This window comes from Caulobacter vibrioides, assembly GCF_002858865.1.
GTDB classification, from domain to species: Bacteria; Pseudomonadota; Alphaproteobacteria; order Caulobacterales; family Caulobacteraceae; genus Caulobacter; species Caulobacter vibrioides.
The window spans coordinates 339317-395178 of sequence record NZ_PJRR01000019.1 but is presented as its reverse complement, the minus strand read 5'-3'; the positions used below and the strand labels follow the sequence as shown (position 1 = coordinate 395178).

The following is a 55862-nucleotide window of genomic DNA, read 5'->3' as shown; positions in this document are numbered from 1 at the left end:
CGGATCGTGATCCAGGCCGCCGGCGAGAGCGATCCCGAGCGTCTGAAGGCCGTGGTCGGCAAGACCGCCAAGCTGACGTTCCAGATGGTCGATGATTCCGTCACGCCGGAGGATATCGCGGCCGGCCGGATTCCGCCGGGCTCCGAGGCGCTGCCCGGCGATGATTTTCAGCCCGTCTATGTCGTGCGGAAGCGCGCGCTGGTTTCGGGTGACGAACTGGTCGATTCCCGTCAGAGCTTCGATGACCGAGGCGCTCCGGCCGTTTCGTTCAAGTTCAATGGCTCCGGCTCGCGCAAGTTCGGCGACGCCACGGCCCGCAATGTCGGCAAGCGGTTCGCGATCGTCCTGGACGGTCGCGTGATCTCGGCGCCGGTGATCAACGGCGCTATCCCCGGCGGTTCGGGCATCATCACGGGCTCGTTCACGGTCGAGAGCGCGGCCGACCTGGCCCTGCTGCTGCGTTCAGGCGCGCTGCCCGCGCCCCTGAAGGTCGAGCAGCAGAACACCGTCGGCGCCGAACTGGGCGCGGACGCCGTGCGCGCCGGCGCCATCTCCACCCTCGTGGCGTTCATCACCATCGTCACCTTCATGATCCTCAGCTACGGGCTCTTGTTCGGCGGGATTGCGGTCGTCGCGCTGATCATCAACTGCATGCTGATCGTGGCGGCGATGTCGCTGACCCAGGCGACCCTGACCCTGCCCGGTATCGCCGGTCTAATCCTGACCCTGGCCGTGGCCGTGGACGCCAACGTGCTGATCTATGAGCGGATGCGCGACGAGACCCGGGCCGGAAAGTCACCGATCCTGGCGGCGGATGCAGGCTTCTCGCGCGCCATGACCACCATCATCGACGCCAACGTCACCACCCTGGTGGCGGCGGCCATCATGTTCGCGTTCGGCGCGGGCCCTGTCCGGGGCTTTGCCTGGACCCTGTCGATCGGCGTGTTCACCTCGGTGTTCACCGCCGTGCTGGTCAGCCAGCTTCTCATCGGCTGGTGGTTCCGCGCCGCCCGCCCCAAGAAACTCCCGATCTGAGTGAGCACACCCATGGCCTGGCCCCTGATCAAGCTGCTCCCGCAGAAAACCAACCTCACCTTCGTCAAGTTCGCTCGCATCATGGCGACGATCAGCGCGGTCCTCGTGGTCGCTTCGCTGATCGGCGTGTTCAAGCCCGGACTGAATCTCGGCATCGACTTCAAGGGCGGCTCCGTTATGGAAGTCTCGACCGCCCCGCGCGCGGTCGATCTGGCCAAGGTTCGCAGCACGCTCGAAGCCCAGGGTCTGGGCGATGTGCAGGTGCAGGCCTTCGGCTCGCCTGATCGCGCCCTGGTGCGGTTCCAGACGCCGGCCGGCGGTGACCCCGGCGTCACCCTGACCAACGTCAAGACCGCCCTGAAGCAGTCGCTGGGCGATCCCGTCCAGTTCATCAACCCCTCGGCGGTTGGCCCGAAGGTCTCGGGCGAGCTGTTCCGCAGCGGGATCCTGGCGCTGGTGCTCGCTGTCGGCCTGATGTTTGTCTATATCTGGTTCCGCTTTGAGCCGCAGTTTGGCCTGGGTGCCGTCGCGGGCCTGCTGCACGACCTGATCCTGACCTTCGGCTTCATCGTGCTGTTCAAGATCGAGTTCAGCCTCAACACCGTGGCCGCCTTGCTGACGGTGATCGGCTATTCGATGAACGACACCGTCGTCGTCTTCGACCGCCTGCGCGAGAACCTGCGCAAGTACAAGAAGATGCCTTTGAAGGACGTGATCGACCTGTCGATCAACGAAATCGTCTCGCGCACCATCATCACCGGCGTCACGGCGATCATGGCCCTGACGGGTCTGGCGATCTTCGGCGGCGACGCCCTGTTCGGCTTCTCGGTCGTCATGATCTTCGGCATCGCGGTGGGCACCTATTCGTCGATCTATGTCGGCGCGCCGATCATCCTGCTGTGGGGCGTCAAGCGCGGCGAAGAGGAAGCCACGCCGATCAAGCTCGGCGAGGCCTCGCGTCCCTGATGCGCCAGCCGCCGTCCATCGACGCCTGGGGCGGCGGCGGCTTTCGGGTCGCCGGCGTCTGGCGGCCCGGCTCGCTGCTGATCCTCGACGACCAGCCGCGCGACTGGGCTGCGTCGGCGCTGTCTGACCTGACCCCGGACGCGTTCGCCGAGGTGTTCGCGGCGGGGGGCGCGGTCGAGTTCGTGCTTTTGGGCACGGGCCTGAACAACGCGCTGCCGCCGCGTCCGGTCCGTGACGCCCTGAAGGCGGCCGGTGTCGGCTTGGAGTTCATGAGCACTGAAGCGGCCGCGCGCACCTACAATGTTCTGGCCAGCGAAGGCCGTAGACTGGCGGCGGCGCTGATCGCCGTCTGAGCGGGGCTTCGTCGACCTTCGGTATCCCGACTTTGCCCGACTCCCAAATATCCCTATGGTCCCCTTAAGGAAAATGGGATCCGAGGGGGAAACCGATGACTGGACTGCTTTCGAACTTCCGCAACACGATCATCGTCAGCTTCGTACTGGCCCTGGTGATCGTGATTGGCTACGGCCACAGCCCGCACGGGCACGACGCCACCTACTTCCAGGCCATCTTCCGCTGGCTGCACGTGCTGTTCGGCATCCTTTGGATCGGCCTGCTGTACTACTTCAACTTCGTGCAGATCCGGGTGATGCCGCAGATCCCGGCCGAACTGAAACCGGCGGTCAGCAAGTACATCGCGCCCGAAGCGCTGTTCTGGTTCCGCTGGGCCGCTCTGGCGACCTGGGTGATGGGCGTGCTGCTGGCCTATAACCGCGGCTACCTCGTCGAGGCCTTCACCCTGGGCCTGGCGGGCGGCTATACGCCGGGCGTCGACATGGGCTTCACCTTCATCGGCACGGGCATGTGGCTGGCCACGGTGATGTTCTTCAACGTCTGGGTCTTCATCTGGCCGAACCAGAAGATCGCGCTCGGCATCGTCGAGGCCGATGCGGACGCCAAGGCCAAGGCCGCCAAGACCGCCATGCTGGTCTCGCGCACCAACACCCTGCTCAGCATCCCGATGCTGGCCACCATGGCGATGCACCAGACGCTGTTTGGCTAAACCCGGCTGGAAAATGCTGTAAGGGGAGGGCCCGTCGCGACTCGCGGCGGGCCTTCTTCGTTCTGGACCCCATGGCCGACACCGAGACCCTCGACGACCTCGTCCGCCGCGTCGATCCCGACCGCTGGCTGGCGACGCGCTTCATCGCCGATCCGGCCGCCCGCGCCGACGTGATCGCCCTCTATGGCCTGAACTACGAGCTGGCCCGCGTGGCCGGCGGCGTGTCGAACGCCCTGATGGGCGAGATCCGCCTGACTTGGTGGCGCGAGGCGATGGAAGAGATCGCCGCCGGCAAGCCGCCGCGCAAGCATCCCAATGTCGAGGCCCTGGCGGCCTCCGCCTTTGATCCAAACGCCTTGGCGGTGCTGGCCGAGGCCCGGTTCGTCGACCTTGATGAGGGACCGCTGAAGGACGAGGCGGCGGTGCTGGCCTATATCGACGGCACGGCCGGCGCGCTGGCGGTGCTCGCGGCGCGACGGCTCGACCCCGCCGCCGATCCGCACGCGGTCAAGGGCGCAGCGCGCGCCTGGGGGCTTTCGGGACTTTGGCGGCTGAAGTCGGCGGGCCGCTCGCGGCTGCCCGAAGACTGGACGCAAGCCGACGTGAAGCAGCGGGTCGAGGCCCAGTTGAAGGCCGCGCGGAGCGAGGTGAGGGGATTGCCCGTGGCGGCGTTCCCCGCCGTGGCCCCGGCGGCCCTGGCGCGCGCCTATGTGTCGGGCCGTGAGATGGGCGAGCTGGAGAAGAAGCTCCGCCTGACGTTGGCGGTGGCGACGGGGCGGTTGTAAGCGCCCCCTCCGTCACGCTGCGTTTCCGCAGCGCGCCACTTCCCCCGCGAGGCGGGAGAGGAGAAAAGCGCCATCCTCCCCCGTGAAACGGGGGAGGGGGACCGCGAAGCGGTGGAGGGGGCGCTAACCGGCGGTTATTTCCCCGGCCGCGTGTTCCCGGTCCACTGGTCCAGCCAGTCCAGCACTTCCTTGTGCCATTGCACCGAGTTCTGGGCCTTGAGCACCCAGTGGTTCTCGTTGGGGAAGTACAGGAGCTTGCTGGGCACCCCCCGCCGTTGCAGGGCGGTGAAGGTCGCAAGGCCTTGTTCGACCGGGATGCGATAATCGAGCTGACCCTGGACGACCAGTTGCGGCTTGACCCACTTGTCGACGTGAAGCGCGGGGTTGAATGTCTCATAGGTCGTGCCGGCCTGCCACGGCGTGCCGCCGTTTTCCCATTCCGTGAACCAGAGCTCCTCGGTCGAGTAACCCATGGCGCGGGTGTCGAAGACCCCGTCATGGTTCACCAGGCACTTCCACGGCTCGTTCCAGTTCCCGGCGATCCAGTTGACCATGTAGCCGCCATAGGACGCACCCAGCGCGCAGGCGCGGTCGCCGTCCAGGAAGCCGTACCTGGAGAGGACGAAGCTCCAGCCCTTCTGGAGATCCTCCAGCGGGCGATCGCCCCAGTGCCGGCTGATCGAGTCGGTGAAGGCCTGGCCGTAGCCGGTCGAGCCGTGGAAATCGATCATCACAACGGCGTAGCCGGCGTTGGCGTAGACCTGCGGGTTCCAGCGATAGCTCCAGGCGTTGCTGAACGAGCCCTGCGGGCCGCCATGGATAAGGAAGGCCACCGGGTACTTCTTGGCCGGGTCGAAGTTCGCCGGCTTGACGAGGAAGCCATGCACGGTCTCGTCGTTCCAGCCCTTGAAGCTGAACTGCTCGGGCTCGCCCCAGGCGACGTCCTTGAGCGCCTCGCTCGACACGCTGGCGACCTTCACCGCCGGACCCTTGGGCGGCAAAAAGAAGAGCTCCGAGGGGCTCTTCAGGGAGTCCGAGGCGTAGACGATGCCGTTAGGACCCACGTCAAAGGCGGTGACATGCCCCTCGCCCGTCAGGGCTGTGACCTTACCGGTCTTGACGTCGATGGCGAACAGCTTGCCATGACCCACATCCAGCGCGGTAGCATAGATCGTCTTGCCATCGGGGCTCCAGGCGACCGCATCGGCCGAGCGGTCCCACTGGGGCGCGAGTTCGCGGTCCTGCTTGGTCGCTCGGTCGCGGATCATGATCCGGAAGCGGTCCGCTTCGAAGCCCGGCCGGCTCATGGCCCGATATGCGGCGTACTTGCCGTCCGGCGAGGGCGTCGGGGCGGAGTCCCAGGCCTTGTTGGCTTCGGTGCGGTTGCTCAGCGGCTCCGATCCGTCGAACTTGGCGACCCAGAAGTCAAAGTTCGTACTCCAGGGTTCTTCCCTGCCGGCCCGCTTCGCCGCGAAGGCCACCCCGTCCTGTTCGGGCGTAATGACGAAGTCCTCGTCGCCGCCAAAGGGCTTGGTCGGGCTGTCGCCGTCAAAGCCCTTCATCAGAGCGACCGGTTTGCCTGCGGCGACGCCATCGACGTTCAGGCTGTAGGCGAAAAGGTGGTTTCGCGTCCCGTCTTTCCAGGTGTCCCAATGGCGCACGAACAGGCGGTCGTAGACCACGCCGGTCGCCTTGGTGGCGGTCTTGGCCGCAAGCCGGGCCTCGGTGCAGGCCAGGTCAGGGCAGTCGGGGAACACAGCCATGGCCACGACGATCGTCTTGCCGTTTGGGGCCACCTTGTAGGCTTGCACGTCGAACGGCGTGGCGGTGATTTGCGTCGCCGTCTCGCCCGTGACGTCCGTCTTGAACACCTGCTCGGTCCCGCCGGCCCGGCTGGACGTGAAGTAGATGGTCTTGCCATCGGCGCTCCAGCGGCCGCTGGCCGCGCCGCCGTCAGAGACCTTCAGGCGGCGCGGGGCCATCTTGGTCTTCAGATCCGCCACCCAAAGCGACATGGACGCCTTGTTGGCGGGATAGTCCATCGTCCGCACGCTGTAGAGAACATGGCGACCGTCAGGCGAGACGCGTGGATCGCTGAGCCGGTCGAGGCTGGCCATGTCCTTGGCGGTGAAGACGTCCGCCTTGGTCGGCGCCTGGGCGGCGGCCACGCCGGCCATAGCGGCGGTCAGGACGAGGGCGGAGGCGGCAAGGCGCAAGCTTTTGATCATGAAACCCGATTTCCTGGAAACGGTTATGCTCACTGGCAGCGGAGCCTAGACCCGCTTTGCTCCAGCGGCTAGGGCCGCAAGCAAGGCCTCGCCAGAGCGTCGGTCATCGATCCACGTTCCGTTTCCAGGGGCGTGCGCCTGTTGTAAAAATGAAATAAATACAGCCTCTTATGTGGTAACAATCCGAAACAGACTTTGCTTTGCCGCGACGCAGCGACGCACCTAAATGCTATCTGGGGGCGAAAGGTCGGCCGTAGAGTCGTCCGCTAGCCAATAAGGGTCTCGAGTGTCGGCTTCGGGTTATTTTCAGCACACGGTCGCAGGACCGGTGATCTTTGCGGGGATCGGCCTGCACACGGGCGCGCATGTTCGCGTTGCCGTGCGCCCGGCGGTCGCCGACATGGGGATCGTCTTTGTGCGGACCGATGTGCATGACCGCGACAACCGCGTGCCGGTGACTGCGGACGCTGTCTGCCAGACCCAGCTCGGCACGGTGATCAACAACGCCGATGACGTGCGCGTCTCTACGATCGAGCACCTGATGGCCGCGCTGGCCGCGCTGTCGATCGACAACTGCATCGTCGAGGTCGACGGCCCCGAAGTGCCGATCATGGACGGCTCGTCCGAGCCCTTCGTTCAGATCCTGGATCGCGCCGGTCGTCGTCGCCAGGAAGCCGTTCGCCAGTACATCGAGATTCTGGCGCCGATCACGGTGGAGGAGGGCGACAAGCGCGCCGGCCTGCTGCCGGCCGATCGCTTCGAGGTCGCCTTCGAGATCGCGTTCGCCAGCAAGGCGATTGGTCGCCAGGCCGTCGACCTGGCGATCGACGAGGAATCATTCCGCGCCGAGCTGTCCGACTGCCGCACCTTCGGTTTCGTCCGCGACGTCGAGGCGCTGCGCGCCATCGGTCTGGCGCGCGGCGGTTCGATGGAGAACGCCGTGGTCATCGACGGCGACCGCGTGCTGAACCCGGAAGGCCTGCGCCGTCCGGACGAGTTCGTTCGCCACAAGGCGCTGGACGCCGTGGGCGACCTCTACGTGCTGGGCAAGCCCATCATCGGCCGTTTCGAAGGCGTTTTGGCGGGGCATGGCCTCAATAACGCCGTGGTTCGAGCGTTGCTGGCCCAGCCGCGCGCCTGGCGCCTGCGCGCTTTCGCGCCGGCCCTTGCAGAAGCGGTTTAGGCGCGTCTCCAGAAAGTCGGGGCCTGGCCTTCGCATTTGCGCCTTCGACGGCGTGGTGTAGAAGCCTTGCACGGCGCAGGGGCGCACGTTTGCTTCGAGGGTGAGAGAGTCCGTGCTTCGTATTTTCCAGGGACGTCCGGCCGTCACGATCGCCGCTGTCCTCGTCGCCGCCTCGGTTGCGGGTTGCGCCGGCAAGGCCAAGAAGCCGACCCTCGTCTACGAAGAGCGTCCCGTTGAACTGCTGTATTCCACCGGCGCGGACCGTCTGGACCGCGGCAACTGGAATGAGGCCGTCGACTATTTCCGCGAAGTCGAGCGTCAGCACCCCTATTCGGAATGGTCGCGCCGCTCGATCCTGATGACCGGCTACGCCCACTACATGGGCAACCAGTACGCCGAGGCGATCGGCGACGCAGACCGTTTCATCTCGCTCTATCCCGGCAATCCGTCGGCCCAGTACGCCTTCTATCTGAAGGCCATCTGCTATTTCGAGCAGATCGTCGATGTGAACCGCGACCAGGCCGCGACCGAGCAAGCCCTGGCGGCTCTGCGCGACGTCGTCCAGCGCTATCCGAACACCGAGTACGCTACCGACGCGCGGCTGAAGATCGACATGGTCAACGACCAGTTGGCCGGCAAGGAAATGGCCATCGGTCGCTGGTACCTGAAGAACGGTCAGACCCTGGCCGCGATCGGTCGGTTCAAGGCCGTGATCGAGCGCCATCAGACGACCTCGCACACGCCCGAAGCCCTGTTCCGCCTCGTCGAAGCCTATCTGACGATCGGTCTCAATGAGGAAGCCAAGCGTAACGGCGCGGTGCTCGGTTACAACTTCCCGGGCGATCGCTGGTACGTCGACGCCTACCGCCTCCTGAACGACAACGGACTGCGTCCGGCGGTCGAGCCGCTCAAGGCCGGCGCCAAGCGCAACGCTCTGGAACGCATCCTGTCGAAGGACAAGGAAGCGACCCTGGCTCCGCCTGGCGAACGTAAGGCCAAGAAGGGTCTGCTCGGGCCGCTGGGCATGTAGATCGCGGCGGGATCTTCGATGATCCCGTTTCGTTCCGCCTTTACGCTTTGAAAAATCCTGATTCCCGGCGATCTTGCGACCCATGCTGATCGGCCTTTCCATCCGTGACGTCGTGCTCATCGAGAGCCTGGACCTTGCCATCGGCGAGGGACTCACGGCGCTGACCGGTGAAACCGGGGCGGGCAAGTCGATCATCCTCGACGCTCTGGGTCTGGCGACGGGCGCGCGCGCCGATGCCGGACTGGTTCGCCGGGGGGCGACGGGTCAGGCCTCGGCTACGGCGATCTTTGCGCTTCCAGCCGACCATCCCGCCTTCGCCTATCTCGACGATAAAGGTCTGTCCTATGCGCGGGACGAGGACCTCGTTCTGCGCCGACAGCTCTCGCCCGACGGTCGTTCGCGCGCTTTCGTCAACGACCAAGCCACCAGCGTTAGCGTGTTGAAGGATCTCGGGGTTCTTCTGTTGGAGGTCCACGGCCAGCACGAGACCGTGGGCCTGCTGGATCCCAAGACCCATCGCGGGTTGCTCGACACCTTCGGTGGGGTCAGCCTGGGGGCCGTGGCCTCGGCCTGGAGCGCCTGGCGCGCCGCCCGCGACCGGGCTGAGGCGCTTCGCGACCTGGCCGGCCGCGCGGCGGCCGAGACCGAGGAGTTGACGCTCCGTCTCTCCGAACTGGACCGCCTGGACCCGCGCGAGGGCGAGGAAGCGAGCCTGGCCGAGGAGCGGGCGCTGCTCAGCTCCGCCGAGAAGGCGATGGCCGATATCGCCGCTGCTCAGGATGCGCTGGCCGGCGACAACCTCTCTGGCCGCCTGGCTCAGGCCTATCGCGCTCTGGAGCGGGCCCGTGACCGCGCGCTGCAGGCCGGCGCTCCGGCCGAAGGCTCGGCCATGACCCGGCTGTCGGCGGCCTGCGAAGCGGTGGACCGGGCGCTCGTCGAGGCCCAGGAGGCCTCGGCCGCGATCGACGCCGTCGCCGAAACCTTCGAGTTCGAGCCTGATCGCCTGGAGAAGGCCGAGGAACGCCTGTTCGCGCTGCGGGGCATGGCGCGGAAGCTGAACGTCCTCGTCGATGATCTGCCGGCCAAACGCGCGGAATTCGCCGCGCGGCTTCAGGCGATCGAGACCTCCGAAGACTCGCTGCGCGCCGCCGAGAAGGACGCGGCCGAGGCGCGGGAAGCCTATCTCTACGCGGCCGAGGCCCTGTCCGCCGAGCGCCGTGCGGCCGGTGATGCTTTGGCCAAGGCCGTCGAGGCGGAACTGACGCCCTTGAAGCTTGAAAAGGCCAGATTCCGCGTCGCTGTCGAACCGTTGGGCGAGGATCGGGCCGGTCCGTCGGGACTGGATCGTGTTGCGTTCGAGATCTCGACCAATCCGGGCGCGCCGTTCGGGGCCATGGAAGCCATCGCTTCGGGCGGGGAACTGGCACGCTTCGCCCTGGCGCTGAAGGCCGCCCTGGCCGGCCGCGGTGGCGGTCCCCAGCCGTTGATGATCTTCGACGAGGTGGATCAGGGCGTGGGGGGCGCGGTCGCAGACGCAGTCGGTTTGCGCCTCAAGCGGCTCGCCGCCAACGCCCAGGTGCTGGTGGTGACCCATTCGGCGCAGGTGGCCGCGCGGGGCGACGCGCACTGGCGGATCTCCAAATCGGGCGACGATACCTCGACCCGCACCAGGGTCGAGCCGCTCAGCCCCGCTCAGCGGGAAGAGGAAATCGCCCGCATGCTATCGGGGGCCGAGGTCACTGAGGCGGCGCGGGCGGCGGCAAGGGCGCTTCTGACCCTTCACGCCTAGAGCCTGTCTGGTTTAGGGGGAACCATCTAGATCAGATAAAAAATCTATAAAATCAAACACCTAGGGCCAGTTCAAACGCTCTGGATGATTCCATCCAAAGCTATTGGGCCCTAGGCTGCGGCCTGCTTGCTCAGCGGGTAGGTGGCTCTGAGCGAGGCGTGGGTCAGGCCCGCCGTGTCCGCAGCCGCGAAGTAGCCCTCCGCAGGCAGGCCCTGAAGGATGGTCATCGCCGCCAGACCCCGCGCGTCACGACCGAAGGCCATGATGTCCATCGCGATCTTGCCCGCTTCGCCAGACAGGTCCGAGGCATCCAGCGCCAGCGCCGCCACGCGCGCATCGCGCAATACGCGCAGCGCCTCCTTGTCGGGCGGCACGCGCGCGATGACGCCGCGTGTCAGCGCCCGCAGCAAGCCGACGACCTCCAGCAGGCGGCCGGCGGGCGTGCCGCGCGTGATATCGACCAGCTCAATCATCACGCCGCCGCGCAGCAGGCTGAGCGATAGTCCCGCCGTTCCTGTCAGCAGGTCTCGACCGCGCTGGGTGCCCAGGGTGCGGAAGGACGCCGGCAGGATCAGTTCCGGCGTATTGGGTCCCTGAGCGCATCGCGCGAACACGCTCGCATACTTCAGGGTCGACTCGTCGATGAAGGCGACGTCGCGGTCCGAGAGCTTGGTCAGGGTGCGGGCCGAGGCCTGTCGCCCGCTGGCCAGGTGCGTGACCATCGGCTCGATGCGCACGGCAGTCGTAATGTTGCGCCTGAGATTGACCACGTGCTCGAGCGTGAAGTCGACGCGCAGGGCCGCGCCGCCCGCCGTGGTGAAGGCGACCGGCGTGCGGCGGGACTCATCGCCCGGATCCACCGCGATGCGGACGGGGGAGCGGGCGGAGTCGCGTCGCGCCCTGGCCGCCAGGACAATCCTCGGATCGACACGCTTGCACACCGCCGCGCCGTCTTCGACGCCGATGACCGAGCGGATTCCCAGATCCGTCACCGAGGCCGCGCCCAGCAGGTGGGTCAGCACGTCCTCGAGGATCTTCACGCTGGTCGCTTGGGCGGCCAGGCCCTGATCATGGCTCATCGCGATCAGGAACTCGCTCTCGGAGATGCGAGCGCGAAGGTCCTGTCGGTCCAGGTGGTCGTTCAGCTTGCGCTCGACATAGGTCCAGACATCGGCCCGCTTGTGGCTCCACCAATCGCCGGCCCAGGCGCGGATGGCCTTGATGCTGATGACGTTCACCGAGCCGCGCGCGACCAGGTCGGTGCCCGCCAGCCGATGGATCACCGGCGTCGGGAGAGCCACGCGTTCGTTCGCGTCCGATGGAGGAGTGTCGAAGGGCATGGGCCTGGTGCTTAAAATGAGCCCCTAAAGTGCCTTTGACGCGCTTAACCTCTCGTTTGGAAATAGGGTTTCCGAAGGGGTTTACCGTGAAAGAAACCCGGGAAAACCAAGGGAATGACGGTGGGCGCTTGGCGTTCTCGCCCCCTCGGCGCATAAGGCGGTCATGAACAAGCTGCTCCTGGTGGCGGCCGGCGGGGCCGTCGGGTCCGTCGCGCGCTATCTGGTGGGCGTCGGCGCGATGCGGGTCATGGGACCCGGCTGGCCGTATGGAACCTTCACGGTCAATGTCGTCGGCGGCTTTCTGATGGGCTGTCTGGCGTCCTGGCTGGCCCATCGGGGAAATACCTCCAGCGAGACCTGGCGCGTCATGCTGGGTGTCGGCGTCCTGGGTGGCTTCACCACTTTTTCGTCGTTCTCGCTGGAGACTGCGCTGATGATCCAGAAGCGCGCCTACGGCCAGGCGTTCACCTATTCCGCCGCGAGCGTCCTTTTGGCGGTCGCGGCCCTGTTCGCGGGCCTTCTGGTGGCCCGGAAAGTCTTCGCATGAGCACCAAGGAAGTCCGCACCCTGTACGTTGACGCCGGCGAGGACGGGGTCCGCCTCGATCGCTGGTTCAAGCGTCGCTGGCCGCATCTGAACCACATCCAGCTGAACAAGCTGTTCCGCTCGGGCCAGGTCCGGGTCGATGGTTCGCGCGCCAAGGCCGACACCAAGTTGGCGGCCGGCAGCCAGATCCGCGTGCCGCCGCTGCCGGACGCGCCCGATCCGTCCGACAAGAACAAGCTATCGGCGCGCGACGTCGCCTACGCCAAGTCGCTGGTGCTGTACGAGGACGAAGAGGTCCTGGCGCTGAACAAGCCCGCCGGCCTGGCCGTGCAGGGCGGCACCAAGACCACCAAGCATATCGACAAGCTGCTCAGCGCCTGGGGCGAGGGCGTGGATCGTCCGCGCCTGGTCCACCGCCTGGACCGCGACACCTCGGGCGTGCTGCTGCTGGGCAAGACCCCGTCGGCCGCCGCGCGCCTGTCGGGCGCCTTCGCCAAGCGCAAGGCGCAGAAGACCTACTGGGCCATCGTGGCCGGCAATCCGCACCCGACCGAGGGCGTGATGGAGCTGCATCTGGCCAAGCGCGGGGTGGGTGATCGCGAACTGGTCGTGCCGGCCCAGCCCAAGGACCCGGACGCCCAGCCGGCCGAGACCGAGTTCGTCACCATCAGCCGCGCCGGTCCGCGGGTGACCTGGATGGCGCTGCGTCCGCACACCGGCCGCACCCACCAGCTGCGCGCCCACATGAAGGCCATGGGTCACCCGATCCTGGGCGATCCCAAGTATGGCGACGAGAAGTCCGCGCCGCTGTCGGAAGGGCTGAAGCTGCAGCTGCACGCCCGCTCGATCCTGCTGCCGCACCCGTCGGCCGGCATGCTGCACATCGAAGCGCCGCTGAGCCCGGAGATGAAGGAAGGCTTCCGCAAGTTCGGCTTCTCGGAAGACGAGGCCGAGGCCGAGCCGTTCGCCCGGCGTCAGACCAAGCGGCGCTGATCCGCGCCGCTTGGTCCCCCACCGGCCGCGCCTCCAGAGGGGCGCGGGTCTCCGCCTTTGGCGGATCTCTAGACCAGTCCTGTGACAGCTCTGATGTCGGCGCTGTCGGGGAACACGGTCTTGTCGAGAAGAGCGCGGTCGACGCCCATGTGATCGGCCAGCACGCCCTTGAAGAGCGCGCGCATGTCCAGGGTCGGCGCGACGTCGCGGTTCTCGAACAGGGCCTTGTCGGCAAGCCCCGGCCAGTCGCCGACGATGCCGCCGGGCTTGAGCGCGCCGCCCAGGATCAGGCCGGTCGACGCCGTGCCGTGGTCGGTGCCGCCCGTGCCGTTCACGCGCGCGGTGCGACCAAACTCCGTGACGACCAGCACCACCGTGTTTTTCCATTCCGCGCCCAGGCCGGTATGGAGGCCATCCAGCACGGCGTCCATGTTGACAAGGCGCGTCGCGATCTGGCCGGGCTGGTTGGCATGGGTGTCGAAGCCGTCCAGCGAGACCGCAGCGATCTGCGGGCCGCCGGCCTGGGTCATGAAGCCGCCCAAGGTCGAGCCCAGCTTGCGGGCGGTCTCAACGCCGCCTCGGTTCTGTCCTCCGGCGGCCATGGCGGGCGCCATCGCAGCCCTCGCCTGGCCGGCCATGGCCGCCTCAGCCATCGCTTCGGTCTCCAGTCCGCGCGCGAACGCCGGGCCCAGCAGCGGATCAGACCTGTAGAGATCCTGTAGCAGCATGGGCAGGCGAGCAGTTTCGTCGACGCCCTTGCCGGGCGACCAACTGGCGGCCTGCACCTTGCCCCGCAGGATCAGGGGCGCGGTCGTTCCCACCGACAGACCCTCGATCGGGCGGACCGGCGCCAGGGCTTCCAGCGTCCGGTTCAGCCAGCCTGTTTCTGCGCCATAGACCTTGGCCGAACCCGTCTCCAGCACGTCCTGGGCCTCGAAGTGCGAGCGGGCGCGGTCGGGACTGGCGATGGCCGGCGCGATCCGGGCCTGCCCCTTCTGGGTCAGCGCGTGCACGGCCTTGAGGTCGGGATGCAGGCCGAAGGTGTCATCCAGCATCCGCATCTGGTCCCGTTGCAGGGCGATCGAGCCCCGCAGGGCGGCGTAGTTCGCATCGCCGACCGGCGGCGATACCGACAGGCCGTCCATGCCGCCGCGGCAGATGACAATGACCAGCTTCTTGCGGCTCAGCTCCCCTTCCGAGGCGGCGAAGGCCTGGGTCCCGAAGAAGTTGACGGTCAGCCCCAGGCTGGCGCCCAGGCCCAGCAGCGAGCGGCGGTTCAGGGGGGCGGTCATCGGCGCTGAAACTCCGGGCTCATGATCAGCAAGGCGAAGGCTTCGCGGCGGGTTTCGGCTCGGGCGACGGCCTTGGCGGCGAGCGGCGTCAGCCGTTCCCCCAGGGCCGAGGTGGCAAGGGCGTTGGGGTCGGTTTGATCCGCGACCGCAGCGGCGAAGCCCTGCGCCCACTGCATGCGCTTGATCAGCGCGTCTGGCGCCGCCCAGGTCTGGGCGTCTTCGGGCCAGCCCTTGGGGGAGGGCGGCGCGAACGGCCTTTGGCCAAGGCTGGTCAGGATCGGCGCGATGCGCTCGAACGCAGAAGGCTCGGCGCCGATCAGTCGCCAGGTCGAAAGAGCGTACTCGTAGGGCGTCTTGATCTTGGCGGGCGTCGGGTCCCAGGCTTCAGGGCTCTCGACTAGGGTTCTGGCCACCGCCGCCAGGTCCCCGCCCGTCGCCATCCAGCGCTGCTCAAGCCTCTGGACCAGTGACGGGGGCGGGACATCGGCGACGAAGTGACGGGCGATCTTGCCGCAGACGTGGCGGGCGGTGCGCGGATCGGCGGCGAGGTCGCGCAGGACGGCAAGCCCCTGTCCCACGCCCGCCTCAGCGTAGCGGCGTCCCAGGATCGTCCGTGGGCCGGGCTCGTGAGCCTGCTCGCGGAAGACGAACTGTCCGGCGCGGTCGTCCTGCTCGCGCCCGATGGAGAAGCCCGTCAGGGCGCGGGCGAACTCGGTGACGTCGCCTTGCGTGTAACCTGCGTCGATCCCGACCGTGTGAAGTTCCAGAATCTCGCGAGCCAAGTTCTCGTTCAGTCCGGCCGTGGCGCTATTCCGGCGACGGGCGACGAACTGGGCGGCGCGGCTTTGAGGGCCGATCGACAGCGCCTGGTCCAGATAGGTGAGCATGGCCGGATGCGTCGAGGACGCCACCAGCAGGTTCTCGAAGGTGCTGAACACATAGGGGCGGATCGCTTCGCGTTCGAACGGGCCGACCAGCACCGAGGTGATCTGCTTGGTCGCCGAGACCGTGAAGTGGTTGGTCCAGAACAGCGTCCAGCGCTCGCGGAAGCTGGCCGACGTGCCGGCGCCGATCCGTGCGCGCGCCAGGAAGTCCGCATTCACCTTCTGACGCAGGTCGCGTTGGGTGCTCTGGAAGGCTTGGGCGGCGAACGTGCTGTCATCGCCCCGGCCGTCCTTCTTCTGGCGTACGGCGCGGCGCTCCTGCTGATACCGGCGCATCTGCTCGAAGCGGGCGCCAGCGCTTTCGCCGTCATCCTGCGGAATGTCGGCGCCCTCGCGGCGGATCTGGGCGATCAGGAAGCCCTGCGGATCGGCCTTGGCGGCGTCGATCTCGCCGGGGCGAGCCCCCAGGCCAAAGCGCGTGGCGGCGATGGCGGCCATCAGGTCTTTGGAGGGCAGGCTCAAGCGACGGTCTCCCTTGCGCGACATCGCGATCTTGCCCATTCAACGCGGGTCCGCCACCGATCCGTCGCGGACGACCGCGAAAAGAGCTGCCCTGTGTCCGACAAGTCCGAACTGCTGCTGAAGCCCAAGCGCTTCTACAAGTCCGCCGCCGCCGCGCCGGTCGAACAGGGCTTTGCGATCCAGCTTGACGGCCGCACGCCGAAGTCGCCGGCGAGGAAGCCGCTCGTCGCCCCCACCCAGGCGCTGGGCGCGATGATCGCAGCCGAGTGGGAGGCGCAGGTCGAGTACATCGACAACAGCCTGATGCCCGCGACGCGCCTGGCCTTTACCGCCATTGACCGGATCGCCGAGACGCGCGCCGAGGTCGCCCGCGAGATCACCGCCTACGCCGCCTCCGACCACCTCTGCTACCGCGCCGAGAGCCCCCGCGTGCTGGTCGAGCGGCAGGAGCGTGAATGGGGCGCGGTTCTTGACTGGGCCAGGGCCGAGCACGGCCTCGTCTTCACGCCCGTGGCGGGGATCATCCATACGCCGCAGCCGCCGGAGACGCTTGCGTCGGTCGAGGCCCTGGCCCTGACGCTGGACGATTTCGCACTGGCGGGCGTGGCCTTCGCCGCCGGCCTGTTCGGCTCGACGGTGCTGGGCCTGGCGGTTCGTGCGGGGCAACTGGCCGGTCAGCAGGCGCTGGACCTGTCGCGCCTCGACGAGATCTATCAGGCCGAGCAGTGGGGCGAGGACGCCGAGGCCAAGGCGCGGGCCGAGGCGCTGGCCGTCGAGGCGGCGATGATCGATCGCTGGTTCGCCGCGTTGCGGCATTGACCAGTTTCGCGATCTACGTCCTCGCGGCGCTGGCCGAGATCGCGGGTTGCTTCGGTTTCTGGGCCTGGCTCAGGCTGGGCAAGTCGCCGGCATGGGCGGTGCTGGGCGTGCTGTCGCTCGTGATCTTCGCCCTGCTGCTGACGCGGATCGAGGCCGGCGCGGCGGGGCGTGCGTTCGCAGCCTATGGCGGCGTCTATATCATCGCGTCCCTGGCCTGGATGCGGGTGGTGGAAGGCGCTCGCCCCGATCGCTGGGACCTCATCGGCGGCGTGATCTGCCTGGCCGGAGCGGCGCTGATCCTGTTCGGCCCACGGACAAACTGAGTCGAGAACCCAAAAGCTATGCTGCGCTGCCGCAAGGTCCGCCTTGCGCCCCGGCGCTCGCCTCGCTACGGCTTGGCCATAAGGTGGAAGAACCGCCAGAAAACGAACCGGGCAGGAGAGTACGCGCGTGCAGCACATTCTCGAGGAACTGGAGCGTCGTCGCCAGCAGGCCAAGGCCGGGGGTGGCGAGACGCGCGTCGCCAGCCAACACGCCAAGGGCAAGCTGACCGCCCGTGAGCGCATCGAGCTGCTGCTGGACGAGGGCTCCTTCGAAGAGTTCGACATGTTCGTCGAGCACCGCTGCGCCGACTTCGGCATGCAGGACCAGAAGATCCCCGGCGACGGCGTCGTCACCGGCTGGGGCACGATCAACGGCAAGGTCGTCTACGTCTTCTCCAAGGACTTCACCGTGTTCGGCGGCAGCCTGTCGAACGCCCACGCCCAGAAGATCGTCAAGGTGCAGCGCCAGGCCATGAAGGTCGGCGCGCCGGTGATCGGTCTGTTCGACGCCGGCGGCGCCCGCATCCAGGAAGGCGTCGACAGCCTGGCCGGCTATGCCGACATCTTCGTCGAGAACGTCATGGCCTCGGGCGTCATCCCGCAGATCAGCGTGATCATGGGCCCGTGCGCCGGCGGCGACGTCTATTCGCCGGCCATGACCGACTTCATCTTCATGGTGAAGGATACGAGCTACATGTTCGTGACCGGCCCCGACGTCGTAAAGACTGTGACCAACGAGGTCGTCACCGCCGAAGAGCTGGGCGGGGCCCGCGTCCATGCGGCCAAGTCCGGCGTCGCCGAGGGCGCGTTCGAGAACGACCTGGAGGCCATGACCCAGGTCCGCCGCCTGATCGACTTCCTGCCGTCATCCAACCGCGAGCCCGCGCCCGAGCGCGAAAGCTTCGATGAGCCGCTGCGCGACGAGATGAGCCTGGACACCCTGGTCCCGGCCGATCCGACCAAGCCCTACGACATGAAGGAACTGATCCTGAAGGTCGTCGATGAGGCGGATTTCTTCGAGATCTCGAGCGAGTGGGCCAAGAACATCATCTGCGGTTTCGCCCGGATGGACGGCGAGACGGTCGGCATTGTCGCCAACCAGCCGCAGGTTCTGGCCGGCGTTCTGGACATCGACAGCTCGCGCAAGGCCGCACGCTTCGTGCGCTTCTGCGACGCCTTCAACATCCCGATCGTCACCTTCGTCGACGTGCCGGGCTTCATGCCGGGCACCAAGCAGGAGTACGGCGGCCTGATCAAACACGGCGCCAAGCTTCTGTTCGCCTATACCGAGGCCACTGTGCCGAAGATCACCGTCATCACCCGCAAGGCCTATGGCGGCGCCTATGACGTGATGAGCTCCAAGCACCTGCGCGGCGACCTCAACTACGCTTGGCCCACGGCCGAGATCGCGGTCATGGGCGCCAAGGGGGCCGTGGAGATCATCTTCCGTCAGGAGGCCAAGGACCCTGAGGCCCTGGCGGCGCGCGAAGCCGAGTACAAGGACCGCTTCGCCAACCCGTTCGTCGCCGCCCAGCGCGGCTATATCGACGACGTGATCATGCCGCACGGCACCCGCCGCCGGATCGTGCGCGGCTTGAAGAGCCTGAAGGGCAAGGAACTCTCCAACCCCTGGAAGAAGCACGACAACATCCCGCTATAGGGGGCTATCCCCAGCCGGGGACGGGTGTCGCGATCCCTCTCTCTTAGGGAGAGGGCGGGGCCCGCGCCGTCGGCGTGGGAGGGTGAGTGGTTACGGCATGTTCCGTGAAAATCCCACCTTTTCAGTCGCTTGCCAGGCTCTGCCTTGTCCGGAGAGGGCGTAACCACTCACCCTCCCAAGCGTCGCTTGGGCCCCTTCCTCTCTCTAAGAGAGAGGGGATCGGATGGGCGTTCGCAGGCTTTCATCCCCGGCCCCGAAACCTGTCGTAGTCTCTACCCACCTCGTCGCGAGGAAAGGGCGCATGGCCAGCGACCATTTGCGGCGGCGGGGGGCGGTCGAGCGGGGCTAGGTTCGAGGGGGATACTCGAACGGTCCGGGGCTGAGCTTGCTGGGCTCACCCGCCCGCCGTCGGCGTGGTTGAAGGCAAAGGGATGTGTCTTAGCCTGTATTGGCTCGTCCTCTTCGACCGCTGGGACTTCGGGAAACCGAAGCGCCCAGGTCCCGGTAAGGCCTGAACAGGGCCACCTGACGGGACGCTGATGGGTAACGGCTGCGCGGAGCGTCGGGCTTCGTCGAAACGGTAACAACACAACAGAACTCCGGACGGTGTCCGGCGCTCCGCGTCCCTTTCCATGACTTCAGCGGGTGACCGCGTGAAGCCAGCGAAACGCGCCCAAAATCCTCCCCCCAGCGGGGGAGGTGTCGGCTCGAAGAGACGACGGAGGGGGAAGGGGCAAGGTCAGCAGCACTTCCCCCTCCGGCCTTCGGCCACCTCCCCCGCTGGGGGGAGGACTTTAGAGATCCAGATCCGCCGACGCGAACTCGGCGTTCTCCTGGATGAACCGGAACCGCAGTTCGGGTTTGCGGCCCATCAGGGTCTCGACCAGGTCTTCGACGCTTTCCTCGTGGCGGGGCAGGGTGACGCGGGCCAGGGTGCGCTTCTTGGGGTCCATGGTGGTCTCCTTCAGCTGGGAGGCCATCATCTCGCCCAGGCCCTTGAAGCGGCCGATCTCGGGCTTCTTGCCCTTGAACACCGTGGCCAGCAGCTCTTCCTTGTGGGCGTCGTCGCGGGCGTACTCGCTCTTGCCGCCGTGGGCCAGGCGGTACAGCGGCGGCAGGGCCAGGAACAGGTGACCGCCGCGGATCAGCTCGGGCATGGTCCGGTAGAAGAAGGTGATCAGCAGCGAGGCGATGTGGGCGCCGTCGACGTCGGCGTCGGTCATGATGATGATCCGCTCGTAGCGCAGATCCTCTTCGCGGTACTTGGCGCCGGCCTGGGCGCCCAAGGCCAGCATCAGGTCCGACAGTTCCTTGTTGGCGGTGAACTTCTCGCCGCTGGCCGAGGCCACGTTGAGGATCTTGCCACGCAGGGGAAGGATGGCCTGGTACTTGCGGTCGCGGGCCTGCTTGGCCGAGCCGCCGGCGCTGTCGCCTTCGACGATGAACAGCTCGGCGCCGTCGACCGCGCTCCCGGCGCAGTCGGCCAGCTTGCCGGGCAGGCGCAGCTTGCGGGTCGCCGAGGCGCGGGAGACTTCCTTGTCCTTGCGGCGCTTGAGGCGTTCTTCGGCCCGCTCGATGACGAATTCCAAGAGGGCCTGGGCGTTCTTGGGGCTGGACGACAGCCACAGGTCGAACGGGTCGCGCAGCGAGGCCTCGACGAAGCGCTGGGCCTCGGAGGTCGAGAGCTTTTCCTTCGTCTGGCCCTGGAATTCGGGGTTCTTGATGAACACCGAGATCAGGGCGCCGGCCTGGGCGACGACGTCGTCGGCGGTGATGATCGTCCCGCGCTTCTCGCCCTTGAGCTCGGCATAGGCCTTGAGGCCGCGGGTCAGGGCGGCGCGGAAGCCGCTCTCGTGGGTGCCGCCTTCGGGCGTCGGGACGGTGTTGCAGTACGACTGCATGAAGCCGTCGTGCTCGCCAAAGCCTTGGGGCGTCCAGGTCACGGCCCACTCGACCGCGCCGGCCTCGCCCTGGCGTTCGATGCGGCCGGCGAAGCTTTCGGGCGTGATCGTGGTCAGGCCCTTGGTCCGCTCGGCCAGGAAGTCGGCCAGGCCGTTGGGGAAGTGGAAGATCGCCTCGGGCGGAGTCTGATCATGGATGCGGGAGGGATCACAGGACCATTTGATCTGAACGCCGCGGAACAGATAGGCCTTGGAGCGGGCCATGCGGTAAAGGCGCGCGGGCTTGAAATTGGTCCCCTCGCCGAAGATCTCGTCGTCGGGCTTGAAGCGCACCATGGTGCCCTTCTTCTTCGACGGCGCGACCTGCTGGATCGGCCCCAGCGGCTTGCCGCGCGAGAACACCTGGAGGTGCTCGAAGCCATCGCGCCAGACGGTGACCTCGACGCGCTCGGACAGGGCGTTGACGACGGAGGCCCCGACGCCGTGCAGGCCGCCCGAGGTCTCGTAGGCCTTGCCCGTGAACTTACCGCCGGCGTGCAGGACGGTCATGATGACCTCCAGCGCCGACTTGCCGGGATACTTGGGGTGCGGGTCGACGGGCATGCCGCGACCGTCGTCCTTGACCGACAGGAAACCGTCGGCGTCCAGCTTGACCTCGATGGTCTTGGCGAAGCCGGCCACGGCCTCGTCCATCGAGTTGTCCAGCACTTCGGCGAACAGGTGGTGCAGGGCCCGCTCGTCGGTGCCGCCGATGTACATGCCCGGCCGCTTGCGGACCGGCTCCAGGCCTTCCAGCACCTCGATGTCGGCGGCCGAGTACTCGCCGGGCGAGGAGGCGGCCTTCGAGGGCGGCGGCGGCGGGATGGGGCGCGGCGTCGGCTCGACGCGCGGCTCCACGCTGGCCTTGAACGGCGCGGCGGGGACGGGCGCCAGGGCGTCGTCGTCACCAAACAGGGAGGGGATCTTATCGGAGGAGGACATCAGGGGAAGTCTAGGCGATTCGAACGCGGGGGCCTCGTATGGCGGGCCAGCCTTCCCCTGAAAAGAGAAAATGAAATCCTCTCCCCGTGGGAGAGGTGTCGCCGTCAGGCGACGGAGAGGGAAGGAGCAGGCTTGGCCGAACTTCCCCCTCCGTCCGCTTTGCGGACACCTCCCCCGCTAGGGGGAGGATTTCCGAGCCTAGCGATAGGCCGGCGGATAGCCGTTCTGATCGCTGGCCGCGTAGCGGGCCTTCAGCTGCTCGTGGCGGCCGTCCTTGGGTTGCTCAACGCCGCCGATCAGCACGGTGGTCGGCCAGCTGGTGGTCTCCAGTGGATCGCCGTTCCAGACGACGACGTCGGCCAGCTTGCCGACCTCGAGCGACCCGACCTTGTCGGCCTGGCCCCAGATCCTGGCCGGGACCAGGGTCACGGCGGCGAGCGCCGCCGGGTAGGGCAGGCCATGGGCGACCGCCAGACCCGCGTTCAGACGTTCCTGGCGCAGATTGTTGAAGTCGCGCGAGCCGTTGATCGCCACCGAGACGCCGGCCGCGTGCAGGCGGGCGGCGTTGTCGAGGCGCGAGCCCAGGGTCTCGAAGCTGCCGGGCAGATCGTCCTGCGGATCCAGGATCACGGGCACGCCGGCCTTGGCGATCTCATCGGCGACCATCCAGCCTTCCTCGACGCCTTCGAGGACGATCTTGATGCGCTCTTCAGCCGCCAACTTCAGCGCTTGGCGGATGTCGGCGGCGCGGGAGACGCGGATCAAGAGCGGGGTCTTGCCCTGCACCACCGGGATCAGCGCCTGCAGGTCCAGACGCGACAGACCGAAGTCGCGGGTGGCGCCCTGCTCGAACGCCGCGCGACGGCTGGCGAACGCCCGGGCGTCCTCCAGGGCCGAGCGGAGCAGAACGAGGTTGGCGCCGCGCGAGCCGCCGGCCGCCCGGGCGCCGCTCTCGCCGAGCGACACGGTGACGGCGAGCTTGCGGGCCTCGACGATATCCGGGCTGCCGGCCTTGAGGCGGATGAACGCCGCCTGGCCGCCGAACAGCGGCGGATCGCCATCGCCATGGGCGCCGGCGGTCATTTCCTCGACCACGCCGTCATCGGCATGCTCATGGGCGCCGCCGCCGGTTCCGGACAGAACCGGCGTCACGGCCGAGCCGGTGATCCCGCCGTCGCGGGCCAGGCCCAGGAAGGTCGAGGCCGGATTGACGCCGTAGCTGATGTCGAAGGCTGCGCTCAGCGCGCTGCCGGTGCCGTCGTCGCGGGTTTCGCGCACGCCGCTGATCTCGGACGCGCCGAGGTTGGACGAGGGCGCGATCAGGCCGGGGGTGACGACCCCGCCCTTGGCGTCGATGACCCGGGCGCCGGCTGGAACCTGGATGCTGGCGCCGAGGGCGGCGATCTTGCCGTCCTTGATCACCAGGGTCCCGTTCGGGATCGCCGGGCTGGAGACAGGCTCGAGGCGGGCGTTGACGATGGCGACCGTTTCGGCCGCCGCGGGGAAGGCCAGGGCGCAGGCGGCGCTGGCGAGAAGCAGGGACCGGATCATCAGTTGAACGCTCCTTGGCCGGGCTGGCCGAGCTCGAAATCGGACTTGGGCTGGAAGCGCGGGTTCTTGCGATCGTAGGTCAGCGCGCCATCGATATAGACCTGCTCGGCCTGGGCGTAGACGCTGAACGGATCGCGGCTCCAGACCACCAGGTCGGCGGCCTTGCCCGGTTCGATCGAGCCGGTCTTGTCGCCGATGCCCATGGCCTTGGCCGGGTTGGCGGTGATCCACTTGATCGCCTCGGCGCGCGGGATGTTGATCCCGAGCTTGGCGCCGGCGGTCATCGCGATCGCGGCCTCCTGGTTCAGGCGCTGGGTCATGATCGGGTCGTCGGAGTGGATCACGACGCAGGCGCCGTTCTTGGCCAGGATGGCGGCGTTGGCGTCGATGCCGTCCAGGCTTTCCATCTTGAAGCCGGTCCACGAGGCCCAGGTGGCCGAGCAGATCTCTTCCTTGGCCAGCACGGGCGCGAGCTTGTAGCTCTCGATCGCGTGGTGGAACATCGTGATCTTGTAGCCAAACTCACGGGCGATATCGATCATCACCGCCATCTCATCGGCGCGATAGCAGTGGTTCTGCACCAGGATCTCGCCCTTCAGGACGCCGGCCAGGGTTTCCATCTGCAGGTCACGCTTGGGCGCATCGGCCTTCTCGCCCTTGGCGATCTTGGCGCGGTAGTCGTCCCACTTGCGGGCGTAGTCGGCCGCGTCGATCCAGGCTTTACGGAAGCCGAACACGTTGGCCATGGCCGTCGAGGGGCTGCGGCCACGACCGCCATAGACGCGCTTGGGGTTCTCGCCGCAGGCCATCTTCAGACCGTAAGGCGCGCCGGGGAACTTCATGCCCTGCATGGTCAGCGACGGCACGTTCTTGAGCGTCACCGAGCGGCCGCCGAACAGGTTGGCCGAGCCGGGGAGGACGAGCAGGGTCGTCACACCGCCGGCGCGGGCGCGGTTGAAGCCCGGGTCCTGCGGCCACACCGAGTGCTCGGCCCAGACCTGCGCCGTGTTCGGGTCGGTGGCTTCGTTGCCGTCCGACCGGGCCGAGACGCCGGGCGAGGGGTAAACGCCAAGGTGGCTGTGGGCGTCGACGATGCCCGGCGTGATCCACTTGCCCTTGGCGTCGATCACCACGATGTCGGCCGGGATCGGGGTGTCGGGTCCGCCGACCGCGGTGATCTTGCCTTCCGAGACAAAGACCACGCCGTTGTCGATCTGCTGGCCCGTCGCCGTCAGCACGGTGGCGCCAACAAAGGCGGTCGCGCGGGCCGGAAGCGGCTTGTAGGTCGATGGGAAGCCTGTGGACGCCTGACCATCCAAACCCTTGGGCAACGGCTTGATGTCGGCCTTCTCCGCCGGCTTGGCGGGCGTAGAAGACTTGGCGGGACCGCCGGTCCCGGTCGTGGCGCAGGCCGAGAGACCCAGCGCAAGCAGGCTCGTGGCCATCGCCACGGAACGCCATCTGATCATGAAAAACCCCGACTCTCGAAGAGGGCGGAAGGACAGACGAAAAGAACCGCGTTATCAAGTCAAACGGCGCGAACTTGTCCGTCCGCCCGCAAAAACTTTGCGCGGCGCCTCGAACCTCGATCGCGCACTGAGGCCGATGGCGCGCGGGTGCGCCGCTAAGGGGGCGGGATTGAGCGATACTGATTTTGGGCGACGGGAAGTCCTGGCCGGCGGCGTGGCGGCCGTCGCGCTCCCGACGGTTTCGAAGGCTCAGGCGGGAAAAATGCCTATGTACGGCTTGATCGGTCAGATGCTCGCTGCGCCGGGCAAGCGTGACGAACTGCTCGCCATCCTTGCTGAGGGGACGGCGGATATGCCGGGTTGCCTGAGCTATGTGCTCGCGACGGATCCGGCCAACCCCGAGGCGATCTGGATCACGGAGGTCTGGACCGACAAGGCCGCGCACGCCGGCTCGTTGAAGCTGCCGGCGGTGCAGGCCGCGATTGCGAAGGCAAGGCCCATCATCGCGGGCTTTCCGCAACGCTTTGAAACAACGCCCATCGGCGGCCAAGGCCTGAAGGCCTAGAGCCAGACAGAAAAGGCCGCGGATCGCTCCGCGGCCTTTCCCAGTCTACCCAGGTCTTGCGGCTTAGAAGCGCGCGTCGATCGAGACGCCGATGACACGCGGTTCGTTGACGAACGCGGTCAGGTTGTTGAAGTCGATCGCGCCCTTGATGTTGTGCTCGTTGGTGATGTTGCGAGCGAAGGCCGCGACTTCCCAGCCGCCTTCCTTGTTGGCGTAGCCCAGCTTCAGGCCACCTTCGAAATCACCCTTCGAGTAGAATTCCTTCGACTCGTAGAGGAACAGGTTGGTGTAGCCCTGCACCTTCCAATCGGTGAAGGCGAACAGTTCGCCGCTGGCCACCGGATAGGCGTACCGGGCGGTGAAGTCGAAGGTGTACTTCGGCGCGTTCGGGAAGGGGTTGCCATCGACCAGCGCAGCGCCCGAGGCCGTCTTGGGATCCGTCACGGTGCAGGCCGCGCAGGTGGCCACGGCCAGGGTGCGGTCCTTGATCTCGGTGTGAGCGTAGCTGTAGCCGGCGGTGACGACGAAGTTCGGCGTGACCACGAACTCGCTGTCCAGCTCCAGGCCATAGGCCTCGCCCTTCTTGGCGTTGATCAGGCGGTTGGAGTTGCTGCCGCCGCCGACCGCGCTGAACTGCGGATCGTCGATCGAGTAGGCGAACACCGCGCCGTTCAGGCGCACGCGGCGGTCGAACAGCTCGCTCTTCAGGCCCAGCTCATACGACATGATGGTTTCGGACTTCGCCGCCGAGGCCGGCGAGAAGAACGCGATGTCGCGACCCTGGATCGACGGACCGCGGAAGCCCGAGGCGACCTTGGCGTAGACGCTGACATCTTCGCTGACGGTATAGAACGCCGACAGGTCCCAGCTCAGGTGCGAGTCCGACACCGAAACCGGCGCGGCCATGTTCGGACCCGAGAGGACCTTCATGTCCTTGTCGTCGTCGGTATAGCGCAGGCCGCCGGTCAGGGAGAGTTGATCGCTGACCTTGTACGACGCCTGACCGAACACGGCCCAGGCGGTGTTCTTCTGTTGCAGCGTGGTGGCGGGGGCGAAGAAGGGGTTGGTCTGGATGGCGTACTTCGTATCGAAGTAGAAGCCGCCGACTTGCCAGCTCAGCGCACCGTCAGTGTTGCTGGCCAGGCGAACTTCCTGGGTCCACTGATCCAGATCCTTGATGCCGTCCTGGGTGTCCGACTGGAACGGGATGAAGCCCGGGCCCGTGGGATTGCCGCCGTCGATGTCGCCGCGGCTGAAGCCGTGGGTGTTTTCGTAGGCGGTGATCGAGGTCAGCTTGGCGAAGCCGAAGTCGTAGCCGATGTTCGCCGAGGCCCCGTAGCCCTTATAGCTCTGCGGGTTGTTGGCGCCGGCGTCGAAATAGACGGTGTCGCGGTCGTAGTTCGCGTTGAGCTTGTTGGAGCCCTTGGTCAGGACGTTGGCGCGGAAGACGGCGGCGGTGCCGTCCAGGTCGCGGCCGTGGACGTTGAACAGGGCGTCCAGCTTCTCGGTCGGGGTGAACAGCAGCTGCAGGCGGGCGGCGCGCTCGTTGAAGCCGCCCATGACGTTCTTCTTCTTGGTGAAGCCGTTGTCGATCCAGTCGTCGCGATGCTGGAACAGAACCGACGCCCGCGCCGCCAGCTTGCCCTCGACCAGAGCGCCGCCGACGCCGCCGTCGAAGGTGAAGGTGTTGAAGCTGCCGTAGGTCGCCGAAGCGCGGCCCTTCATTTCTTCCGACGGCTTGATGGTGTCGAACTTGACGATGCCGGCCGTGGTGTTGCGACCGAACAGGGTGCCCTGCGGGCCGCGCAGCACTTCAACGCGGTCGAGGTCATAGAGCGGCGAGCTCTTCAGGACGACGTTCTCCAGAACGACTTCGTCCTGGATGATCGAAACGGGCTGCGAGGCGGCCAGATCGAAGTCGGCGTTGCCCAGGCCGCGGATGTAGAAGCGCGGGGCGACGCGGCCGTTCGAGGATTCCGCGTACAGGCCCGGCGCCTTGGCCGACAGGGCCAGGATGTCGTCACCGGCCGCGAAGGTCGACTGCAGGCGCTCGCCGCTGATGGCGGCCACCGAGACCGGAACGTCCTGCAGGTTTTCGCTGCGCTTCTGGGCGGTGATGATCACTTCGCCCACCTTGGTGTCCTGGGCGAAGGCGGCCGGCGCGGCGGCCATGGCCGTGACCAGCGCGGCGGCGCCGCACGAAAGCGTCAGGGCGCGGCGAAGAGAGCTATTGAGGCTGTGCATGAGATATCCTGTCGAGACGCCGCGTCGCTGAGTTGTGGTCCAGGCGTTGGCGGCGATTCCGTTTGGGCTGCGATAGGCCAAGTCTCCGCCCAAGGGATATCGCGCATCACGTCTTTTCAGGAACTTGGGGGCGATTGCGTCGTCAATGTTGCGAACTTGCGACAATTTTGTTCAGTCGGCGCCACTTAAGTAATAAGTCATTCTACTTCTGGAGCGCCGTCCTGGCGCGGCGCAATGAAAAGGGGCCGGAGATCGCTCTCCGGCCCCTTGGCGTTTGTCCTAAGCCTTAAGCGCTTAGCACTTGTAGTACATTTCGAACTCGACCGGGTGCGGGTGCAGTTGCAGGCGCATCACCTCTTCCATCTTCAGCTCGATGTAGCTGTCGATGAAATCGTCATCCATGACGCCGCCGGCCTTCAGGAAGGCGCGGTCCTTGTCGAGGTTTTCCAAGGCTTCGCGCAGCGAGCCGCAGACTTCCGGGATCTTCTTCTGCTCGCGGGGCGGCAGATCGTACAGGTTCTTGTCGGCCGGAGCGCCCGGATCGATCTTGTTGATGATGCCGTCCAGGCCGGCCATCAGCAGAGCGACGAACGTCAGATAGGGGTTGCCCATCGGGTCGGGGAAGCGGGCTTCCAGACGCTTAGCCTTCGGCGAGTCGACGTGCGGGATGCGGATCGAGGCCGAGCGGTTGCGCGAGCTGTAGGCCAGCTTCACCGGGGCTTCGTAGCCGGGCACCAGGCGCTTGTACGAGTTCGTCGTCGAGTTCGAGAACGCGTTGATGGCCTTGGCGTGCTTGATGATGCCGCCGATGTACCACAGGCATTCCTGCGACAGGCCAGCATACTTGTCGCCGGCGAACAGCGGCTTGCCGTCCTGCCAGATCGACTGGTGCACGTGCATGCCCGAACCGTTGTCGGCGAACATCGGCTTGGCCATGAAGGTGGCGGTCTTGCCGTAGGCGGCCGCGACGTTGTGGATGACGTACTTATAGAGCTGCATCCGGTCGGCCATGGTGACCATGGTGTCGAACTTCAGGCCAAGCTCGTGCTGGGCGGGCGCCACTTCGTGGTGGTGCTTTTCCGGCTTCATGCCCAGCTCGCCCATGACGGCCAGCATTTCGCCGCGCAGGTCCTGGCAGCTGTCGACCGGGTTCACCGGGAAGTAGCCGCCCTTCGGACCCGGGCGGTGACCCATGTTGCCTTCGGCGTACTGCTTGTTGGAGTTGACCGGCAGTTCGGTCGAGTCGAACGAGTAGCTGGTGTCGTGCGGGGCGGTCGACCAGCGCACGTCGTCGAAGATGAAGAACTCGGCTTCAGGGCCGAAGTAGACGGTGTCGCCCACGCCGGCCGACTTCAGGTAGTTCAGTGCGGCCTTGGCGATCGAGCGCGGGTCGCGGTTGTAAGGCGTGCCGGTGTCGGGGTTCACGACGTCGCAGAACAGCGCCAGCGTGGTCTGCTGGTAGAACGGGTCGATGATCGCGCTCGACAGGTCGGGGCGCAGCTTCATGTCGGACTCGTTGATGGCCTTCCAGCCGGCGATCGACGAACCGTCGAACATCGTGCCGTCGTTCAGGAAGTCGTCGTCGACGAGGTCGATGTCGAAGGTCACGTGCTGCATCTTGCCGCGCACGTCCGTGAAACGGACGTCGACGTACTTCACGTCCTTTTCCTTGATCAGGTTCAGGATGTCCTTGGCGGTGCTCATTCCGTATCCCCTTGTAGAACTCTTTAGTTGCTGACGAACCGGCCTAGACGGCGGCCGGACCGTTTTCTCCGGTTCGGATGCGGATCACTTCCGCGATCTCCGAGACGAAAATCTTGCCGTCGCCGATGCGGCCCGTGCGGGCGGCGCGGGTGATGGCTTCCAGCGCGGGCTCGAGCTGGCTGTCCTCGACGACGACCTCCACCTTGATCTTGGGGAGGAAGTCCACGACGTACTCGGCGCCGCGATAAAGCTCGGTGTGGCCTTTCTGACGGCCGTAGCCCTTGGCCTCGAGCACGGTCATGCCTTGGACGCCCATGTCCTGCAGGGCCTCCTTCACCTCATCCAGCTTGAACGGCTTGATGACGGCTTCGATCTTCTTCATCGGTTCCACTTTCGGGCCCGTCGGCGGCGAACCGCCTTCTCTGAGGCGCAACCATCACGCCGCCCCGCAGGTCGCAAGCGAGCGCTCGCGACAAATCTGACCGAACGGTTGACTCGTAAGCATGTGATTAAAAACTAGGCGTCGAGCGCACACGATTCATGCAAAGCTAAAACCACATCCAAATGGCCTTGCGGTGCTTCATTTGACGCCTACGATCGCGCCCAACGAACGTTTGAATGGGGGCGGATATGCGCGACGACACACCGGTTTTGATCGGGGCGGGCCAATTCACCTATCGTGGTGAGGCCGCGAATTCGCCGTCGCCGCTGGAACTGCTGAAAGTTGCGGCGGAACGCGCCGTTCTTGATGCCGGTCTGTCGGGAACGGTTCTTGCCGAACTGGACGCTTTAGCGGTCGTGGCGTTCAGCATCGACGCTCCCGGCGGGCTATCGAAGCTTCCGCTACCGCGTCTCAGCGATCCGCCGGCGTCGCTCGCGCGGGCCGTGTCTGCTTCACCGCGCTGGAGCGTCTATACCGAAACAGGCGGCAACAGCCCCCAGCAGGCGGTCAATGTGGTTTGCGAACGGATCGCTCAAGGCGAGTCCGATCTGGCCCTCGTGACCGGCGCCGAATTCCTCGGCTCGCTGATGAAGCGGATGAAGGGCGGGCTGGGTTTCGATGGTTGGGGCGACGACATCACGACCGCGCCCCAGCGCATCGGCGATCCAAGGCCCGGGGTGACTCGCCAGGAGGCCGCGCACGGGCTCGGCTATCCGGTCAATACCTATCCGCTGTTCGAGAACGCGCTGCGCGCTCGCGATGGGCGATCGCAGGAAGAGCATCAGAAACAGCTGGGCGCCTTTTTCGCGCCCTTCACCAAGGTCGCGGCCGCCAATCCACACGCGTGGTTTCCGGTTGAGCGAACCGCCGAGGAATTGGTGACGGTCACTGATCGCAACCGCATGGTCGGCTATCCCTATCCGAAGTATCTCAATGCGATCATGGAGGTGGACCAGTCAGCGGCCGTCTTGATCGCCAGCGTCAGGAAGGCGCGCGAGTTGGGCGTTCCGGAAGACAAGTGGGTCTTCCTGCATGGTTGCGCCGACGCTTGCGACCTCTGGTATCCGCTGGAGCGGCAGGACTATCATTCCAGTCCGGCCATGCGCCTGACGGGTCAGCGCGCTTTCGAAATGGCCGGGATCAGCGTGGACGATCTCGACGTCATTGACCTCTACTCGTGCTTCCCCTCGGCCGTGCGGATCGGCGCCGAGGAGATTGGCCTGGCGCTCGACGACCCTCGCGGGCTGACCATCACGGGCGGCCTGCCTTACTTCGGCGGCCCTGGAAACAATTACGCGCTGCACGCCATCGCCGAGATGGTCGCCAAGCTGAGGGCTCGGCCGGGCGCTTACGGGCTTTCGACCGCCAACGGCTGGTTCCTGACCAAGCAGTCCGTCGGCATCTATTCGACCCGTCCGGTCGAGGGGAAATGGGAGCGTGAGCCGCCGTCAGTCATCCAGGCCAGGATCGATGCGCTGCCGCATCCGGAAATCATCGAAAAGCCGGAGGGCAGGGCGGTGATCGAGACCTACACGGTCGTTCACGGTCGCGAGGGCGTTCGGATGGGGATCGTGATCGGGCGTGACAGCGAAGGCCGCAGGTTTGTCGCCCAGACCCCCGACGAGCCCGAGGTCCTCCGCGATCTGGAGAGTCGCGAAGGTGTCGGACGGACCGGGACCGTCGGGCCGCATCCGGACGGTGTCCGCAACCTGTTCGTACCGGACTGAGCGCCATGAAGATCGTGCATGTCATCCGCCACGGTCGGCCGGCATCCACCTGGGGCGGCGCGGACGAGGATCCTGGGCTGGATGAGGTTGGACTTGCCCAGGCCAGGGCTGTCGCGGATGAGATCTTGAGCTTGCCAGAGCACGAGCGCCCCTCACGCGTGGTCTCATCTCCGCTGCGACGCTGCCGGGAGACCGCCGCGCCGCTGGCCGAAGCGCTGGGGGTTGCGCTCGTGATCGATCCGCGCGTCGGTGAGATCCCGACGCCTGCGGCCCTCTCGGCCGAGGAGCGACCCGCCTGGCTGCGCGCGGCTTTCGGTGGGCGCTGGGACGAGATCGTCGGCGATATCGACTACACCAAGTGGACCAGGGCTGTCGCGGCGGCGCTGGGCGAGCATGGCGGTGCGGCGGTGTTCAGCCACTTCGTGGCTCTGAATGGCGCGGTGTCGGCAGCCACCGGACGGCCCGAAGTGATGGCGTTCCGGCCGGACCACTGTTCACGCACGGTGTTCGGAATTGAAGACGACCGCTTGATCCTGATCGCGAAAGGCCGAGAAGCTCAAAGCCAAGTCCTTTGAGGTAGCGCCGTGGCCCGAGAGATCCTGACTATCGCCGAAATGGCCGCGAGCGACCGCGCCGCTGTTCTGGCGGGGACGCCAATCCCTGTGCTCATGGAGCGCGCCGGCGAAGCGGTGGCGCAGGCGGTGCGAGCCCGCTATCAGCGCCGCCCCGTGGTCGTATGGTGCGGGCCGGGCGACAATGGCGGAGACGGCTATGTCGCCGCACGCCACCTGCGGCGGCATGGTTGGCCGGTCGTCGTCGAGGCGGCTTACCCGCCGGCTACGGACGCCTGCCGCTGGGCGGCTTCGCGCTGGCGCGGAGAGGTCAAGCCATTGTCGCAGCGCCTGGCTGCGGAGGCGCTCTATATTGACGCGATGTTCGGCGCGGGCCTTTCGCGGCCGCTGGAGGGCGAGGTCGCCGAGCTCGCGCGCACCGCCGTACGGCAGGCCTTGACGATCGTCGCGGTCGATACGCCGTCGGGCGTTCACGGCGATACCGGCCGATCCCTGGACGGCGTCGCGCTGGCGGCGGAACTCACCATCACCTTCCACCGTCGCAAGCCTGCGCACGTCCTGATCGAAGGCCGCAAGGCCTGTGGCGACATCCTGGTGTCCGACATCGGGCTTTCCACGGTGGCGAGCGCAGCGCTTTTCGAGAATGACCCGTCGCTGTGGCGCGAGCGATATCCATGGCCGGCGATCGATGCTCACAAGCATAGCCGCGGGCGATTGAGCGTCGTCAGCGGCGACGCCTGGAACACCGGGGCCGCCCGCCTTGCCGCGCGGGGCGGGTTGAGGATCGGCGCCGGGGCGGTGACCCTGCTTTCGCCGCCGTCGGCTCTGTCTGTGAACGCTAGCCATCTCGAAGCGGTCATGCTGGCGTCGTTTGAGTCTGACGCTGATCTCGCCGCCAGGGCGGAGAAGGCTGACGCAGTCATTATCGGGCCCGCCGCCGGGGTAGGGGACGCGACGGCGCGCAATCTGCGCGCCCTGACGCAAACCGGGGCCGCGCTTGTGGCCGATGCCGATGCGCTGACGAGCTTCCGGGACGATCCCGGCGAACTCTTCGCCTGCCTGGACCGCGATGATGTCCTGACGCCCCATCCGGGGGAGTTCGAGCGGATCTTCCCGGGCCTGCTCGGCAGGTCGCCGGAGCGGATCACCGCAGCGCGCGAGGCGGCGAGCGCGGCGGGCGCAGTCATCCTGCTGAAAGGGGCGGACACGGTCATCGCTGCGCCGGACGGCCGAGCCGCGGTCGGGCTCAACGGGACGCCTTGGCTGGCGACGGCGGGGTCAGGGGACGTCCTCGCCGGCTTTATCGGCGGGCTGTTGGCGCAAGGGATGGGGAGCTTCGAGGCGGCGTGCGCGGGCGCCTGGATACACGCCGAGTGCGGCGCGCTTCATGGGCCTGGCCTGATCGCGGAGGATTTGCCAGGCTTGGCTCCCGCGATCCTTGCTCGTCTGCACCAAGAGCGCTGAGCGGACTTGCGCGCCCCGCCCGCAACCCGTAATGCCGGGCGCACGCGGATGTGGCGAAACTGGTAGACGCACTGGATTTAGGTTCCAGCGCCGCGAGGCGTGGAGGTTCGAGTCCTCTCATCCGCACCATACCTCTCGTAGCACCCCTTAGGGGGTGTACGAGTTTTATCGCCGCCGCTCTTGGATGCTCGCGCACGTCGTGACATAAGGGCGCTCTTTCGCCGCCCCGGCACCTCCTGGGCGGCGTCGATCTTTTGGACCCCAGGGCGGAGCTCGGGCGCCCGGCGCCCCGACCCGAGAATTAAGAATGTCGATGCAGATCGTTGAAAAGTCGGGCGAAGGCCTCAGCCGCGTTTTTGGCGTTACGGTGCCCGCGAGTGAACTGGCTACGCGTCTGGAAGCGCGGATCGCCGAAGTCGCCCCGCAAATGAACGTGAAGGGTTTCCGTCCGGGCAAGGTGCCGACGGCCCACGTTCGTCGCCTGTACGGCAAGGCCCTGATGGGCGAAGTCATCGAGCAGGCCCTGAACGAGACGACCACCAAGGTCCTCGAAGACAACAAGCTGCGTCCGGCTGGCCAGCCTGAGCTGAACCCGTCGTCGGACATGGACAAGGTCATCGCCGGCGGTGAAGACCTGTCGTTCGACCTCGCAGTCGAAGTGATGCCGGAATTCGAGCCGATCGACCCGGCGTCGATCGAGCTGGTGAAGCCCGTTTACAAGGTCTCGGACGAGGAAGTCCAAGAGGCCCTCGACGAACTGGCCAAGCAGGCTCGCACCTACGAGCCGCGTACCGGCAAGAGCCTGAAGGCCAAGGACGGCGACCAGCTGCTGATCGATTTCGTCGGCACGATCGACGGCGTCGAGTTCGCCGGGGGCAAGGCCGAAGGCGCCGAACTCGTCCTGGGTTCGGGCCAGTTCATCCCGGGCTTTGAAGACCAACTGGTCGGCGCCAAGCCGGGCGACGACGTCGTCGTCAAGGTCAAGTTCCCGGAAGAGTACCAGGCCAAGGATCTGGCCGGTAAGGACGCCGAGTTCGCCACCAAGGTTCAGGAAGTCCGCGCCCCGGTCGACGGCAAGGCCGACGACGAGCTGGCCAAGCGCCTGGGTCTGTCGGATCTGGCCGCTCTGACCGAGCTGCTGAAGTCGAACCTGGCCGGCCGCTACGACAACTCCTCGCGCTTCAAGCTGAAGCGCGCGCTGCTGGACGTGCTGGACACCAAGCACGACTTCCCGCTGCCGCCGCGCATGGTCGACGCCGAGTTCGCCGGCATCTGGCAACAGGTCGAGGCCGATAAGGCCCGTGGCGGCCTGCCGCCGGAAGACGCCGAGAAGACCGAAGACCAGCTGAAGGACGAGTACAAGAAGATCGCCGAGCGCCGTGTGCGCCTGGGTCTGGTGCTCGCCGAGATCGGCCGCAAGAACGACGTGGTCGTCACCGACCAGGAGCTGACCGACGCCATCATGCGCGAAGCCCGCCAATACGGCGCTCAGGCTCAGCAAGTGTTCGACATGTACCGCCAGCGCGCCGACCTGCAGGCCGCCCTGCGCGCCCCGATCTATGAAGACAAGGTCGTCGACCTGATCTTCGGCAAGGCCAAGATCGAGGAAAAGGAAGTCTCCAAGGACGAACTCCTGGAAGAAGACGACCTGCCGGAAGGCTATGGCGGCTAAGGCTTCGCCAGGCTGGAATTGAACGAGGCGCGGCTCGCGAGGGCCGCGCCTTTTTCGTTTCAGGCCGCGTCGCGCGCTCCTTGCAACCTGTTAAGGGGAACGCGATATGCGTGAGCGACGCCACGCGGAGGCTGATTCGTTTCCGCGTCGCCAGCACACACAAAAAGGGTGATCCCCATGATGTACGATCCGGTTTCGACGGCGATGAACCTGGTGCCGATGGTGGTCGAGCAGACCAGCCGCGGTGAGCGCGCTTTCGACATCTTCTCGCGCCTGTTGAAGGAACGGATCATCTTCCTGACCGGTCCGGTCGAGGACGGCATGGCCAGCCTGATCTGCGCGCAGCTGCTCTTCCTCGAGTCCGAGAACCCGAAGAAGGAAATCGCCATGTACATCAACTCGCCGGGCGGCGTGGTGACGGCTGGTCTCGCGATCTATGACACCATGCAGTACATCAAGAGCCCGGTCTCGACGGTCTGCATGGGCATGGCCGCCTCGATGGGTTCGCTGCTTCTGGCCGCCGGTGCCGCTGGTCAGCGTATTTCGCTGCCGAACGCGCGGATCATGGTGCACCAGCCGTCGGGCGGCTTCCGGGGTCAGGCTTCGGATATCGAGCGTCACGCCGAGGACATCATCAAGACCAAGCGCCGCCTGAACGAGATTTACGTCAAGCATTGCGGCCGCACCTATGAAGAGGTCGAGCGCACCCTGGACCGCGACCACTTCATGAGCGCCGACGAGGCCAAGGCCTGGGGCCTGGTCGACCACGTCTACGACAGCCGCGACGCGGCTGAAGCCGGCGCTGAATAAGCCTCAGCGCTTCAACGACAAAGCCGCCGGCCAGGAGGTCGGCGGCTTTTTTGTTGCGTTGATCGCCAGGCGGATCGGTTAGGCCGGCTTGCCCCGGAAAATCCGGTAGCCCTTCTCATCGGCGATCGCGAGCATCTCGGTGTCGCCGGAGGTGTCGCCATAGGCAGCCGTGAGGCGAACGTCGGGCCCGAAGACCTCGCGCAGGCGGATCACCTTCTCTTTCGCCCGGCAGTTGTTCCCGTCGAGGCCGCCCAGGATGCGTCCGTCGTCCGAGCATCGCAGACGCGTGCCGATCAGCAGGTCGGCGCCGAGTCCGCGCGCGAAGGGCGCCACGATGAGGTCGGGAGACGCGGTCACGATCACCATCTTCGCTCCCTTGGCCCGCCATCCACGCCAGACCGCCACCGCGTCAGGGCGCAACAGCGACGGGGCGAACGCCTCGGCGAAGGCGCGGGCGTCGTTCTCGATCTGGGCGACGGTCGCACCCTTGAGGAACTGGCGCACCGCGGCGGCCTTGAGCTTTCCGCGATTGCGATCGAACACATAGGCGATGAGCGCCGGCGTCAGGCGCAGCACGCCAAGAGACCACCGCGGGCCTGCACGCCACTTCAGGAAAGCATTGAAGCTGTCCTTCACGGTCAGGGTGCCGTCGAAATCGAAGGCCACGAGCAACGGCTCATGCCCCATTTCGCCGGTCATCGGGCGCGAGGCGCTCAATCCCTTAGCCATCCAAGAACGCTTAGCCATCTACTTCCATTCAAGCACGTCCGACGCGCCTGGTTCCTCACGAATCCTCGTTTGGTAATAAGGCTATCCGCTCAGAGCCGTAAGGGCCTAGGCGCACGGCGCTTGCACGAGGGGGCCAATCGCCCAATTTAGTGAGGAGCCCATGACACGATCAGACGGGTTCACGCGTTTCACGGCCGAAAGGATCCGGCGAGGCTTGTGAACCTGGCCCGGATCGGGGAATGTCAAGGATTAGACAACTCCCGGCGTGTATTCTGCTTGCTTCGGTGGCGGCGTATGCGCTCGGAAGGGGCGTCTCGGCGTAAGCCGTAGTCGCCATAGTGTGAGAAGCGATCATGACGAAAGCCGCGAGCGGCGACACGAAAAGCACCCTGTACTGCTCTTTCTGCGGGAAGAGCCAACATGAGGTGCGCAAGCTCATCGCGGGACCGACGGTGTTCATTTGCGATGAATGCGTCGAGCTCTGCATGGACATCATCCGCGAAGAGCACAAGATCGCCTTCGTGAAGTCTAAGGACGGCGTCCCGACGCCGCGCGAAATCTGCGAAGTCCTGGATGATTACGTGATCGGTCAAGGTCACGCTAAGAAGGTCCTCGCGGTCGCTGTGCACAATCACTACAAGCGGCTGAACCACGCTTCGAAGAATAACGACGTCGAACTGGCCAAGTCGAACATCCTGCTGGTCGGTCCGACCGGTACGGGTAAGACCCTGCTGGCGCAGACGCTGGCCCGAATCATCGACGTTCCGTTCACGATGGCGGACGCCACGACGCTGACCGAAGCCGGTTACGTCGGCGAAGACGTCGAGAACATCGTGCTGAAGCTGCTGCAGGCCGCCGACTACAACGTCGAGCGCGCCCAGCGCGGCATCGTCTACATCGACGAAATCGACAAGATCAGCCGCAAGTCCGACAACCCGTCGATCACTCGCGACGTGTCGGGCGAGGGCGTGCAGCAGGCTCTGCTGAAGATCATGGAAGGCACGGTCGCCTCCGTGCCGCCGCAGGGCGGGCGCAAGCATCCTCAGCAGGAGTTCCTGCAGGTCGACACGACGAACATCCTGTTCATCTGTGGCGGCGCCTTCGCTGGCCTGGAGAAGATCATCTCGGCGCGCGGCGCGGCCAAGTCGATCGGCTTCGGCGCCAAGGTGACCGATCCCGAAGAGCGCCGGACGGGCGAGATCCTTCGGAACGTCGAGCCCGACGACCTGCAGCGTTTCGGCCTGATCCCGGAGTTCATCGGCCGTCTGCCGGTGGTCGCCACGCTGGAGGATCTGGACGAGGCCGCCCTGGTCAAGATCCTGACCGAGCCGAAGAACGCCTTCGTCAAGCAGTATCAGCGCCTGTTCGAGATGGAGAACATCGGCCTGACCTTCACCGAAGATGCTCTGCATCAGGTGGCCAAGAAGGCTATCGCGCGCAAGACCGGCGCGCGCGGCCTGCGCTCGATCATGGAAGGCATCCTGCTGGAGACCATGTTCGAGCTGCCGACCTACGAGGGCGTCGAGGAAGTGGTGGTCAACGCCGAGGTCGTCGAAGGCCGGGCTCAGCCGCTGCTGATCTATGCCGAGAAAAAGGGTGGGGCGGCCTCGGCCTAACCGAAGCCTCCTGCAGCGATTAGGGCGCGCCATCATCGGATGGCGCGCCTTTTTCGTGGATAACTGGCCTCGAGCGCGTGCTTTCGAAGCCTCGTTGCACTGGCCGTGCGAGGCGTGAACGCCGCGCATGCGCCACCAGCGGGGAGATGTGAGGTCTTTTCTTCTGCGTTTTGCCGTCAAAGAGGCATAGGGCGCTCAACTTGACCGGTGTCGCGCGACCAGTCGCCGCTGTTGGGCGAGCGCGCTTGAACCGTGTTGTAAAACGTCCACATAAATAACGACCATTCGCCCAGTCCCGGGCGGACGGGCTGATCGACTCAGGCGCATCGTCTGGTGTTACGGCGGCCCGCATGGCCAGGCGCCTTTCAGGGCCTCGGCCGGGAGTATTGAGAACATGTCCGAACTACGTACGCTTCCTGTCTTGCCGCTGCGGGATATCGTTGTGTTCCCGCACATGGTGGTGCCGCTATTTGTGGGCCGCGATAAATCCGTGCGCGCGCTCGAAGAGGTGATGCGCGGCGATAAGCAGATCCTGCTCGTGACGCAGAAGAACTCGGCTGACGATGATCCGGCGCCGGGCGACATCTTTGAGGTCGGCGTGCTGGCCACCGTGCTGCAGCTGCTGAAGCTGCCCGATGGCACCGTGAAGGTTCTGGTCGAAGGCAAGGCGCGCGCCGCCGTCGTGAGCTTCACCGATCAGGAGTCTTACTATGAGGCTCAGATCGGCGAGGTTTCCGAAGACGATGGGGCGGGCCCTGAGGCCGAGGCGTTGTCGCGGGCGGTCGTCGAGCAGTTCGAAAACTACGTGAAGCTGAACAAGAAGGTGCCGCCGGAGGCCCTGGCGTCGATCCCGCAGATCGCTGAGCCCGGCAAGCTGGCCGACAGCATCGCCGCGCACCTGTCGGTGAAGATCGGCGACAAGCAGAACCTGCTGGAAATCTTCGACGTCGTGAAGCGCTTGGAGAAGGTGTTCGCCCTGATGGAGGGCGAGATCTCGGTGCTGCAGGTCGAGAAGAAGATCCGCTCGCGCGTGAAGCGCCAGATGGAGAAGACCCAGCGCGAATATTACCTCAACGAGCAGATGAAGGCGATCCAGCGCGAGCTGGGCGATCCTGACGATGCGCGCGACGAGCTGATCGATCTCGAGAAGCGGATCAAGAAGACCAAGCTTTCCAAGGAAGCCCGCACCAAGGCCGAGAGCGAGCTGAAGAAGCTGCGCAACATGAGCCCGATGTCGGCCGAAAGCACTGTGGTCCGGAACTACCTGGACTGGCTGCTGTCGATCCCGTGGGGCAAGGCCAAGACCAAGAAGATCGACCTCGTCGAGAGCGAGGGCATCCTGGACGCCGACCACTATGGTCTGGAGAAGGTCAAGGAGCGGATCCTTGAGTATCTGGCCGTGCAGGCGCGCACCAACTCGCTGAAGGGGCCGATCCTCTGCCTTGTCGGCCCTCCGGGCGTGGGCAAGACCTCGCTGGGCAAGTCGATCGCCAAGGCGACCGGCCGCGAGTTCGTGCGCATGAGCCTGGGCGGCGTGCGCGATGAAGCCGAGATCCGCGGTCACCGCCGCACCTACATCGGCTCGATGCCCGGCAAGGTCGTCCAGTCGATGAAGAAGGCCAAGACGACCAACGCCTTCGTCCTGCTGGACGAGATCGACAAGATGGGCAGCGACTATCGCGGCGATCCGGCCTCGGCGCTGCTCGAGGTGCTGGACCCGTCGCAGAACTCGACCTTCGGCGATCACTACCTGGAGGTCGACTACGACCTGTCGCAGGTGATGTTCGTCACGACGGCCAACAGCCTGAACATGCCCCAGCCGCTGCTGGACCGCATGGAGATCATCCGCATCCCCGGCTACACCGAGGACGAGAAGCTGGAGATCGCCAAGCGGCACATCCTGCCCAAGCTGGCCAAGGACCACGGCTTGAAGCCGGCCGAGTTCATCGTCCCCGACAAGGCGATCCGCGACCTTATCCGCTACTACACCCGGGAAGCCGGCGTTCGGTCGTTGGAGCGGGAACTGGGCGCCCTGGCGCGCAAAACGGTGCGGGATCTGGCCCGGGAAAAGGTCGCCTCGATCACGATCGATGACGAGCGTCTGGCCAAGTACGCGGGCGTGAAGAAGTACCGCTACGGTGAGACCGACGAGGTCGACCAGGTCGGTATCGTAACGGGCCTGGCCTGGACCGAGTTCGGCGGCGACATTCTCACGATCGAAGCCGTGAAGATGCCGGGCAAGGGTCGTATGCAGATCACCGGCAATCTGAAGGACGTGATGAAGGAGTCGATCGCGGCCGCGAACAGCTATGTCCGCTCGCGCGCGCTGCAGTTCGGCATCAAACCGCCGGTGTTCGAGAAGACCGACGTCCACATCCACGTTCCGGACGGCGCCACGCCCAAGGACGGGCCTTCGGCCGGTATCGCCATGGCCCTGGCCATGGTGTCGGTGCTGACCGGTATCCCGATCCGCAAGGACATCGCCATGACCGGCGAGATCACCTTGCGGGGACGCGTTACAGCGATCGGCGGCCTGAAGGAAAAGCTGCTCGCCGCACTTCGCTCTGGCGTGAAGACGGTCCTGATCCCGCAGGAGAACGAGAAAGACCTGGCGGATGTGCCGCAAACCGTGAAGGACGGTCTTGAGATCATCCCGGTGTCGACCGTGGATGAGGTGCTCAAGCATGCCCTGACCGGCCCCCTGACGCCGGTGGAGTGGAACGAGGCTGAGGAGCCGATCACCACCTCTGCAAAGAAGGATGACGGCGACAGCGACGCCATGCTGACGCACTAAGATAACTTATCGATGGTAACTTAGGCGGCGCGGGAGTTTCCCGCGCCGCTCGCGTTTGACGGGGCTTTTTCAACCGCCATAATCCTCTTCGAGCGCAGCGTCGTCAGCGATGAAAGCGTTGCCGCTCAGGCTGGGAGAGAAACATGACCACAAAAGCCGAGCTCGTTACGGCGATCGCCGAGAAGGCGGGCATCAACAAGAACCAGGCCAAGGACGCGCTGGAAGCCTTTATCGAAGCGGTTACGGACTCGCTGAAATCGGGCCAAGACGTGCGTCTTGTCGGCTTTGGCACCTTCAAGGCCGTGACCCGCGCGGCTGGAACCGCGCGTAATCCCCGTACCGGTGAGACCGTCAACCGTCCCGCGTCCAAGACGGCCCGCTTCCAGGTCGGCGAAGGTCTGAAGTCTTCGCTCAACAGCTAGGCGGCATATCGATCGTGTCGAGGGCGGGGCGTCGGAGCTTGACGTCCCGCTTTTCGTTTTCCGCTTTGCGCGGAAGGCGAGGGCGGATAGAAGCGCCCACCCAACAGGGCAGTTAGCTCAGCGGTAGAGCGTCTCGTTTACACCGAGAGGGTCGGGGGTTCGATCCCCTCACTGCCCACCATTCTCCCTATCGATAGCGAGTGTTTCGCGCGGTCAGACCGCATCGCCGTGGCGGGTGTCGCGGGCGCTGTTGACCTGATCGGAAACGCGTTGAGCGCCCTGAGGTTCTGTCCGCCGTCGAACGCTTGGCGTGTTCCGAATTTCGAGGCGTGAACGCCCATGTCGAGGTGTTGCTGCGGGAAGCCTCGAAGCGTCGAGGTGTCCATCCAAAGTCTTCTGGTGGCGCCGAGGAACCGTAGCTGTCGCAAAAGCTTTATCGATCTGGCGCCGAATAGGCGGCCAAAGTAGCGATGAGGATTCGGCGTGACGGACACGAGACCCGCCCAGAGTCTTGGCCCTGGTCTCCAGCCTGAGACCCGATCGCCCGGCGACGAACCGGTCCGTCTTGTCGATACCACGATGCTCTATGCGCCCCGCAGCGGCGGTGTGCGCCGCTATCTGTCCTCGAAGCGCGCGTGGCTGGCCTCACACCGTCCCGATGTTCGCCATACGCTGGTCGTCCCCGGCGCGCGCGATTTCCATGACGGACGCGGGCAGGTGTCCATCTACGCTGCGCCGTTGCCGTTTGGAGCGGGCTACCGCTGGCCGGTCGTGAAACAGACATGGATGGAGCGTCTGATCCGCCAACAGCCCGACCTCATCGAGGCGGGGGATCCCTACACGCCAGGTCTCGCGGCGCTGCGCGCTGGCGACGCGCTGGGTGTGCCGGTGGTCGGGTTCTGTCATACCGACCTTGGAAAGCTCGCCGCGCTGCATATCGGCGATTGGGCTGAGAAGCCCGTACAGAAGCGCTGGGCGGCGATCTATCGGCAGTTCGATCAAGCCGTGGCCCCCAGCCGTTTCATCGCCGGAAGGCTGATCGAGGCAGGCGTCCGCGACGCGATCGGGCTGCCGCTCGGCGTGGATACGGCCATCTTCCATCCCGAGCGCGGGGATCGAGACGGGTTGAGGCGGCGGCTGGGCCTCTCGCCCAAGGATCGGCTTCTGGTTTTTGCCGGCCGCCCCGCCAGGGAAAAGAAGCTCGATGTGTTGGTCGCCGCCGTCGAACGGTTGGGTGACCCCTACAAGCTCTTGTTTGTCGGGGCGGGAGGTGGCGCTCCGGTCAGCGACCGGACGCTCTGCATCGACTATGTCCGCGATCCCGTCGAACTGGCGTCCATCCTCGCCAGTTGCGACGCCTTTGTTCACGCCAACGACAACGAACCTTTCGGGTTGATCGTGCTGGAAGCCATGGCCTGCGGCCTACCGGTCGTGGGCGTGTCCGCCGGCGGAGTCGCCGAGTCGGTGGATGCAGCGGTCGGGCAGCTTTCGGTGGCCTCGGAGGCTGCAGCGTTCGCCGACGCCATCGAGGCCCTGTTCGAGCGTGACGTGACGGTTGTGGGCGAGGCAGCGCGACGCCGCGCGGTCGAACGGCATGGCTGGGATGCCGTCTTTACCGAGCTTTGCCTGATCTATGATCGGCTCACGGGGCGACGCGCCTTCAGTAGCGCCTCGGCCCACGCGGGCCACTAGGCTCGCAAGGACGCCAAGATCTCATAGCTGCGCCTGCGCGCCGCGTGATCATGGATCTGGGCGGCGGCCATCAGTTCGTCCGCGCCTGTCAGTTCGAGCACTCTGTCGATCTTGCGCCTCACCGTCTCAGGCGAGCCGATTGCGGCGTACTGCAGCGTGTGATCCAGCCCCGCCAGCTCGCCCGGTGAGGCGTGCTCGCGAATATCGTCCACCGGCGGCGGCAGAAGGCCCGGACGCCCACGCCGCAAGGCCAGGAACTGCTGCTGAGTCGAGGTCGACAGCCGCTTGGCCTCCTCGTCGGTGTCGGCGGCGCAAACGCCGATGCAGACCATGGCGTAGGGGCGGTCCAGGCTTTCCGACGGCTTGAAATGGCGGCGGTACAGCGTCAGGGCCTCGATCAGGGCGTCCGGCGCAAAGTGCGCGGCGAAGGCGTAGGGCAGGCCCAGCGCCGCCGCCAGCTGCGCGCCCCAGGTCGAGGAGCCCAGAATCCAGATGGGAACGTCCTGGCTCTCGCCCGGGACGGCGCGCACGCTATGATCCACGCTCGCCGGCTTGAACCAGTGCTGCAGCTCAACAACGTCCTGAGCGAACGAATCGACCGCGCCAGCATAGCGTCGCAAGGCCCGCATCGTCGCTTGATCCGTACCTGGCGCGCGGCCCAGGCCTAGATCAATGCGTCCAGGATAGAGCGCGTTCAGGGTGCCAAACTGCTCGGCCACCATCAGTGGTGCATGGTTTGGCAGCATGACGCCGCCTGAGCCGACCCGAATCGTTGTCGTCGCGGCCGCGATCTGACCGATGACCACGGCCGTCGCCGCGCTGGCGATTCCCGGCATGTTGTGGTGCTCGGCGAGCCAGTAGCGGTGAAACCCGAGCGTTTCAGCATGTTGCGCCAGATCGATGCTGTTTCTCAGCGCCTGCCCGACACTGGAGCCTTGCGGAACGGGCGCAAGGTCAAGAACTGAAATGGGCGGAAGAGCGGCGCTGGTCATGTCCGCTAGATGGCGCATGCAGCGACAGACACAAGCTTCCACTGTGTAACTTCATGATTTCCAGGGAGATGGACGGTGGCGCGAATGACGGGGCTCGAACCCGCGACCTCCGGCGTGACAGGCCGGCGCTCTAACCAACTGAGCTACATCCGCGTCGTGCGCCAGGGCGCGACGGTCGTCCGTGACCGAGGAGGGAAGCGTATCACCTCTGAAAGGGTGGCGCGAATGACGGGGCTCGAACCCGCGACCTCCGGCGTGACAGGCCGGCGCTCTAACCAACTGAGCTACATCCGCATACCCCTTCGCCGAGGCGAAAGTGCGACCCGCCAATCGGCGAGGCGCGTCTGATATGTCGGGTGAAGACTCGTGTCAACGGCCATCTCGAAGAACCGACAAAACGTCTCTCGTTGCGAACGTTTCTCAATGTGCGCCGGGTGTTTGAAGCGCTCGCGACAGTGGGCTACAACCCGCTCGATTCAAGCCAAGGGCTGTCATGACCGCCTTCCTCCTCCAGTACCTGCCGATCGTGATCTTTCTCGGGATCGCGGCGGCCATCGGTATCGTCTTCCTGCTCGCCGCCGCGGTGCTCGCGCCCAAGGCGCCGGACCCGGAAAAGCTGTCCGCCTATGAGTGCGGCTTCAACGCCTTCGACGACGCGCGCATGAAGTTCGACGTCCGGTTCTACCTGGTGTCGATCCTCTTCATCATCTTCGACCTGGAAGTCGCGTTCCTGTTCCCCTGGGCGGTCACCTTGATGAAGCTGCCGCAAGACGTGGCGCAGTTCGCCTTCTGGTCGATGATGACCTTCCTGGGCGTCCTGACCGTCGGCTTCATCTATGAATGGAAGAAGGGCGCCCTCGAATGGGAGTGATCGTTCCCGGCAATTCGTCCCCGGTTCCGGCGCTGTCGGCCGGTCGCTCGACGGTCGAGGGCTATGACCCGAAGCTGCACGACCCGTTCTTTGACGGCGTTTCGCAGCAACTGGCGGACAAGGGCTTCATCACCGCCGCCGCCGACGACCTGATCACCTGGGCCCGCACCGGCTCGCTGATGTGGATGACGTTCGGCCTAGCCTGCTGCGCCGTCGAGATGATGCAGGCTTCGATGCCGCGCTACGATCTCGAGCGTTATGGCTTCGCACCGCGCGCCAGCCCGCGTCAGTCGGACGTGATGATCGTCGCCGGCACGCTGACCAACAAGATGGCCCCGGCTCTGCGCAAGGTCTACGACCAGATGCCCGAGCCGCGTTACGTGATCTCGATGGGCAGCTGCGCCAACGGTGGCGGCTACTACTATTACAGCTACAGCGTCGTGCGCGGCTGTGACCGGGTCGTGCCGGTCGACATCTATGTGCCGGGCTGCCCGCCGACCGCCGAAGCGCTCGTCTATGGCGTGCTGCAACTGCAAAAGAAGATTCGCCGGACGGGGACGATCGAGCGATGAGCGAAGCCCTGGAACTGCTTGGTCAGGACATCGTCGCCCGTGCGCCGGGCGTCCTGGGACATTCTGTCGCATTCGGTGAGCTGACCATCGTCGCGCGCGCGGCTTCGGTCATCGACACCCTGACCTTCCTGCGTGACGACGCGGCCTGCCGCTTCCACCAGTTGATCGACCTCACGGGCGTCGACTATCCCGAGCGCGCCGCGCGTTTTGACGTGGTCTATCACCTGCTGTCGCTGGTGAAGAACCATCGGATCCGCCTCAAGGTCTCGACCGATGAGGATACGCCGGTTCCCAGCGTCACGCCGGTGTTCCCGGTGGCGGACTGGTTCGAGCGCGAAGCGTTCGACATGTACGGCATTTTCTTCGACGGTCACCCGGACCTGCGTCGAATCCTGACCGACTATGGCTTCCACGGTCACCCGCTTCGGAAAGACTTCCCGATGACGGGCTATGTGGAAGTGCGCTACGACGATGAGCTCAAGCGTGTCGTCTATGAACCTGTGAAGATTACCGAGTTCCGTGCGTTCGATTTCCTCTCGCCCTGGGAAGGCGCCAAGTATGCGCTCCCCGGTGACGAGAAGGCGCAATAGCGAGCAAGGGGATGCCGACTCATGGGTTTGCGACGGCCTTCGTTCCGTTCCGCCACAGCGTTCTTTTTGGTCGCCTTTTCGACCGCGTTTCTGATGACCATCGGAATGCGGCTGACGGGGTGGTTCACGAAGGCGCCGACGATCTCGGCGGATCAGAACAAGTCGCTGGGCGTCGCGATCATGATCTCGGTGATCACGCTGGCGATCGGGGCCAGCATCCGGCGGATGGAAGTGGCCGAGCTGCGCAGCGCGCTGCTGGGGGCCGCCTCGGTTTTGCTGGCCTTGCCATTGTCTCAGGCCGCGATTTCCCAAAGCTGGGACGTCGCGACCACCATCATCACCTTGCTGGGCGTGGTCTTGCTGATTGCGGGACTGATCGTGTCGCTCAGCATCGAACAGCGTAACGAAGGTCCATAGTCATGACCGGAACGCCTTCGCCCGTCGCGGCGACTGAACCTGTCCAAGACGAACCCGTGGTTCCGGCCATTCCGGAGACGCCTGTTCGCAAGTTCAACATCAACTTCGGCCCGCAGCACCCGGCCGCGCACGGCGTGTTGCGTCTGGTGCTGGAGCTGGATGGCGAAATCGTCGAACGCGTCGATCCGCACATCGGCCTGCTGCATCGCGGCACCGAGAAGCTGATGGAAGCGCGGACCTATCTGCAGAACATTCCGTACTTCGACCGCCTCGATTACGTGGCGCCGATGAACCAGGAACACGCCTTCTGCCTGGCCATCGAGAAGCTGCTCGGCGTCGAGGTGCCGATCCGTGGCCAGATCATCCGCGTGCTGTACTCGGAAATCGGCCGGATCCTGAACCACCTGCTGAACGTGACGACCCAGGCCATGGACGTCGGCGCCCTGACGCCGCCGCTCTGGGGCTTCGAGGAACGCGAGAAGCTGATGGTGTTCTACGAGCGCGCTTGCGGCGCTCGCCTGCACTCCAACTACTTCCGTCCGGGCGGCGTCCACCAGGACCTGCCGCCGGAGCTGGTCGAGGACATCGACACCTGGGCCAAGGCCTTCCCGAAGATCTGCGACGACATCGAAGGCCTGATCACCGACAACCGCATCTTCAAACAGCGCAACGTCGACATCGGCGTGGTGAGCAAGGATGAGGCGATCAGCTGGGGTTTCTCGGGCGTGATGGTGCGCGGTTCGGGCATCGCCTGGGATCTGCGCCGCAACCAGCCCTACGAAAACTACAACGATTTTGAGTTCGACATCCCGCTGGGCAAGAACGGCGACTGCTACGATCGCTATCTCTGCCGCATGCAGGAGATGCGCGAGTCGACCAAGATCATTCGCCAGGCTTGCGAGATGCTGCGCAAGACGCACGGCCCCGTGCTGTCGGAAGACAACAAGGTCGCCCCGCCGCGTCGCGCCGAGATGAAGCGCTCGATGGAAGCGCTCATCCACCACTTCAAGCTCTATACCGAGGGCTTCAAGACGCCTGCCGGCGAGGTCTACGCCTGCGTCGAGGCGCCGAAGGGCGAGTTTGGCGTGTTCGTGGTCTCGGACGGGACGAACAAGCCCTATCGCTGCAAGATCCGCGCGCCGGGCTTCCCGCACCTGGCGGCCATGGACTGGATGAACCGCGGCCACCAGCTGGCCGACGTCTCGGCCATCCTGGGCTCGCTGGACATCGTGTTCGGGGAGATCGACCGGTGAGCCTGGCCGATATCGCCCAAGCGCAGCTCGACGCCTATAACGCCCAGGATCTGGACGCCCATTGCGTCCACTTCACCGACGACGTGGTCGTCGCGGGGCTGAACGGTGATGTCGCGCGCACGGGCATCGAGGCCTATCGCGCCTTTTACGCCAAGACCTTCGCCGAGTTTCCCAAGAACCAGGCGAAGCTGCTGAACCGCATCGTGGTCGGATCCAATGTGATCGACCACGAGCATGTCGACCGCGGCAACGGCGATGCGCCGTTCCAGGTCGCCGCCATCTACACCTTCAAGGGCGACAAGATCGCCCGCGTGGATTTCGCCCGATGAGCGTTCGTCGTCTCGCTAAAGAACAGCCCGCCAGCTTCGCCTTCTCGAAGGACAGCCAAGCCAAGGCCGATTGGTGGAAAGCCAAGTATCCCGCTGAGCGTAAGCAGTCGGCGGTGATCCCCATGCTGTGGCTGGCCCAGAAGCAAGAGGGCTGGATCTCCGAGCCGGCGATCCAAGAGATCGCCAAGCAACTCGAGATGCCGGTCATCCGCGTGCTGGAGGTCGCGACCTTCTACGTGATGTTCCAGCTGCAGCCGGTCGGCAAGGTCGCTTTCGTGCAGCTGTGCGGCACCACGCCGTGCCAACTGCGCGGCGCGCTCGACCTGCGCAAGGTGCTGGAAGACAAGATCGGTCCGGCCCACCACGTCTCGGCTGACGGCAAGTTCAGCTGGGAAGAGGTCGAGTGCCTGGGCGCCTGCTGCAACGCGCCGATGGCCGCGATCAACGACTACTACTACGAGGACCTGACGCCGGAGAGCCTGGCCAAGATCCTCGACGACTTCGCCGCCGGCAAGGCGCCGAAGCCGGGCAGCTATGAAGGCCGTGGCGCTTCGGAGCCGAAGGGCGCGATCCACACCCTGACCGATCCGAAGCTCTACGACGGTTCGTACGCCAAGAAGATCAAGATCCCGAACCTGCCCGAAAAGCCGAAGAAGGCCCCGAAGTCGGAGCCTGCCGCCTAACATGACCGCTGACGCCGCCCTCCAGAAGAAGCGCCTCACCGTGATGCTCGGCATCAACGCGGTGTGCTTCGTGCTGGCCGGCGTCGCGATCTACGGCGCGGTGTCGCTGCGGATCGACTGGCTGCGGCTGGTCTTTCTGGGCGCCATCGTCGCGGGCCTGGGCTCGCACATCTGGTTCATCCTGGGCTGGATGCGTGCGACCAAGGGGGAGGGCGCCTCGTCATGATCGACGACAGCGACCTCAACATGCGCAAGGCGGCGTATGTAGACACCATCCGGGGTCTGCATCGCCGCGAACGCAGTGTCGGTTTCGTCGCCTGCCTGCTCGGGGCGGTCCTCCTGATCTGGGGACGCAGCGTCGAAGGCGCGCCGTTCTGGGCGGTCGTGGCCGGCCTCGCCATCATTGGCGCGGGTTGGTCGCTTTTCGCCTATGTCATCATTCGTCGGACGCGCTATGTGCGCGCCCATCCATTCGATCCGCAAAGCTGAGTCATGGTCGGTATCCTCGAAGACAAGGACCGCATCTTCACGAACCTCTACGGTCTCCACGATTGGGGCCTCGAGGGCGCGAAGAAGCGCGGCTGCTGGAATGGCACCAAGGACATCCTGGACGCCGGGCGCGACTGGATCATCGAGAACATGAAGAACTCCGGCCTGCGCGGTCGGGGCGGCGCGGGTTTCTCGACCGGCCTGAAGTGGTCGTTCATGCCCAAGGAAGTGAAGGAAGGTCGTCCTCACTACCTGGTGGTCAACGCCGATGAGTCCGAGCCGGGCACCTGCAAGGACCGGGAGATCATGCGGCATGACCCGCACCTCCTGATCGAGGGCTGCCTGATCGCCTCGCGCGCCATGCTGGCCCACGCCTGCTACATCTACATCCGCGGCGAGTACGTCTTCGAGCGCGAGCGTCTGGAAGCGGCGATCAAGCAGGCCTACGAGGCCAAGCTGGTCGGTAAGAACAATGTCCACGGCTGGGACTTCGATATCTACGTCCACCACGGCGCCGGCGCCTATATCTGCGGCGAAGAGACGGCCCTGCTGGAAAGCCTGGAAGGCAAGAAGGGCCAGCCGCGCCTGAAGCCGCCGTTCCCGGCCGGCGCGGGCCTCTACGGCATGCCGACCACGGTCAACAACGTCGAGAGCATCGCCGTCGCGGGCACGATCCTGCGTCGCGGCGCGGCCTGGTTCGCGGGCTTTGGCCGTCCGAACAACGCCGGCACCAAGCTCTTCTGCGTCTCGGGCCATGTGAACCTGCCCTGCAACGTCGAAGAGGCGATGAGCATCCCATTCCGCCAGCTGGTCGAGGACCACTGCGGCGGCATCCGGGGCGGCTGGGGCAACCTTAAGGCCGTCATTCCGGGCGGCTCGTCGGTGCCGATGATCCCCGCCGAGCAGTGCGAAGACCTGCCGATGGACTTCGACGCCCTGCGGAACCTGAAGTCGGGCCTGGGCACGGCTGCGGTCATCGTCATGGACAAGGACACCGACCTTGTTCGCGCCATCGCCCGCCTGTCGTACTTCTACAAGCACGAGAGCTGCGGCCAGTGCACGCCGTGCCGTGAAGGCACCGGCTGGATGTGGCGCGTCATGGAGCGCATGGTCACCGGCGAGGCCGATCCCAAAGAGATCGACACGCTGCTGGACGTCACGACCCAGGTCGAGGGTCACACCATCTGCGCCCTGGGCGACGCGGCCGCCTGGCCGATCCAGGGTCTGTTCCGCCACTTCCGCCACGAGGTGGAGGAGCGGATCGCTTCCTATCGTAGCGGTCGCCTGCACGTGCAGGGCGCCAAGCTGATCGCGGCGGAGTAACAAGAATGGCAATCGCCAAGGTCAATGGCGTCGAGGTCGAGTTCGAACCCGGCATGACGGTTCTGCAGGTCGCGGAGCTGGCCGGGGAAGAGATCCCGCGCTTCTGCTATCACGAACGTCTGTCCATCGCCGGCAACTGCCGGATGTGCCTGGTTGAGGTGAAGCCCGGCCCGCCGAAGCCGCAGGCCTCGTGCGCCCTGCCGGCCGCCGAAGGTCAGGAGATCTTCACCAAGACTCCGATGGTCAAGAAGGCCCGCGAAGGGGTGATGGAGTTCCTGCTCATCAACCACCCGCTGGACTGCCCGATCTGCGACCAGGGCGGCGAATGCGACCTTCAGGACCAGGCCGTCGGTTACGGCCGTGACGACAGCCGCTATGAAGAGAACAAGCGCGCCGTCGAAGAAAAGTCGATGGGCCCGCTGATCAAGACCGTGATGACGCGCTGCATCCAGTGCACGCGCTGCGTCCGCTTCATCACCGAGGTCGCCGGCTCGCCGGAAATCGGCCTGATCTCGCGCGGCGAAGACGTTGAAATCACGACCTATCTGGGCGCGGCGGTGACGTCGGAGCTCAGCGCCAACGTGATTGACCTGTGCCCGGTCGGCGCCCTGACCTCCAAGCCCTACGCCTTCGAAGCCCGTCCGTGGGAACTGAAGAAGACCGAGAGCGTCGACGTTATGGACGCCCTGGGCTCTTCGATCCGCGTCGACGCGCGCAGCGCCGCCGTTCTGCGCGTGCTTCCGCGCATCAACGACGAGGTCAACGAGGAATGGATCTCGGACAAGACCCGCTACGCGGTCGACGGCCTGGGCCGTCAGCGTCTTGACCGTCCCTATGTTCGCGTCGGCGGCAAGCTGAAGCCCGCAACCTGGGCCGAGGCCTTTGCGGCCATCGCCGCCAAGGTCAAGTCGACCGCGCCGGAGCGCGTGGGCGTGATCGCCGGCGACCTGCAGGACGCCGAAAGCCTGAAGGCGACCAAGGACCTCTTCACCGCCCTGGGCGTGAAGAACCTCGACAGCCGCCAGGACGGTTCGGCCCTGGGCGCGGGTCCGCGCGAAGGCTGGCTCTTCAACTCGACGATCGCGGGCGTCGAGAACGCCGATGTGGTGCTGTTCGTCGGCGCCAATCCGCGTCTTGAGGCCCCGGTGCTCAACGCCCGCTTCCGCAAGCAGTGGATCGCCGGCAAGACCCGTTTCGGCGTGATCGGCGAGCAAGCCGATCTGACGTTCGACTACGATTATCTCGGCGCCGGCGCCAAGACCCTCTCGGGCCTGGCCAAGAGCAAGAACGACTTTGTCGCCGCCCTCAAGGCCGCCGAACGTCCGGCGATCATCATCGGTCAGGGCGCTCTGGCGCGCGCCGATGGCGCGGCGATCCTCAAGGCCGCCGCGGGCCTGGCCAAGTCGATGAAGGTCGTCCGCGAGGGCTGGAACGGCTGGAACGTGCTGCACACCGCCGCCGCCCGCGTGGCCGGCCTCGACATGGGCTTCGTCCCGGCTGAAGGCGGTCTGTCGACGGCCGACATGCTGAAGCCGGGCGCGCTGGATGTGCTGTTCCTGCTGGGCGCTGACGAGTGCGAAACCGCCGCCTCGGACGCCTTCAAGATCTATCTCGGCACCCACGGCGATAACGGCGCGCACAAGGCTGACGTGATCCTGCCCGGCGCGGCCTATACCGAGAAGAACGGCCTCTATGTGAACATGGAAGGGCGCGTCCAGATGGGCCGCCGCGCGGTGTTCCCGAAGGGCGAGGCCAAGGAAGACTGGTCGATCCTGCGGGCGCTGTCCGAAGTTCTGGGCCACAAGCTGCCGTACGACAGCCTGGACCAACTGCGCGCCAAGCTTTTCGCCGATCACCCGACCTTCGGTCAGATCGACTACGCGCCGGGCTCGGTGGCCACGGTGTTCGATGTCGGCGCCCTGGGCGTTGACGGTGAGGTCTCGGACGCGCCGTTCGAAAGCCCGGTCAAGGCCTTCCACCTGACCAACCCCATCGCGCGCGCCAGCGTGACCATGGCCGAGTGCGCGGCCGTGGCCTCGGGCGCCGCCAAGATCGCGGCGGAGTAGGCCGATGCAAGCGTTCTTCGCCAACCCCGCCGTCTCCTGGACCCTGCTGACCACCGGCGGGATCCTGCTGGTCGTGATCTGGGTGCTGCTGAGCCTGGCGTTCCTGCTGCTGGCCGACCGCAAGATCTGGGCCGGTGTTCAGATGCGCAAGGGCCCGAACGTGGTGGGTCCGTTCGGCCTGCTGCAGTCCTTCGCCGACTTCTTCAAGTTCGTGCTGAAGGAGATCGTGATCCCGGCCGGCGCCGACAAGGTCGTGTTCATCCTGGCGCCGCTGATCAGCCTGATCCTGGCCTTCGTCGGCTGGGCCGTGGTGCCGTTCGCGCCGGGCTGGGTGGTCTCGAACCTCAATGTCGGCATTCTCTACCTGCTGGCGATGAGCTCGCTGGGCGTCTACGGCATCATCATGGGCGGCTGGGCTTCGAACTCGAAGTATCCGTTCCTGGGCGCCCTGCGCTCGGCGGCGCAGATGGTGTCGTACGAGGTGTCGATCGGCCTGATCATCATCACGGTGATCCTGCTGGCCGGTTCGATGAACCTGTCGACCATCGTCGAGAAGCAGTCGGGCTGGATCTGGAACTGGAACGTCTTCGGCGGTGGGCTGAACAACCTCGTCCTGCTGCCGGTCATGGTGGTGGCCATGGGCATGTTCTACATCTCGGCCCTGGCCGAGACGAACCGCCCGCCCTTCGACCTGCCGGAAGCTGAATCCGAACTCGTGGCCGGTTATCAGGTCGAGTACAGCTCCACGCCGTACTTGCTGTTCATGGTCGCCGAATATTCGAACATCGTTCTGATGTGCGCGATGATCAGCGTCCTGTTCTTCGGCGGCTGGAACCCTGGGTTCCCCACTGATTTCCTCAGCAGCTGGCACCCGTTCGCGGCCAATCTTTTCCTGGCCTTGGTTTTCTACGCCAAGATCTGTTTCTGGTTCTTCATGTTCGCCATGGCGAAGGCCATCGTGCCTCGCTACCGCTACGACCAACTGATGCGCCTGGGCTGGAAGGTGTTCCTGCCGACGTCGCTGGTGCTGGTCGCTGCGGTCGCAGCCTGGCGTGTGTTCGGTCCGGCGGCCTGATGCGCCGGACCGCGATCCTGGCCTTGAGCCTGGCCGGCGCCGCCCTGGCGGCGTGCCAAGCGGTCTCGGCCCCGGATCGGTCCTATTCCCTCGGCGACGGCGTCGTCAGCTATGACGATCTCCGGCGCGAGGGCGACAAGTGCAAGGCCTCGGGTGGAACCATCCGGGCCAAGCAGGACGGGGGAGACCCTGTCCAGCTATCGAACTACACCTGCGTCATTCCCCGGACCGGGACATGAGGCAGGGCGTTCTGGGGATCGTGGCGATCAGCCTCCTGGCTGGGTGCTCGACCTGGGGCGAAAGCATTCCGCGGCCGCCTGAGCGGACGCTGGAGGACAAGGTCGAGGCGCGCCGCAAGGCTGACGACAAGACCAAAAAGTGTGTCCTCGAGCAGACGTTGCGGCGGCAGCAAAAAGAGCAGGGTAGGGACGTCCGTCCCCTCCCCAAGGAAAAGTGTTAGGAGAGCTCTGGTGTTCCAGCGCATCACTCAGGCGGTCAAGGGCGCGGCCCTTCTGGACTTCGCGGGCGCGTTCGGCCTAGCCATGAAGTACATGGTCGCGCCGAAGAAGACCGTGATCTATCCGAACGAGCGCAATCCGCAGTCGCCCCGCTTCCGCGGCGAGCACGCCCTGCGCCGCTATCCGTCGGGTGAGGAGCGTTGCATCGCCTGCAAGCTCTGCGAGGCCATCTGCCCGGCGCAGGCGATCACCATCGAGGCCGAACCGCGCGAGGACGGCAGCCGCCGCACGACCCGCTACGACATCGACATGGTCAAGTGCATCTACTGCGGCCTGTGCCAAGAGGCCTGCCCGGTGGACGCGATCGTCGAGGGCCCGAACACCGAGTTCGCGACCGAGACCCGCGAAGAGCTCTACTACGACAAGGAACGCCTTCTCGATAACGGCGACCGTTGGGAACGCCTGATCGCGAAGAATCTGGAGTTGGACGCGCCCTACCGCTAAAGACGGGGCCGAATCCGGGGTAGGCGGTGCGTCACGCGGCGCGCCGTTGTTGGACTTAAGATTTCAGGGGAGCCCAGGGCCAATGCCCGTGCAGGCGATCGCATTTTATCTACTGGCTTTCGTGACCATAGCGGCGGGTCTCCTCGTCGTGTCGGCGCGCAACCCGGTGCACTCGGTGCTCTTCCTGATCACCGCCTTCTTCTCGGCCGCCGGCCTCTTCGTCCTGCTGGGCGCGGAGTTCCTGGCGATGCTGCTGGTCGTCGTCTATGTCGGCGCGGTCGCGGTGCTGTTCCTCTTCGTCGTCATGATGCTGGACGTGGACTTCGCCGAGCTTCGCCAAGGCTTCGTGCAGTATCTGCCGTTTGGCGGCTTGATCGCCCTGGTGATCGCCATCGAGATGGTGATGGTCGTCGCGGCCGTGGCCACGAACGGCGCCGCCGCCAAGAACCCCCTGCCGAACGCTTCGCCGGGCGGCGTGCCCAACACCGAAGCGATCGGTCGCGTGCTCTACACCGACTATGTCTTCTTCTTCCAACTGGCGGGCCTGGTGCTGCTGGTCGCCATGATCGGCGCCATCGTCCTGACCCTGCGCCACAAGCCGGGCGTCAAGCGCCAGGACATCGGCAAGCAGGTCGCCCGTACGCCCAAGACCGGCATGGAGCTGGTTCAGATCAAGCCGGGTGAGGGGATCTCCGAATGATCGGCCTGCCGCACTATCTCGTCGTCGCCGCGATCCTTTTCACGATCGGCGTCTTCGGCATCTTCGTGAACCGCAAGAACGTCATCGTCATCCTGATGTCGATCGAACTGATCCTTCTGGCGGTGAACATCAACCTCGTGGCGTTCTCGGCCTATCTGCACGACGTGGCGGGCCAGATCTTCGCGATGTTCGTTCTGGCCGTCGCCGCCGCCGAGGCGGCCGTGGGTCTGGCGATCCTCGTCACCTTCTTCCGCAACCGCGGCGACATCGCGGTTGACGACGCCAGCATGATGAAGGGCTAAGCGACGTCATGCAGACGCTTGTCACCATTCTCGTTTTCGCGCCGATCATCGCTGCGGCGATCGCCGGCCTGTTCGGGCGCCGCATCGGCAACGTGGCCTCGCAGTCGGTCACGACCGGCGCGCTGATCCTGTCATGCGCTCTGTCCTGGTACACGTTCAGCCAGTGGACCTGGGGGCACATGGAAGCCTTCACGGTCCAGCTGTTGCCGTTCATCCATATCGGCGACTTCCAGGCCAACTGGTCGATCCGGATCGACGCCCTCTCGGCGACCATGCTGATCGTGGTCACGACGGTGTCGGCCCTCGTGCACATCTATTCCTGGGGCTACATGGCCGAGGATGACAGCAAGCCGCGCTTCTTCGCGTACCTGTCGCTGTTCACCTTCGCCATGCTGTCGCTGGTCACCGCCGCCGACTTCATGCAG

The 55862-nt window shown here is 65.7% G+C and carries 54 protein-coding genes, 4 tRNA genes and 1 pseudogene (2 of these 59 running past the window's edge); 44 read left to right on the top strand and 15 right to left on the bottom strand.

The window, feature by feature from the left end; translation table 11 throughout:
* The 5 genes from secD to CVUC_RS16115 form a co-directional block, all read left to right on the top strand.
* A protein-coding gene (gene secD / locus CVUC_RS20530; RefSeq protein ID WP_096033433.1) for a protein translocase subunit SecD crosses the window boundary here: on the top strand, positions 1-1035 show its 3' portion. Its footprint begins 561 nt before the window's first position; the window shows 1035 of its 1596 coding nt (coding positions 562-1596); its start codon lies beyond the left edge, outside the window; its stop codon occupies positions 1033-1035.
* Positions 1036-2001 carry a protein translocase subunit SecF gene (secF, locus tag CVUC_RS20525; protein ID WP_164512731.1) on the top strand — a complete coding sequence of 322 codons (966 nt, stop codon included), beginning with the start codon at positions 1036-1038 and terminating at the stop codon, positions 1999-2001.
* Positions 2001-2354 carry an Mth938-like domain-containing protein gene (locus CVUC_RS16125; protein WP_096033431.1) on the top strand — a complete coding sequence of 118 codons (354 nt, stop codon included), beginning with the start codon at positions 2001-2003 and terminating at the stop codon, positions 2352-2354. Before secF ends, CVUC_RS16125 begins: the two co-directional genes overlap by 1 nt.
* Positions 2355-2449: 95 nt before the next feature.
* Positions 2450-3064 carry a urate hydroxylase PuuD gene (locus tag CVUC_RS16120; protein ID WP_010919854.1) on the top strand — a complete coding sequence of 205 codons (615 nt, stop codon included), beginning with the start codon at positions 2450-2452 and terminating at the stop codon, positions 3062-3064.
* A gap of 71 nt (positions 3065-3135) precedes the next feature.
* Positions 3136-3849: a squalene/phytoene synthase family protein gene (locus CVUC_RS16115; RefSeq protein ID WP_096033430.1), complete on the top strand. Its 714-nt coding sequence runs from the start codon at positions 3136-3138 to the stop codon at positions 3847-3849.
* Positions 3850-3983: 134 nt separating this feature from the next.
* On the opposite strand, the gene CVUC_RS16110 is transcribed toward CVUC_RS16115, so the two are convergent.
* A complete protein-coding gene (locus tag CVUC_RS16110) occupies positions 3984-6077 on the bottom strand; it encodes an alpha/beta hydrolase family protein (RefSeq protein ID WP_096033429.1) in 2094 nt (697 codons plus the stop codon).
* Between the two features lie 286 nt (positions 6078-6363).
* Here CVUC_RS16110 and lpxC point away from each other — a divergent pair, with 286 nt between their 5' ends.
* The 3 genes from lpxC to recN all read left to right on the top strand — a co-directional run bounded on the left by lpxC (position 6364) and on the right by recN (position 10079).
* Positions 6364-7260, top strand: a complete 897-nt coding sequence (gene lpxC / locus CVUC_RS16105) for a UDP-3-O-acyl-N-acetylglucosamine deacetylase (RefSeq protein WP_012640382.1) — start codon at positions 6364-6366, stop codon at positions 7258-7260.
* A 100-nt stretch (positions 7261-7360) separates the two neighbouring features.
* Positions 7361-8290 carry an outer membrane protein assembly factor BamD gene (locus CVUC_RS16100; protein ID WP_012640381.1) on the top strand — a complete coding sequence of 310 codons (930 nt, stop codon included), beginning with the start codon at positions 7361-7363 and terminating at the stop codon, positions 8288-8290.
* Positions 8291-8372: 82 nt separating this feature from the next.
* Complete coding sequence (gene recN / locus CVUC_RS16095; protein ID WP_096033428.1) at positions 8373-10079, top strand: DNA repair protein RecN; 1707 nt, start codon at positions 8373-8375, stop codon at positions 10077-10079.
* A 110-nt stretch (positions 10080-10189) separates the two neighbouring features.
* On the opposite strand, the gene CVUC_RS16090 is transcribed toward recN, so the two are convergent.
* Positions 10190-11419, bottom strand: a complete 1230-nt coding sequence (locus CVUC_RS16090) for a hypothetical protein (RefSeq protein WP_096033427.1) — start codon at positions 11417-11419, stop codon at positions 10190-10192.
* Positions 11420-11582: 163 nt separating this feature from the next.
* On the opposite strand from CVUC_RS16090, the gene crcB reads away from it, so the two are divergent.
* Together crcB and CVUC_RS16080 are read left to right on the top strand one after the other, a co-directional pair.
* Positions 11583-11966 (top strand): fluoride efflux transporter CrcB, encoded by a 384-nt coding sequence (crcB, locus tag CVUC_RS16085; protein ID WP_096033426.1) that lies wholly within the window; start codon positions 11583-11585, stop codon positions 11964-11966.
* Positions 11963-12958, top strand: a complete 996-nt coding sequence (locus tag CVUC_RS16080) for an RluA family pseudouridine synthase (protein ID WP_010919846.1) — start codon at positions 11963-11965, stop codon at positions 12956-12958. The genes crcB and CVUC_RS16080 overlap by 4 nt, the downstream gene beginning before the upstream one ends.
* Before the next feature lie 68 nt (positions 12959-13026).
* Here CVUC_RS16080 and CVUC_RS16075 read toward each other — a convergent pair whose 3' ends face one another.
* On the bottom strand, positions 13027-14250 hold the full coding sequence (locus tag CVUC_RS16075) for a DUF1501 domain-containing protein (protein ID WP_096033425.1): 1224 nt from the start codon (positions 14248-14250) through the stop codon (positions 13027-13029).
* On the bottom strand, positions 14247-15695 hold the full coding sequence (locus tag CVUC_RS16070) for a DUF1800 domain-containing protein (protein ID WP_096033424.1): 1449 nt from the start codon (positions 15693-15695) through the stop codon (positions 14247-14249). The genes CVUC_RS16075 and CVUC_RS16070 overlap by 4 nt, the downstream gene beginning before the upstream one ends.
* Positions 15696-15749: 54 nt before the next feature.
* Here CVUC_RS16070 and CVUC_RS16065 point away from each other — a divergent pair, with 54 nt between their 5' ends.
* The 4 genes from CVUC_RS16065 (at position 15750) to CVUC_RS20520 (ending at position 18998) form a co-directional block, all read left to right on the top strand.
* Positions 15750-16475 (top strand): ATP12 family chaperone protein, encoded by a 726-nt coding sequence (locus CVUC_RS16065; protein WP_096033423.1) that lies wholly within the window; start codon positions 15750-15752, stop codon positions 16473-16475.
* Complete coding sequence (locus tag CVUC_RS16060) at positions 16472-16798, top strand: YnfA family protein (RefSeq protein ID WP_096033422.1); 327 nt, start codon at positions 16472-16474, stop codon at positions 16796-16798. Before CVUC_RS16065 ends, CVUC_RS16060 begins: the two co-directional genes overlap by 4 nt.
* 127 nt (positions 16799-16925) lie before the next feature.
* Positions 16926-18458, top strand: a complete 1533-nt coding sequence (locus tag CVUC_RS16055) for an acyl-CoA carboxylase subunit beta (RefSeq protein WP_010919841.1) — start codon at positions 16926-16928, stop codon at positions 18456-18458.
* Between the two features lie 243 nt (positions 18459-18701).
* Complete coding sequence (locus tag CVUC_RS20520; protein ID WP_233279815.1) at positions 18702-18998, top strand: hypothetical protein; 297 nt, start codon at positions 18702-18704, stop codon at positions 18996-18998.
* 137 nt (positions 18999-19135) lie between these two features.
* Here the strand turns inward: CVUC_RS20520 and CVUC_RS20870 are convergent.
* The 4 genes and pseudogenes from CVUC_RS20870 to CVUC_RS16025 form a co-directional block, all read right to left on the bottom strand.
* A pseudogene (locus tag CVUC_RS20870) lies at positions 19136-19244 on the bottom strand (hypothetical protein); the annotation flags it as partial.
* A gap of 8 nt (positions 19245-19252) precedes the next feature.
* Positions 19253-21340 (bottom strand): DNA topoisomerase IV subunit B, encoded by a 2088-nt coding sequence (gene parE, locus CVUC_RS16040; protein WP_096033421.1) that lies wholly within the window; start codon positions 21338-21340, stop codon positions 19253-19255.
* A 198-nt stretch (positions 21341-21538) separates the two neighbouring features.
* Positions 21539-22891 carry an amidohydrolase family protein gene (locus CVUC_RS16030; protein WP_096033420.1) on the bottom strand — a complete coding sequence of 451 codons (1353 nt, stop codon included), beginning with the start codon at positions 22889-22891 and terminating at the stop codon, positions 21539-21541.
* On the bottom strand, positions 22891-24360 hold the full coding sequence (locus CVUC_RS16025) for an amidohydrolase (RefSeq protein WP_096033419.1): 1470 nt from the start codon (positions 24358-24360) through the stop codon (positions 22891-22893). The genes CVUC_RS16030 and CVUC_RS16025 overlap by 1 nt, the downstream gene beginning before the upstream one ends.
* A gap of 169 nt (positions 24361-24529) precedes the next feature.
* Between CVUC_RS16025 and CVUC_RS19935 the strand changes: the two genes are divergently transcribed.
* Positions 24530-24925, top strand: a complete 396-nt coding sequence (locus CVUC_RS19935) for a putative quinol monooxygenase (protein ID WP_164468274.1) — start codon at positions 24530-24532, stop codon at positions 24923-24925.
* Positions 24926-24988: 63 nt separating this feature from the next.
* On the opposite strand, the gene CVUC_RS16015 is transcribed toward CVUC_RS19935, so the two are convergent.
* The 3 genes from CVUC_RS16015 to CVUC_RS16005 form a co-directional block, all read right to left on the bottom strand.
* Positions 24989-27169, bottom strand: a complete 2181-nt coding sequence (locus tag CVUC_RS16015; protein WP_164468135.1) for a TonB-dependent receptor — start codon at positions 27167-27169, stop codon at positions 24989-24991.
* Between the two features lie 294 nt (positions 27170-27463).
* Positions 27464-28873, bottom strand: a complete 1410-nt coding sequence (gene glnA / locus CVUC_RS16010) for a type I glutamate--ammonia ligase (protein WP_010919835.1) — start codon at positions 28871-28873, stop codon at positions 27464-27466.
* 43 nt (positions 28874-28916) lie between these two features.
* Complete coding sequence (locus tag CVUC_RS16005) at positions 28917-29255, bottom strand: P-II family nitrogen regulator (protein WP_010919834.1); 339 nt, start codon at positions 29253-29255, stop codon at positions 28917-28919.
* A gap of 236 nt (positions 29256-29491) precedes the next feature.
* On the opposite strand from CVUC_RS16005, the gene CVUC_RS16000 reads away from it, so the two are divergent.
* From CVUC_RS16000 to CVUC_RS15975, 6 genes are all read left to right on the top strand, one after another.
* A complete protein-coding gene (locus CVUC_RS16000; protein WP_096033416.1) occupies positions 29492-31042 on the top strand; it encodes an acetyl-CoA acetyltransferase in 1551 nt (516 codons plus the stop codon).
* A 5-nt stretch (positions 31043-31047) separates the two neighbouring features.
* A complete protein-coding gene (locus CVUC_RS15995) occupies positions 31048-31617 on the top strand; it encodes a histidine phosphatase family protein (RefSeq protein ID WP_096033415.1) in 570 nt (189 codons plus the stop codon).
* Between the two features lie 9 nt (positions 31618-31626).
* Complete coding sequence (locus CVUC_RS15990; protein ID WP_096033414.1) at positions 31627-33078, top strand: NAD(P)H-hydrate dehydratase; 1452 nt, start codon at positions 31627-31629, stop codon at positions 33076-33078.
* Between the two features lie 44 nt (positions 33079-33122).
* Positions 33123-33207 (top strand) — tRNA-Leu (locus CVUC_RS15985).
* Positions 33208-33391: 184 nt separating this feature from the next.
* The gene (tig, locus tag CVUC_RS15980; RefSeq protein ID WP_272865298.1) at positions 33392-34750 is read left to right on the top strand and encodes a trigger factor; all 1359 of its coding nucleotides are present in this window, start codon (positions 33392-33394) and stop codon (positions 34748-34750) included.
* A gap of 168 nt (positions 34751-34918) precedes the next feature.
* On the top strand, positions 34919-35560 hold the full coding sequence (locus CVUC_RS15975; RefSeq protein ID WP_012640374.1) for an ATP-dependent Clp protease proteolytic subunit: 642 nt from the start codon (positions 34919-34921) through the stop codon (positions 35558-35560).
* A 78-nt stretch (positions 35561-35638) separates the two neighbouring features.
* On the opposite strand, the gene CVUC_RS15970 is transcribed toward CVUC_RS15975, so the two are convergent.
* Positions 35639-36307, bottom strand: a complete 669-nt coding sequence (locus CVUC_RS15970; RefSeq protein WP_096033412.1) for an HAD-IB family hydrolase — start codon at positions 36305-36307, stop codon at positions 35639-35641.
* Between the two features lie 335 nt (positions 36308-36642).
* Here CVUC_RS15970 and clpX point away from each other — a divergent pair, with 335 nt between their 5' ends.
* The 5 genes from clpX (at position 36643) to CVUC_RS15945 (ending at position 42813) form a co-directional block, all read left to right on the top strand.
* Positions 36643-37905: an ATP-dependent protease ATP-binding subunit ClpX gene (clpX, locus tag CVUC_RS15965; RefSeq protein WP_010919827.1), complete on the top strand. Its 1263-nt coding sequence runs from the start codon at positions 36643-36645 to the stop codon at positions 37903-37905.
* Positions 37906-38299: 394 nt separating this feature from the next.
* Positions 38300-40699, top strand: a complete 2400-nt coding sequence (lon, locus tag CVUC_RS15960) for an endopeptidase La (protein ID WP_010919826.1) — start codon at positions 38300-38302, stop codon at positions 40697-40699.
* A 143-nt stretch (positions 40700-40842) separates the two neighbouring features.
* Entirely contained in the window at positions 40843-41121 is a 279-nt protein-coding gene (locus CVUC_RS15955; protein ID WP_010919825.1) for an HU family DNA-binding protein, read from the top strand.
* 106 nt (positions 41122-41227) lie between these two features.
* Positions 41228-41302: transfer RNA gene (locus CVUC_RS15950), tRNA-Val, on the top strand.
* A 302-nt stretch (positions 41303-41604) separates the two neighbouring features.
* Positions 41605-42813 carry a glycosyltransferase family 4 protein gene (locus tag CVUC_RS15945; protein WP_096033411.1) on the top strand — a complete coding sequence of 403 codons (1209 nt, stop codon included), beginning with the start codon at positions 41605-41607 and terminating at the stop codon, positions 42811-42813.
* Here the strand turns inward: CVUC_RS15945 and CVUC_RS15940 are convergent.
* The 3 genes from CVUC_RS15940 to CVUC_RS15930 all read right to left on the bottom strand — a co-directional run bounded on the left by CVUC_RS15940 (position 42810) and on the right by CVUC_RS15930 (position 44099).
* Positions 42810-43823, bottom strand: coding sequence for an LLM class flavin-dependent oxidoreductase (locus tag CVUC_RS15940; RefSeq protein ID WP_096033410.1), 1014 nt, complete (start codon positions 43821-43823; stop codon positions 42810-42812). The genes CVUC_RS15945 and CVUC_RS15940 overlap by 4 nt on opposite strands.
* Positions 43824-43881: 58 nt before the next feature.
* Positions 43882-43958 (bottom strand) — tRNA-Asp (locus tag CVUC_RS15935).
* 64 nt (positions 43959-44022) lie between these two features.
* Positions 44023-44099 (bottom strand) — tRNA-Asp (locus tag CVUC_RS15930).
* Positions 44100-44298: 199 nt separating this feature from the next.
* Here CVUC_RS15930 and CVUC_RS15925 point away from each other — a divergent pair.
* The 18 genes from CVUC_RS15925 to nuoL all read left to right on the top strand — a co-directional run.
* Positions 44299-44676, top strand: coding sequence for an NADH-quinone oxidoreductase subunit A (locus CVUC_RS15925; RefSeq protein ID WP_010919822.1), 378 nt, complete (start codon positions 44299-44301; stop codon positions 44674-44676).
* Positions 44646-45248 (top strand): NuoB/complex I 20 kDa subunit family protein, encoded by a 603-nt coding sequence (locus CVUC_RS15920; protein ID WP_012640371.1) that lies wholly within the window; start codon positions 44646-44648, stop codon positions 45246-45248. Before CVUC_RS15925 ends, CVUC_RS15920 begins: the two co-directional genes overlap by 31 nt.
* A complete protein-coding gene (locus CVUC_RS15915) occupies positions 45245-45838 on the top strand; it encodes an NADH-quinone oxidoreductase subunit C (protein WP_010919820.1) in 594 nt (197 codons plus the stop codon). The genes CVUC_RS15920 and CVUC_RS15915 overlap by 4 nt, the downstream gene beginning before the upstream one ends.
* A gap of 21 nt (positions 45839-45859) precedes the next feature.
* Positions 45860-46255 carry a hypothetical protein gene (locus CVUC_RS15910; RefSeq protein WP_010919819.1) on the top strand — a complete coding sequence of 132 codons (396 nt, stop codon included), beginning with the start codon at positions 45860-45862 and terminating at the stop codon, positions 46253-46255.
* Positions 46256-46257: 2 nt separating this feature from the next.
* On the top strand, positions 46258-47508 hold the full coding sequence (locus tag CVUC_RS15905; protein ID WP_096033409.1) for an NADH-quinone oxidoreductase subunit D: 1251 nt from the start codon (positions 46258-46260) through the stop codon (positions 47506-47508).
* Positions 47505-47837 carry a nuclear transport factor 2 family protein gene (locus CVUC_RS15900; protein WP_010919817.1) on the top strand — a complete coding sequence of 111 codons (333 nt, stop codon included), beginning with the start codon at positions 47505-47507 and terminating at the stop codon, positions 47835-47837. Before CVUC_RS15905 ends, CVUC_RS15900 begins: the two co-directional genes overlap by 4 nt.
* A complete protein-coding gene (gene nuoE, locus CVUC_RS15895) occupies positions 47834-48520 on the top strand; it encodes an NADH-quinone oxidoreductase subunit NuoE (protein ID WP_010919816.1) in 687 nt (228 codons plus the stop codon). The genes CVUC_RS15900 and nuoE overlap by 4 nt, the downstream gene beginning before the upstream one ends.
* A 1-nt stretch (position 48521) precedes the next feature.
* The gene (locus tag CVUC_RS15890; protein WP_010919815.1) at positions 48522-48746 is read left to right on the top strand and encodes a hypothetical protein; all 225 of its coding nucleotides are present in this window, start codon (positions 48522-48524) and stop codon (positions 48744-48746) included.
* Complete coding sequence (locus tag CVUC_RS15885; protein WP_096033408.1) at positions 48743-49009, top strand: hypothetical protein; 267 nt, start codon at positions 48743-48745, stop codon at positions 49007-49009. Before CVUC_RS15890 ends, CVUC_RS15885 begins: the two co-directional genes overlap by 4 nt.
* A gap of 3 nt (positions 49010-49012) precedes the next feature.
* The gene (gene nuoF, locus CVUC_RS15880) at positions 49013-50332 is read left to right on the top strand and encodes an NADH-quinone oxidoreductase subunit NuoF (protein WP_096033407.1); all 1320 of its coding nucleotides are present in this window, start codon (positions 49013-49015) and stop codon (positions 50330-50332) included.
* A 5-nt stretch (positions 50333-50337) separates the two neighbouring features.
* Positions 50338-52398, top strand: a complete 2061-nt coding sequence (gene nuoG / locus CVUC_RS15875) for an NADH-quinone oxidoreductase subunit NuoG (protein WP_096033406.1) — start codon at positions 50338-50340, stop codon at positions 52396-52398.
* Positions 52399-52402: 4 nt separating this feature from the next.
* On the top strand, positions 52403-53473 hold the full coding sequence (nuoH, locus tag CVUC_RS15870; RefSeq protein ID WP_010919811.1) for an NADH-quinone oxidoreductase subunit NuoH: 1071 nt from the start codon (positions 52403-52405) through the stop codon (positions 53471-53473).
* Positions 53473-53712, top strand: a complete 240-nt coding sequence (locus tag CVUC_RS15865; RefSeq protein ID WP_010919810.1) for a hypothetical protein — start codon at positions 53473-53475, stop codon at positions 53710-53712. The genes nuoH and CVUC_RS15865 overlap by 1 nt, the downstream gene beginning before the upstream one ends.
* On the top strand, positions 53709-53933 hold the full coding sequence (locus tag CVUC_RS15860; RefSeq protein WP_010919809.1) for a hypothetical protein: 225 nt from the start codon (positions 53709-53711) through the stop codon (positions 53931-53933). Before CVUC_RS15865 ends, CVUC_RS15860 begins: the two co-directional genes overlap by 4 nt.
* 10 nt (positions 53934-53943) lie before the next feature.
* Positions 53944-54435: an NADH-quinone oxidoreductase subunit NuoI gene (gene nuoI / locus CVUC_RS15855; protein ID WP_010919808.1), complete on the top strand. Its 492-nt coding sequence runs from the start codon at positions 53944-53946 to the stop codon at positions 54433-54435.
* An 82-nt stretch (positions 54436-54517) separates the two neighbouring features.
* Complete coding sequence (locus CVUC_RS15850) at positions 54518-55135, top strand: NADH-quinone oxidoreductase subunit J (RefSeq protein ID WP_010919807.1); 618 nt, start codon at positions 54518-54520, stop codon at positions 55133-55135.
* On the top strand, positions 55132-55437 hold the full coding sequence (gene nuoK, locus CVUC_RS15845; protein ID WP_101685847.1) for an NADH-quinone oxidoreductase subunit NuoK: 306 nt from the start codon (positions 55132-55134) through the stop codon (positions 55435-55437). The genes CVUC_RS15850 and nuoK overlap by 4 nt, the downstream gene beginning before the upstream one ends.
* 8 nt (positions 55438-55445) lie before the next feature.
* Positions 55446-55862, top strand: partial view of an NADH-quinone oxidoreductase subunit L gene (gene nuoL, locus CVUC_RS15840; protein WP_096033405.1) — the start only. Its footprint extends 1644 nt past the window's final position; 417 of the gene's 2061 nt are visible here — the first part of the coding sequence; the start codon lies at positions 55446-55448; the stop codon falls past the right edge of the window.

Coding starts and splice junctions, on each gene's coding strand:
- CVUC_RS15920 (WP_012640371.1), top strand. CDS start 44,646: ATGGAAGAAGGGCGCCCTCGAATGGGAGTGATCGTTCCCGGCAATTCG.
- parE (WP_096033421.1), bottom strand. CDS start 21,340: ATGTCCTCCTCCGATAAGATCCCCTCCCTGTTTGGTGACGACGACGCC.
- nuoH (WP_010919811.1), top strand. CDS start 52,403: ATGCAAGCGTTCTTCGCCAACCCCGCCGTCTCCTGGACCCTGCTGACC.
- CVUC_RS15850 (WP_010919807.1), top strand. CDS start 54,518: ATGCCCGTGCAGGCGATCGCATTTTATCTACTGGCTTTCGTGACCATA.
- CVUC_RS15970 (WP_096033412.1), bottom strand. CDS start 36,307: ATGGCTAAGCGTTCTTGGATGGCTAAGGGATTGAGCGCCTCGCGCCCG.
- CVUC_RS15940 (WP_096033410.1), bottom strand. CDS start 43,823: ATGCGCCATCTAGCGGACATGACCAGCGCCGCTCTTCCGCCCATTTCA.
- CVUC_RS15865 (WP_010919810.1), top strand. CDS start 53,473: ATGCGCCGGACCGCGATCCTGGCCTTGAGCCTGGCCGGCGCCGCCCTG.
- CVUC_RS15905 (WP_096033409.1), top strand. CDS start 46,258: ATGACCGGAACGCCTTCGCCCGTCGCGGCGACTGAACCTGTCCAAGAC.
- nuoF (WP_096033407.1), top strand. CDS start 49,013: ATGGTCGGTATCCTCGAAGACAAGGACCGCATCTTCACGAACCTCTAC.
- CVUC_RS16025 (WP_096033419.1), bottom strand. CDS start 24,360: ATGATCAGATGGCGTTCCGTGGCGATGGCCACGAGCCTGCTTGCGCTG.
- CVUC_RS15860 (WP_010919809.1), top strand. CDS start 53,709: ATGAGGCAGGGCGTTCTGGGGATCGTGGCGATCAGCCTCCTGGCTGGG.
- CVUC_RS15885 (WP_096033408.1), top strand. CDS start 48,743: ATGATCGACGACAGCGACCTCAACATGCGCAAGGCGGCGTATGTAGAC.
- nuoG (WP_096033406.1), top strand. CDS start 50,338: ATGGCAATCGCCAAGGTCAATGGCGTCGAGGTCGAGTTCGAACCCGGC.
- tig (WP_272865298.1), top strand. CDS start 33,392: ATGCAGATCGTTGAAAAGTCGGGCGAAGGCCTCAGCCGCGTTTTTGGC.
- nuoK (WP_101685847.1), top strand. CDS start 55,132: ATGATCGGCCTGCCGCACTATCTCGTCGTCGCCGCGATCCTTTTCACG.
- recN (WP_096033428.1), top strand. CDS start 8,373: ATGCTGATCGGCCTTTCCATCCGTGACGTCGTGCTCATCGAGAGCCTG.
- CVUC_RS16115 (WP_096033430.1), top strand. CDS start 3,136: ATGGCCGACACCGAGACCCTCGACGACCTCGTCCGCCGCGTCGATCCC.
- nuoE (WP_010919816.1), top strand. CDS start 47,834: ATGAGCGTTCGTCGTCTCGCTAAAGAACAGCCCGCCAGCTTCGCCTTC.
- CVUC_RS16080 (WP_010919846.1), top strand. CDS start 11,963: ATGAGCACCAAGGAAGTCCGCACCCTGTACGTTGACGCCGGCGAGGAC.
- CVUC_RS16125 (WP_096033431.1), top strand. CDS start 2,001: ATGCGCCAGCCGCCGTCCATCGACGCCTGGGGCGGCGGCGGCTTTCGG.
- CVUC_RS16005 (WP_010919834.1), bottom strand. CDS start 29,255: ATGAAGAAGATCGAAGCCGTCATCAAGCCGTTCAAGCTGGATGAGGTG.
- glnA (WP_010919835.1), bottom strand. CDS start 28,873: ATGAGCACCGCCAAGGACATCCTGAACCTGATCAAGGAAAAGGACGTG.
- CVUC_RS16000 (WP_096033416.1), top strand. CDS start 29,492: ATGGGGGCGGATATGCGCGACGACACACCGGTTTTGATCGGGGCGGGC.
- CVUC_RS15955 (WP_010919825.1), top strand. CDS start 40,843: ATGACCACAAAAGCCGAGCTCGTTACGGCGATCGCCGAGAAGGCGGGC.
- CVUC_RS16030 (WP_096033420.1), bottom strand. CDS start 22,891: ATGATCCGGTCCCTGCTTCTCGCCAGCGCCGCCTGCGCCCTGGCCTTC.
- clpX (WP_010919827.1), top strand. CDS start 36,643: ATGACGAAAGCCGCGAGCGGCGACACGAAAAGCACCCTGTACTGCTCT.
- crcB (WP_096033426.1), top strand. CDS start 11,583: ATGAACAAGCTGCTCCTGGTGGCGGCCGGCGGGGCCGTCGGGTCCGTC.
- CVUC_RS15995 (WP_096033415.1), top strand. CDS start 31,048: ATGAAGATCGTGCATGTCATCCGCCACGGTCGGCCGGCATCCACCTGG.
- CVUC_RS16015 (WP_164468135.1), bottom strand. CDS start 27,169: ATGCACAGCCTCAATAGCTCTCTTCGCCGCGCCCTGACGCTTTCGTGC.
- CVUC_RS16090 (WP_096033427.1), bottom strand. CDS start 11,419: ATGCCCTTCGACACTCCTCCATCGGACGCGAACGAACGCGTGGCTCTC.
- CVUC_RS15910 (WP_010919819.1), top strand. CDS start 45,860: ATGGGTTTGCGACGGCCTTCGTTCCGTTCCGCCACAGCGTTCTTTTTG.
- CVUC_RS15915 (WP_010919820.1), top strand. CDS start 45,245: ATGAGCGAAGCCCTGGAACTGCTTGGTCAGGACATCGTCGCCCGTGCG.
- CVUC_RS16110 (WP_096033429.1), bottom strand. CDS start 6,077: ATGATCAAAAGCTTGCGCCTTGCCGCCTCCGCCCTCGTCCTGACCGCC.
- CVUC_RS15925 (WP_010919822.1), top strand. CDS start 44,299: ATGACCGCCTTCCTCCTCCAGTACCTGCCGATCGTGATCTTTCTCGGG.
- CVUC_RS16120 (WP_010919854.1), top strand. CDS start 2,450: ATGACTGGACTGCTTTCGAACTTCCGCAACACGATCATCGTCAGCTTC.
- CVUC_RS16075 (WP_096033425.1), bottom strand. CDS start 14,250: ATGACCGCCCCCCTGAACCGCCGCTCGCTGCTGGGCCTGGGCGCCAGC.
- CVUC_RS15890 (WP_010919815.1), top strand. CDS start 48,522: ATGACCGCTGACGCCGCCCTCCAGAAGAAGCGCCTCACCGTGATGCTC.
- lon (WP_010919826.1), top strand. CDS start 38,300: ATGTCCGAACTACGTACGCTTCCTGTCTTGCCGCTGCGGGATATCGTT.
- CVUC_RS16070 (WP_096033424.1), bottom strand. CDS start 15,695: ATGGGCAAGATCGCGATGTCGCGCAAGGGAGACCGTCGCTTGAGCCTG.